This is a genomic window from Blastococcus sp. SYSU DS1024, assembly GCF_054050795.1.
Window position 1 is genome coordinate 1 of sequence record NZ_JBJHAA010000022.1, and the last position, 57,671, is coordinate 57,671.

47 protein-coding genes (1 of these 47 running past the window's edge) are annotated in these 57,671 nt (G+C 74.1%); 39 read left to right on the top strand and 8 right to left on the bottom strand.

What is annotated here, in order from left to right:
• Nucleotides 1-127 precede the first annotated feature (127 nt).
• Nucleotides 128-388, bottom strand: coding sequence for a BatC protein (locus ACI79S_RS17215; RefSeq protein WP_456594661.1), 261 nt, complete (start codon nucleotides 386-388; stop codon nucleotides 128-130).
• A gap of 349 nt (nucleotides 389-737) precedes the next feature.
• Here ACI79S_RS17215 and ACI79S_RS17220 point away from each other — a divergent pair, with 349 nt between their 5' ends.
• The 3 genes from ACI79S_RS17220 to ACI79S_RS17230 all read left to right on the top strand — a co-directional run bounded on the left by ACI79S_RS17220 (nucleotide 738) and on the right by ACI79S_RS17230 (nucleotide 3,178).
• The gene (locus ACI79S_RS17220) at nucleotides 738-1,295 is read left to right on the top strand and encodes a permease (protein WP_456594662.1); all 558 of its coding nucleotides are present in this window, start codon (nucleotides 738-740) and stop codon (nucleotides 1,293-1,295) included.
• A 98-nt stretch (nucleotides 1,296-1,393) separates the two neighbouring features.
• Nucleotides 1,394-2,614, top strand: coding sequence for a DNA polymerase IV (gene dinB, locus ACI79S_RS17225; RefSeq protein ID WP_456594663.1), 1,221 nt, complete (start codon nucleotides 1,394-1,396; stop codon nucleotides 2,612-2,614).
• 165 nt (nucleotides 2,615-2,779) lie between these two features.
• On the top strand, nucleotides 2,780-3,178 hold the full coding sequence (locus ACI79S_RS17230) for a DUF3040 domain-containing protein (protein ID WP_456594664.1): 399 nt from the start codon (nucleotides 2,780-2,782) through the stop codon (nucleotides 3,176-3,178).
• Here the strand turns inward: ACI79S_RS17230 and ACI79S_RS17235 are convergent.
• The 3 genes from ACI79S_RS17235 to ACI79S_RS17245 all read right to left on the bottom strand — a co-directional run bounded on the left by ACI79S_RS17235 (nucleotide 3,166) and on the right by ACI79S_RS17245 (nucleotide 7,831).
• The gene (locus ACI79S_RS17235) at nucleotides 3,166-5,502 is read right to left on the bottom strand and encodes a transglutaminase family protein (RefSeq protein ID WP_456594665.1); all 2,337 of its coding nucleotides are present in this window, start codon (nucleotides 5,500-5,502) and stop codon (nucleotides 3,166-3,168) included. The two genes, ACI79S_RS17230 and ACI79S_RS17235, sit on opposite strands and share 13 nt — an antisense overlap.
• Nucleotides 5,499-6,761: a DUF58 domain-containing protein gene (locus ACI79S_RS17240; RefSeq protein ID WP_456594666.1), complete on the bottom strand. Its 1,263-nt coding sequence runs from the start codon at nucleotides 6,759-6,761 to the stop codon at nucleotides 5,499-5,501. The genes ACI79S_RS17235 and ACI79S_RS17240 overlap by 4 nt, the downstream gene beginning before the upstream one ends.
• An 86-nt stretch (nucleotides 6,762-6,847) precedes the next feature.
• Complete coding sequence (locus ACI79S_RS17245; protein ID WP_456594667.1) at nucleotides 6,848-7,831, bottom strand: AAA family ATPase; 984 nt, start codon at nucleotides 7,829-7,831, stop codon at nucleotides 6,848-6,850.
• A 226-nt stretch (nucleotides 7,832-8,057) separates the two neighbouring features.
• On the opposite strand from ACI79S_RS17245, the gene mraZ reads away from it, so the two are divergent.
• The 18 genes from mraZ to wag31 all read left to right on the top strand — a co-directional run bounded on the left by mraZ (nucleotide 8,058) and on the right by wag31 (nucleotide 28,112).
• The gene (mraZ, locus tag ACI79S_RS17250) at nucleotides 8,058-8,492 is read left to right on the top strand and encodes a division/cell wall cluster transcriptional repressor MraZ (protein WP_456594668.1); all 435 of its coding nucleotides are present in this window, start codon (nucleotides 8,058-8,060) and stop codon (nucleotides 8,490-8,492) included.
• 491 nt (nucleotides 8,493-8,983) lie between these two features.
• Nucleotides 8,984-9,979, top strand: a complete 996-nt coding sequence (rsmH, locus tag ACI79S_RS17255) for a 16S rRNA (cytosine(1402)-N(4))-methyltransferase RsmH (RefSeq protein ID WP_456594669.1) — start codon at nucleotides 8,984-8,986, stop codon at nucleotides 9,977-9,979.
• The gene (locus ACI79S_RS17260) at nucleotides 9,976-10,590 is read left to right on the top strand and encodes a hypothetical protein (protein WP_456594670.1); all 615 of its coding nucleotides are present in this window, start codon (nucleotides 9,976-9,978) and stop codon (nucleotides 10,588-10,590) included. The genes rsmH and ACI79S_RS17260 overlap by 4 nt, the downstream gene beginning before the upstream one ends.
• A gap of 3 nt (nucleotides 10,591-10,593) precedes the next feature.
• The gene (locus ACI79S_RS17265; protein WP_456594671.1) at nucleotides 10,594-12,438 is read left to right on the top strand and encodes a peptidoglycan D,D-transpeptidase FtsI family protein; all 1,845 of its coding nucleotides are present in this window, start codon (nucleotides 10,594-10,596) and stop codon (nucleotides 12,436-12,438) included.
• A 104-nt stretch (nucleotides 12,439-12,542) separates the two neighbouring features.
• The gene (locus ACI79S_RS17270) at nucleotides 12,543-14,099 is read left to right on the top strand and encodes a UDP-N-acetylmuramoyl-L-alanyl-D-glutamate--2,6-diaminopimelate ligase (RefSeq protein ID WP_456594672.1); all 1,557 of its coding nucleotides are present in this window, start codon (nucleotides 12,543-12,545) and stop codon (nucleotides 14,097-14,099) included.
• Complete coding sequence (locus ACI79S_RS17275; protein WP_456594673.1) at nucleotides 14,096-15,487, top strand: UDP-N-acetylmuramoyl-tripeptide--D-alanyl-D-alanine ligase; 1,392 nt, start codon at nucleotides 14,096-14,098, stop codon at nucleotides 15,485-15,487. The genes ACI79S_RS17270 and ACI79S_RS17275 overlap by 4 nt, the downstream gene beginning before the upstream one ends.
• Nucleotides 15,484-16,563: a phospho-N-acetylmuramoyl-pentapeptide-transferase gene (mraY, locus tag ACI79S_RS17280; protein WP_456594674.1), complete on the top strand. Its 1,080-nt coding sequence runs from the start codon at nucleotides 15,484-15,486 to the stop codon at nucleotides 16,561-16,563. Before ACI79S_RS17275 ends, mraY begins: the two co-directional genes overlap by 4 nt.
• Nucleotides 16,560-18,005: a UDP-N-acetylmuramoyl-L-alanine--D-glutamate ligase gene (gene murD / locus ACI79S_RS17285; RefSeq protein WP_456594675.1), complete on the top strand. Its 1,446-nt coding sequence runs from the start codon at nucleotides 16,560-16,562 to the stop codon at nucleotides 18,003-18,005. Before mraY ends, murD begins: the two co-directional genes overlap by 4 nt.
• Nucleotides 18,002-19,501, top strand: coding sequence for a putative lipid II flippase FtsW (gene ftsW, locus ACI79S_RS17290; RefSeq protein ID WP_456594676.1), 1,500 nt, complete (start codon nucleotides 18,002-18,004; stop codon nucleotides 19,499-19,501). The genes murD and ftsW overlap by 4 nt, the downstream gene beginning before the upstream one ends.
• The gene (gene murG / locus ACI79S_RS17295; RefSeq protein WP_456594677.1) at nucleotides 19,498-20,595 is read left to right on the top strand and encodes an undecaprenyldiphospho-muramoylpentapeptide beta-N-acetylglucosaminyltransferase; all 1,098 of its coding nucleotides are present in this window, start codon (nucleotides 19,498-19,500) and stop codon (nucleotides 20,593-20,595) included. The genes ftsW and murG overlap by 4 nt, the downstream gene beginning before the upstream one ends.
• Entirely contained in the window at nucleotides 20,592-22,052 is a 1,461-nt protein-coding gene (gene murC, locus ACI79S_RS17300) for a UDP-N-acetylmuramate--L-alanine ligase (protein ID WP_456594678.1), read from the top strand. The genes murG and murC overlap by 4 nt, the downstream gene beginning before the upstream one ends.
• A 176-nt stretch (nucleotides 22,053-22,228) precedes the next feature.
• A complete protein-coding gene (locus ACI79S_RS17305) occupies nucleotides 22,229-22,879 on the top strand; it encodes a cell division protein FtsQ/DivIB (RefSeq protein ID WP_456594679.1) in 651 nt (216 codons plus the stop codon).
• Nucleotides 22,880-23,247: 368 nt separating this feature from the next.
• Nucleotides 23,248-24,561, top strand: coding sequence for a cell division protein FtsZ (gene ftsZ / locus ACI79S_RS17310; RefSeq protein ID WP_456594680.1), 1,314 nt, complete (start codon nucleotides 23,248-23,250; stop codon nucleotides 24,559-24,561).
• 53 nt (nucleotides 24,562-24,614) lie between these two features.
• Nucleotides 24,615-25,346: a peptidoglycan editing factor PgeF gene (gene pgeF, locus ACI79S_RS17315; protein ID WP_456594681.1), complete on the top strand. Its 732-nt coding sequence runs from the start codon at nucleotides 24,615-24,617 to the stop codon at nucleotides 25,344-25,346.
• Between the two features lie 45 nt (nucleotides 25,347-25,391).
• Nucleotides 25,392-26,192, top strand: coding sequence for a YggS family pyridoxal phosphate-dependent enzyme (locus tag ACI79S_RS17320; RefSeq protein ID WP_456594682.1), 801 nt, complete (start codon nucleotides 25,392-25,394; stop codon nucleotides 26,190-26,192).
• 25 nt (nucleotides 26,193-26,217) lie between these two features.
• Nucleotides 26,218-26,937, top strand: coding sequence for a cell division protein SepF (locus tag ACI79S_RS17325; protein WP_456594683.1), 720 nt, complete (start codon nucleotides 26,218-26,220; stop codon nucleotides 26,935-26,937).
• A gap of 51 nt (nucleotides 26,938-26,988) precedes the next feature.
• Nucleotides 26,989-27,276 carry a YggT family protein gene (locus tag ACI79S_RS17330; RefSeq protein WP_456589456.1) on the top strand — a complete coding sequence of 96 codons (288 nt, stop codon included), beginning with the start codon at nucleotides 26,989-26,991 and terminating at the stop codon, nucleotides 27,274-27,276.
• Between the two features lie 98 nt (nucleotides 27,277-27,374).
• Nucleotides 27,375-28,112, top strand: coding sequence for a DivIVA-like cell division protein Wag31 (gene wag31, locus ACI79S_RS17335; protein WP_456594684.1), 738 nt, complete (start codon nucleotides 27,375-27,377; stop codon nucleotides 28,110-28,112).
• A 99-nt stretch (nucleotides 28,113-28,211) separates the two neighbouring features.
• Here the strand turns inward: wag31 and ACI79S_RS17340 are convergent, their stop codons facing one another.
• From ACI79S_RS17340 to ACI79S_RS17350, 3 genes are all read right to left on the bottom strand, one after another.
• Nucleotides 28,212-29,135 (bottom strand): carbohydrate ABC transporter permease, encoded by a 924-nt coding sequence (locus ACI79S_RS17340; protein ID WP_456594685.1) that lies wholly within the window; start codon nucleotides 29,133-29,135, stop codon nucleotides 28,212-28,214.
• Entirely contained in the window at nucleotides 29,132-30,121 is a 990-nt protein-coding gene (locus tag ACI79S_RS17345) for a carbohydrate ABC transporter permease (RefSeq protein ID WP_456594686.1), read from the bottom strand. The genes ACI79S_RS17340 and ACI79S_RS17345 overlap by 4 nt, the downstream gene beginning before the upstream one ends.
• Before the next feature lie 122 nt (nucleotides 30,122-30,243).
• Entirely contained in the window at nucleotides 30,244-31,617 is a 1,374-nt protein-coding gene (locus ACI79S_RS17350) for an ABC transporter substrate-binding protein (RefSeq protein WP_456594687.1), read from the bottom strand.
• 343 nt (nucleotides 31,618-31,960) lie between these two features.
• Between ACI79S_RS17350 and ACI79S_RS17355 the strand changes: the two genes are divergently transcribed.
• Both ACI79S_RS17355 and ACI79S_RS17360 read left to right on the top strand, forming a co-directional pair.
• Nucleotides 31,961-33,070, top strand: a complete 1,110-nt coding sequence (locus tag ACI79S_RS17355; RefSeq protein WP_456594688.1) for an ABC transporter ATP-binding protein — start codon at nucleotides 31,961-31,963, stop codon at nucleotides 33,068-33,070.
• Nucleotides 33,071-33,117: 47 nt separating this feature from the next.
• Complete coding sequence (locus tag ACI79S_RS17360; protein ID WP_456594689.1) at nucleotides 33,118-33,777, top strand: hypothetical protein; 660 nt, start codon at nucleotides 33,118-33,120, stop codon at nucleotides 33,775-33,777.
• On the opposite strand, the gene ileS is transcribed toward ACI79S_RS17360, so the two are convergent.
• Nucleotides 33,774-36,932 (bottom strand): isoleucine--tRNA ligase, encoded by a 3,159-nt coding sequence (ileS, locus tag ACI79S_RS17365; RefSeq protein WP_456594690.1) that lies wholly within the window; start codon nucleotides 36,930-36,932, stop codon nucleotides 33,774-33,776. The two genes, ACI79S_RS17360 and ileS, sit on opposite strands and share 4 nt — an antisense overlap.
• A gap of 104 nt (nucleotides 36,933-37,036) precedes the next feature.
• Between ileS and ACI79S_RS17370 the strand changes: the two genes are divergently transcribed.
• The 16 genes from ACI79S_RS17370 to ACI79S_RS17445 all read left to right on the top strand — a co-directional run.
• On the top strand, nucleotides 37,037-38,548 hold the full coding sequence (locus ACI79S_RS17370; RefSeq protein WP_456594691.1) for a potassium/proton antiporter: 1,512 nt from the start codon (nucleotides 37,037-37,039) through the stop codon (nucleotides 38,546-38,548).
• Between the two features lie 113 nt (nucleotides 38,549-38,661).
• A complete protein-coding gene (locus ACI79S_RS17375) occupies nucleotides 38,662-39,891 on the top strand; it encodes a DUF4032 domain-containing protein (protein ID WP_456594692.1) in 1,230 nt (409 codons plus the stop codon).
• A gap of 154 nt (nucleotides 39,892-40,045) precedes the next feature.
• Nucleotides 40,046-41,353: an extracellular solute-binding protein gene (locus ACI79S_RS17380; RefSeq protein ID WP_456594693.1), complete on the top strand. Its 1,308-nt coding sequence runs from the start codon at nucleotides 40,046-40,048 to the stop codon at nucleotides 41,351-41,353.
• A complete protein-coding gene (locus ACI79S_RS17385) occupies nucleotides 41,350-42,309 on the top strand; it encodes a carbohydrate ABC transporter permease (RefSeq protein WP_456594694.1) in 960 nt (319 codons plus the stop codon). The genes ACI79S_RS17380 and ACI79S_RS17385 overlap by 4 nt, the downstream gene beginning before the upstream one ends.
• Before the next feature lie 2 nt (nucleotides 42,310-42,311).
• Nucleotides 42,312-43,145 (top strand): carbohydrate ABC transporter permease, encoded by an 834-nt coding sequence (locus ACI79S_RS17390; RefSeq protein WP_456594695.1) that lies wholly within the window; start codon nucleotides 42,312-42,314, stop codon nucleotides 43,143-43,145.
• 55 nt (nucleotides 43,146-43,200) lie between these two features.
• Nucleotides 43,201-44,508, top strand: a complete 1,308-nt coding sequence (locus ACI79S_RS17395) for an ABC transporter ATP-binding protein (RefSeq protein ID WP_456594696.1) — start codon at nucleotides 43,201-43,203, stop codon at nucleotides 44,506-44,508.
• A 137-nt stretch (nucleotides 44,509-44,645) separates the two neighbouring features.
• On the top strand, nucleotides 44,646-46,247 hold the full coding sequence (locus tag ACI79S_RS17400; protein WP_456594697.1) for a glycoside hydrolase family 13 protein: 1,602 nt from the start codon (nucleotides 44,646-44,648) through the stop codon (nucleotides 46,245-46,247).
• Nucleotides 46,248-46,298: 51 nt separating this feature from the next.
• Nucleotides 46,299-46,928: a signal peptidase II gene (lspA, locus tag ACI79S_RS17405; protein ID WP_456594698.1), complete on the top strand. Its 630-nt coding sequence runs from the start codon at nucleotides 46,299-46,301 to the stop codon at nucleotides 46,926-46,928.
• 46 nt (nucleotides 46,929-46,974) lie between these two features.
• On the top strand, nucleotides 46,975-47,913 hold the full coding sequence (locus tag ACI79S_RS17410; protein WP_456594699.1) for an RluA family pseudouridine synthase: 939 nt from the start codon (nucleotides 46,975-46,977) through the stop codon (nucleotides 47,911-47,913).
• 10 nt (nucleotides 47,914-47,923) lie between these two features.
• On the top strand, nucleotides 47,924-48,742 hold the full coding sequence (locus tag ACI79S_RS17415) for a CPBP family glutamic-type intramembrane protease (RefSeq protein WP_456594700.1): 819 nt from the start codon (nucleotides 47,924-47,926) through the stop codon (nucleotides 48,740-48,742).
• 35 nt (nucleotides 48,743-48,777) lie between these two features.
• Nucleotides 48,778-49,212: a GNAT family N-acetyltransferase gene (locus ACI79S_RS17420; protein WP_456594701.1), complete on the top strand. Its 435-nt coding sequence runs from the start codon at nucleotides 48,778-48,780 to the stop codon at nucleotides 49,210-49,212.
• A 207-nt stretch (nucleotides 49,213-49,419) separates the two neighbouring features.
• Nucleotides 49,420-52,980 (top strand): DNA polymerase III subunit alpha, encoded by a 3,561-nt coding sequence (gene dnaE, locus ACI79S_RS17425; protein ID WP_456594702.1) that lies wholly within the window; start codon nucleotides 49,420-49,422, stop codon nucleotides 52,978-52,980.
• A gap of 55 nt (nucleotides 52,981-53,035) precedes the next feature.
• Nucleotides 53,036-53,641: a hypothetical protein gene (locus tag ACI79S_RS17430; RefSeq protein ID WP_456594703.1), complete on the top strand. Its 606-nt coding sequence runs from the start codon at nucleotides 53,036-53,038 to the stop codon at nucleotides 53,639-53,641.
• 149 nt (nucleotides 53,642-53,790) lie between these two features.
• Nucleotides 53,791-55,257 carry a class I adenylate-forming enzyme family protein gene (locus ACI79S_RS17435; RefSeq protein WP_456594704.1) on the top strand — a complete coding sequence of 489 codons (1,467 nt, stop codon included), beginning with the start codon at nucleotides 53,791-53,793 and terminating at the stop codon, nucleotides 55,255-55,257.
• A gap of 94 nt (nucleotides 55,258-55,351) precedes the next feature.
• On the top strand, nucleotides 55,352-57,157 hold the full coding sequence (locus ACI79S_RS17440; protein ID WP_456594705.1) for a DUF3556 domain-containing protein: 1,806 nt from the start codon (nucleotides 55,352-55,354) through the stop codon (nucleotides 57,155-57,157).
• On the top strand, nucleotides 57,154-57,671 hold the beginning of the coding sequence (locus ACI79S_RS17445) for a phytoene desaturase family protein (RefSeq protein ID WP_456594706.1). It continues 898 nt past the right edge of the window; the window shows 518 of its 1,416 coding nt (coding positions 1-518); it begins with the start codon at nucleotides 57,154-57,156; its stop codon lies off the right edge, out of view. The genes ACI79S_RS17440 and ACI79S_RS17445 overlap by 4 nt, the downstream gene beginning before the upstream one ends.

The following is a 57,671-nucleotide window of genomic DNA, read 5'->3' on the forward strand; positions in this document are numbered from 1 at the left end:
CCCCCCCCCCCCCCCCCCCCCCCCCCCCCCCCCCCCCCCCCCCCCCCCCCCCCCCCCCCCCCCCCCCCCCCCCCCCCCCCCCCCCCCCCCCCCCCCCCCCCCCCCCCCCGCGGGGTCGGGTGCTCGTTCAGGCCGAACCGTCCGCGCCACCGTCGGCACCACCGTCGGCGCCGCCGTCCGCGCCGCCGTCAGCACCACCGTCCGCGCCGCCGTCAGCACCACCGTCGGCACCACCGTCGGCACCACCGTCGGCGCCACCGTCCGCGCCACCGTCGGCGCCGCTGTCGGCACCGCCGTCGGCGCCGCCGTCGTGGGTGCCCGGGGTGCCCGAGGCCCCGCCGTCGGCCGGGCCCTCCGTGCTGGTCATGTCGTCGTCGTCGAGCGCCATGGCATCTCCGTCCAGGTCGACCAGGGGCGGCCGGCCGGCCGTCCCTGCGTCGCTGCTTACCTCCCTCACCCGGGTCTGACACCTGCCGTCCGGCCAGCGGTTTCCGCTGTCCGGGGAGGGTCACGATCGCGTGACGGCTCGGCGGCCGGTGCAGTCATCTCCTTCCTGGCGGGCATCTCGTGTGGGTCCGCCCCTGAGGGGCACCTCTGAAGTGTCAGAGGCACGAGACGACGCACGACGAGGAGATGTCATGACAGAGAGTCGTACGCAGACGGGCGCGAGCGCCGACGTGACCCGGGAGACGCCGGGGGGCCGGCCGGGCTCGGCCCCTGACGAGGGAGCGACCCGCGTGGGTCTCCAGGACACGCACCACCAGACGCCCCCCACGCGCCGGGACCGCGTCCGCTGGGGCCCGGTCTGGGCCGGTCTGATCGTCGCGGTGCCCACCTTCCTGCTGCTGCAGCTGGCCACGCTTGCCCTGGGCTGGTGGGACATGGCGGGCGGTGACGGGAACAACGCCGACCTGATCAGCGGCATCAACGGGCTGCTCGCCCTCTTCCTCGGGGGGCTGACCGCGGGGGCGACCGCGCTGTGGCGCGGGCTCAGCGAGGGGCTGCTCCACGGCATCCTCGTGTGGGCGCTGACCGTGGTCACCATCGTGCTGCTGACGCTGTTCGGTGGCGGCGCCCTGCTCGGTTCCCTGGCCGGCGTGGTCACCGACGTCGCCGGTATCCAGCAGGCCAACCTGCCCGACATCCAGGCCGGCGAGGCCGCCGACACGGCGCGCTCGGCCGCCAGCTGGGCGGTCCTCGGGCTGGGCCTGTCGATCATCGCCTCCGCGCTCGGTGGGGTGATCGGCGCCAAGATGTGGCCGGGCAAGCAGGACACCGAGGTCGTCGCCCGCTGACCTCGGCACGCCGGGGCGAGCCGACCGGCCGCCCCGGCGGCTGACCGCTATCGTTCCCGTGGATCGAACACCTGTTCGATCCACGGGAACGTGCGGAGGTGGCGGTGACGGACGGCGTCGCGCGGGCGGACGGGTGCACCGTCCTGCACGTCGACATGGACGCCTTCTTCGCCAGCGTCGAGGTGCGCCGACGCCCGGAGCTGGCCGGCACACCGGTGATCGTCGGCGGGGCCGGGAACCGCGGCGTGGTCACCTCCGCCACCTACGAGGCCCGCAGGTACGGGGTGCACGCGGCCATGCCCACCGCCCGGGCGCTGCGGCTGTGCCCGACGGCGACGGTCCTGCCGGGGGACATGGCGCTCTACGCCGAGGTGTCCCGGGCGGTCATGGCGCTGTTCCGGTCGATCACCCCGCTGGTCGAGCCGCTGAGCCTGGACGAGGCGTTCCTGGACGTCTCCGGCGCCGGCCGGCGGCTGGGCGACGCCGCGGAGATCGGCGAGTACATCCGTGCCCGGGTCTTCGACGAGCAGGGCATCACCTGCTCGGTCGGGGTCGCCGGCACCAAGTTCGTGGCGAAGCTCGCCTCCACCCGGGCCAAGCCCGACGGGCTGCTCGTCGTCCGCCCCCCGGAGGTCATGGGCTTCCTGCACCCGCTGCCGGTGGGTGCGCTCTGGGGAGTGGGTCCGAAGACGGAGGAGACGCTCCTGCGGCTCGGGCTGCGGACCGTGGGCGACCTGGCCCACGTGCCGGCGAAGACCCTCCAGCGGGCGCTGGGTGCCGCCGCAGGCGCCCACCTGCACGAACTCGCGTGGGGGCGCGACCCCCGGCGGGTCGTCCCGGACGAGCCCGAGCGCTCCACCGGCGCGGAGGAGACCTTCGCCGCCGACGTCGACGACCCCCGGGTGGTCCACCGCGAGCTGTTGCGGCTGGCGGAGCGGACGGCCGGGCGGCTGCGCTCGACCGGCTGCCTGGCCCGCACGGTCAGCATCAAGGTCCGCTTCGCCGACTTCACCACGATCACCCGCAGCCGCACCCTCACCGCACCCACCGACGTGGGGCAGGAGCTCTACGACACGGCCCGCGCCCTCTACGACGCCCTGGGGCTGGACCGGACCCGCATCCGGCTGGTCGGCGTCCGGGCCGAACGGCTCGTCGAGGCGGGCTCCGCGCCCCGGCAGCTGGAGCTCGGCGCCCGCGAGCACGGCCGCCGGGAGGCGGAACTGGCCGCCGATCGCGCCGCCCGGCGGTTCGGGGCGGGGGCGGTCCGGCCGGCGACGCTGCTGGGCTCCTCGGGGACGGTCGGGCGGGCGGCTCGCTGACCAGGCCCGATGCGCCGGACGCTGCACCCGGAGGAGTGATCGGCCGACGCGTCCGGCGAGTCACCGTGGCCTCGCCTTTCGCCGCGTGCAATCGGCTCGTATCCTCGGAGATACCGTCGGCGGGAGCCTCCGACGGAACTGGCTCCGCCCATTTTGGAGGTCGACGTGCCGCTCTCCGAGCACGAGCAGCGTCTGCTGGAGCAGATCGAGCGCGCCCTCGTCGATGACGACCCGAAGTTCGCATCCTCGGTCCGCACCGGCGATCGCCGTCAGAAGGCCCGCCGCAAACTGCAACTCGGTGCCCTGCTGGTGCTGGTCGGCCTCGCCGTCCTGGTCGCCGGCGCGGTCGCCGAGTCCGTCCCGCTCGGCGTCCTGGGATTCCTGGTCGCCTTCGGCGGTGCCGGCCTCGGGGTGCTGCACTACCGAGGGGCCACCGGTGCGGTCGAGGCCCCCGGGCCCGCGGGTCCGCGCGGCTCCACGGCAGCCGGCCGCGGTGGCAAGCGCGGGCGGCAGCCGATGAAGAACCGCCTCGAGGAGCGCTTCCGCCGCCGCTACGACCAGTAGCCCTCGCGCACCGACCTCCCGGCCGCCGTCCGCCCTGGACGGCGGCCGGCGCCGTACCGGGCCCACTGGGCGACCCGCGCCCGGACCTCGGCCACGAGCGAGTGGGGCCACAGCAGCGCCCGCACCCGCACCGCTCGCGGTCGCGCCCCGAGCAGCCCCCGGCGGGCCGTCCGCAGCGCCGTCTGCAGCTCGGCGTCCGGTCGCGTGCTACCCGGCCGCCCGTAGCTGGCTGCCTCCTCGGCGCGGGCCAGCCGGCGCACGGCCGCCACCGACGACTCGACCGACGGTCCGCCGGGGCCCCGGGTCAGGGTGAGCGCGAGCGCATCGGCCACCCGGCGCGGGGTCCACGAGGGGTGCAGGTGCACGCCCAGGTCCGTGGCGGTGGCGCGCAGCTCCGCCCACGTCCCGTCCCCGGCCAGCCGGCGGCGACGCTGCAGGGCGCGCGCGCAGCCCGGGGCGGCCAGGACGACGACGCCGAGCGCCAGCGCGCCCGCACCGATCAGCAGCGGACCCCGGTCGGCCCCGGGCTGCGTCGGGGCGGCGACCTGGGGCGCCGCCTGCGGGAGCCGGTCCGTCCGGGGGGCCGCCGGCTGGGGGGCCACCGGCGGCGCGGGGACGGCGGGTGCGGCGTCGGCCCGCTCCTGCGTCGTGGTCCGCGGTGACCAGGGGAGCTCCACCTGCCGGTCGACGGCCAGCGGCGTGGGGTCGAAGGGCACCCACCCGCTCCCCTGGAAGTAGACCTCCACCCAGGCGTGGGCGTCGTCGCTGGTGATCAGCCGGGTGCCGTCGGGCCCGGCATCGCCGGGCGTGTACCCCAGCGCCACTCGCGCGGGCAGCCCCGCCTGGCGGACCAGCACGGCCATGGCGCCGGCGTACTGCTCGCAGTAGCCGCGCTTGAGCCGCAGGAAGTCCACCAGGTCGTCGCCGCTGGTGCCGGGGGCGGTGGAGAGGCTGTAGACGAACCCGTTGGACCGGTCGGTGAGGTACGCCTGGATGCGCAGCACCCGCTCGTACGGCGTCCCCGCGCCCTCGGTCAGCCCGGCGACCAGGTCGGTGATGGCCGGGTCCAGTTCGGGCAGCGTGCCGAAGCGCTGCTGCAGGGGGTCGTCCGGGGCGAGCGGGGCGGCGCGTGCGAGCAGCTCGTGGGACGGGCGCGGCTCGATCGCGGTCGCCCGGTAGGTCAGCCCGGCGCTGGTGATCCCGCGGCCGAACACCGTCCCGGTCGCGTCGTCGAAGCGCCACGCGTCGTCCTCGCCGTCCGTGCGGACCGAGAGGGGGGAGGTCGGGACGGGGAGGAACCGGTCGTCGTGGTCCAGCACCTGCACCTCGGCGACCACCTGCCGGGTCGGCTGGCGGGCCGGCGGCGGCGCGAGGAGATCGTCGTCGGCGACCGAGACCTCGCCGTCGAGGTTGCTCAGCGACCAGCCCTCCGCGGGGTCGTACTCGTCGAGCGCCACCGCGCGCAGGTAGCCGGGGTCCTCCACCGAGGTGTCCACACGCAGCAGCTCGATCGGCTCGGGCAGGGTCAGCTGCCCCCGCAGCTCCGCCGCCGGGTCCAGGGAGGTCCCCGTGGCCGACCCCGCCCCGCCGCCGAGCCCGGTGGCGAACGAGCCTTCGGGGAGGGTGGGCACCGTGGTGCCCAGGACGGCGCCCGCCGCCACCGCCACCGCGCCGATGCGCACGGCCGCGCCACCGCCGCTGGGCCCCTCCAGGGAGCGGCGCTGGTCGGCCCACAGGAGCACGGCGAAGCCGGCGGCCGGCCCGACCAGCGCCACCAGCCCGATGCCGCCGGTCACCGTCGCCACGGGCACGCACACCAGGGGGAGCAGCGCGGCCCCGGCCACCGCCGCCTGCCGGGCGGTGACCGCCAGCAGGTCCACCACGACGGCCACGAGCCCGACGAACAAGGTGGTGAGGGCGAGCAGCCCGGTCAGCGGGAGCGCGGGCGTGGCCTGCTCCCGGATCTCGGCCGCCCCCGCGCCGAAGACCTCGGCGAGCCGGGCCAGCGCGGCCGGCGTGGGCAGCACCCCGGCCGGTGCGGCATCCGGCACGAACACGGCCGTGAGCACGCAGGCGACGAGGACGAGCTGGCCGACCGGCACCACCACGGGGCCCAGCACCTCGACCGGCCGGGAGCCCGCGCGGTCGCCGGCGAACCGGGCGAGCGCCGCGCGCAGCGCCAGGCCGCCGGCCAGGACGGCGACGACGACGGTCACCACCGGCGGCACCCACGCCCGGCTGGTGAAGACGGGGGAGAGCGCCAGGGCGCCGAGCAGGGTCGCCGCCGCGGCGGCGACCGGGGTGCGGACGTCCGTGGCGGTCATGCCGGCGCCCCGACGGGCGTCCCCGTCAGCGCGGCCCACGCCGCGCCGACGTCCTGGCCGGCCGATGCGGTGGTCACCCGCCAGCCGGCCCCGGCGAGGGCGGCGACGGCCTGCTCGCGCTGGGTCGCGAGCGCGTCCAGCGCGGCATCGGTCGCGCTGCGCCGGCTGCGGCCCGGCTCACCCCACGTCGCCACGTCCAGCAGCACCGCGAGGCCGGGCACCGGTCCCTGGCGCAGGCGCACGAGCTCGGCCACGTCGTCGGGTCCGACCGCGCCCAGCAGGCAGATCAGCGGCCCGTCGCCGGCGGCGCGGCACGCGGCCGACGCGGCGTCGGACAGGTCGCTCACCCGGGAGACCCCGACGACGGCCAGCCGGTCCAGGAGCTCCTCGGCACCGAGCGCCGCGGCGCCGGGATCGGGCGCCAGCTCACCGGCGCTGGTCACCACCCGCAGCCGGGCGCCGCGCCGGGCCAGGGCGACCCCGATGCTGGCCGCCGCCTCGACCAGCCACTCCAGGCTGTCGGCGGGCGGCTGGTCGTCGCCCGGCGGCCCCGGCGCGCGCCGGGAGGCGTCCCACGCCGGAGCCAGCAGGTGCGCGCGGGCCCGGGTGTCCAGCAGCAGCGTCCCCTGGGCGCGCCACGGCTGCTCCTCGAGCCGCACCATGAGCTCGCCGGTGCGCGCGCTCGCCCGCCAGTGCACCTTGCGCAGGTCGTCACCGCGCCGGTACTCGCGGATGCTGACGTCGTCGTCGCCGTGGACGGCGAACGCGTGGTACGCGCCGTCGTCGCCACCCCGGCCTCCACCCGGCCCGCCGCGTCCCAGCGGGCGGACGCGGGGCACCACGACCAGGGGTGCGGTGTCGGAGCCGACGGCGGTGCGCTCCACCAGCCCGAACGGGTCGACGACCCGCAGCCGCAGCGGCCCCAGCTGGTAGCGGCCGCGGTGCCGGCCGGCCAGCCGGTACCGGACGGTGGTGCCCGCGCCCGGGGACAGGCCGGCCACCGTGAACCGGTGGGAGCGGCCCAGCGCCGTCGGCAGCTGCTCGGTCAGCAGCCAGAGGCCACCGCGCCGCGTGTCGGCGTTCTGCAGCTGCAGCTCGACCTCGGCCGGCGTGCCGCGCGGCACCCGCTGCGGGGTGACGGTGCGCCGGGTGGTGACCCGGAACCGTCCCCGCGCCACGCTGACGGCGGCGAGCAGCGGCAGGACCAGGACGAAGGCCGCCAGCTGGACCAGCGACCGCTCGCCGAGCACCACCCCCACCACCCCGAGGGTCAGGCCCCCGGCGAGGAGGCAGCGGCCTCGGGGCGTGAGGGACCCGAAGGCCTGGCCGGGGACGCCGCGCACGCTCAGCGCCCGCGGAAGACCGGCACGGCGGCCACCAGGGAGGCCACCACCTGCTCGGCGCTGCGCCGGCCGACCACGGCCTCGCCGCTGAGCAGGAGGCGGTGGGCCAGCACCGGCACGGCGAGGGCCTGGACGTCGTCGGGCAGGACGTGGTCGCGGCCGTCGAGGGCGGCGGATGCGCGGGCGGCCCGCAGGAGCTGCAGCCCGGCGCGCGGGGAGGCTCCCAGGCGCAGGTCGGGTGACCGGCGGGTGGCCTCGACCAGGGCGACGACGTACCGGCGGACGGCCTCGGCGACGTGCACGCGGCCCACGGCGGCGACCAGGGAGCGGACGAGGGCGGCGTCGGCCACCGGGCGCAGGGCGGTCAGCGGGTCGGCGGTGGAGCGGTCGTCGAGCATGGCCAGCTCGGCGGCCGGGTCGGGGTAGCCCATGGACACGCGGGCGGTGAACCGGTCGCGCTGGGCCTCGGGGAGGGGGTACGTGCCCTCCATCTCCAGCGGGTTCTGCGTGGCCATGACCAGGAACGGGCGGGCGAGCTCGTAGCTCACGCCGTCGACGGTGACCTGCCGCTCCTCCATGCACTCCAGCAGCGCCGACTGGGTCTTGGGCGAGGCGCGGTTGATCTCGTCGGCGACGACCAGGTTGGCGAAGATCGCCCCCGGCTTGAACTCGAACGCCCGGGTCTCCTGGTCGTAGACCGCCACCCCCGTCACGTCGCTCGGCAGCAGGTCGGGCGTGAACTGGATGCGCCGGACGCTGGCGTCGACGGCGCCGGCCAGCGCCTTGGCCAGCGTGGTCTTGCCGACCCCGGGCACGTCCTCGATCAGCAGGTGGCCCTCGGCCAGCAGCACGACCAGTGCCAGCCGGACGACGCCCTCCTTGCCCTGGACGACGCGGCTGACCGCGGCCGCGATGCGTGCGCCCTCCGCGGCGACGTCGACCGACGCGTCGGCCGTCCCGTCGGCGGACCGTGTCGCCTCCGTCACCGCTCCACCGTACGTGCGTGGTCGACCCCCCGTCCCGGGCGTGGATCCCGGTGTTCCGCGACGCCCGTCGCGGGGGTGTTCCGCGAGGTGGGGGCGGTGGGTCACGACACGGCCTCAGGTGGTGTCCAGTGGGGGCCAGTGGGTTACTGTGTCGCCTGGTGGGGAGGCAGGGGCCCGCACGGGGAAGCTGCAGAGCCATGGGAGGACCGATGCAGGGGGTGATCCGGTGTTCGTCGGCAGCTACCAGTTGCGCCTCGACGAGAAGGGCCGGCTCGCCCTCCCCGTCCGCTTCCGCGACCAGGTGGCCGACGGCATGGTGATCAAGAAGGGCCAGGAGCGCTGCATCTACGGGCTGACGATGGCCCGGGTCGCCGAGCAGAGCGCCGCGATGGCCGCCATGGCACCCTCCGACACCGCCGCGGCGCGCATGCGCGCCCGCATGAGCTTCGGCTCGATGGTGGAGCTGGAGCCGGACAAGACCGGCCGCATCACCATCCCCGCGAGCCTGCGCGAGTACGCCCACCTGGACCGCGACGTCGTCGTCGTCGGCGTGGACACGCGCTTCGAGATCTGGGACTCCGCGACCTGGGACGCCTACGTGGCCGAGCAGGAGGCCTCCTTCGCCGACATGGAGAGCGAGGGGATGCCGACGCTGTCGTGATCCCGGGAACGCCCCACCCGCTCCCACCGGCCTCCGCGCCGCACCCCGAACGAGCCGCCTTCCCCGCGGCTCGACCGGGCCGGGCCCCAGCCGCCTTCCCCGCGGCTCGGTCCCACGACGGAGGACCGCACGGATCAGCGGTGGGGGCCCTCGCCGGCAGGGGGTGACCCGTCCGGCCCCGCGGAACCCCACCTGACGCTCTTCCCCGACGCCAGGCGGGCCCGCGGGGCCGGACACCCCCACGGATCCGGTCTCCCGCCGCCCCACTGCGCTCCACCGGCCCCACTGCGCTCCACCGGCCCCACTGCGCTCCACCGGCCCCACTGCGCTCCACCGGCCCCACTGCGCTCCACCGGCCCCACCGCGCCCCACCCACCTCCTGCTCCCCACCCGCCCGATCCCGCACGACCCCGCCTCCGCGTCCCCCTGCGGCCGCGCCCGGCGCGGCACCATCGCGGGACCCGCCAGGACCAGTCGAGAGGCAGCAGACGATGAACAGCACCGGACCCGCCGCGGCCCCCGGGCCCGCGCGGCCTCCGGTGCACGTGCCGGTGCTGCTGGACCGGGTCCTCGAGCTCCTCGGCCCGGCGTGCGCCACCGACGGCGCCGTGATGGTCGACGCGACGCTGGGTCTGGCCGGCCACACCCTCGCGATGCTCGAGGCGCACCCCGGGCTGCGGGTCGTCGGGCTGGACCGCGACCCGGACGCCCGCGCCGAGGCCACCCGCCGGATCGAGGCCGCCGGTCACACCGGGCGCGTGACGGTCGTGCCCGCCGTCTTCGACGAGCTCCCCGAGGTGCTCGACCGGCTCGGCATCGACGAGGTCCAGGGCGTCCTCTTCGACCTCGGGGTCTCCTCCCTCCAGCTGGACCGCCCCGACCGTGGGTTCAGCTACTCCACCGACGCCCCGCTCGACATGCGCATGGACCCGGGCGCGCCCCGGACGGCCGCCGACGTCGTGAACACCTACCCGCCGAAGGACCTCGCGCGCGTGCTGCGGGTCTACGGCGAGGAGCGGTTCGCCTCGCGGATCGCGGCCGCCATCGACCGCGAGCGGGCCCGCGAGCCGTTCACGGGCACCGCCCGGCTGGCCGAGCTCGTCCGCGACTCCATCCCCGCGGCCACCCGGCGGACCGGTGGCCACCCCGCGAAGCGGACCTTCCAGGCGCTGCGCATCGAGGTCAACGACGAGCTCGGGGCCCTGGAGCGTGCCCTCCCCGCCGCGATCGACGCCCTCGCCGTGGGCGGTCGCGTCGCCGTCATCACCTTCCACTCCTTGGAGGACCGGATCGTGAAGCAGACCTTGGCCGCGGGAGCCGCGGACCGCACCCCGCCGGAGCTCCCGGTGCCGCTCCCGGAGCACGGGCCGGTGCTGCGCCTGCTCACCCGCGGTGGCGAGGCCCCCGGGCCGGAGGAGACCGCCGTGAACTCCCGGGCGGCGTCGGCCCGGGTGCGGGCGGCCGAGCGCATCCGGCGGGCGGCATGACCCGCGCCGCGGTCGTGCGCACGCCCCTCCCGCGTGCCACGGCTCCCCGCACCACCCACGCCCGCACCGCTCCCTCCCGGGCCACCGGGCCGGCTCCGCGCACCTCGCCGTCCGGCGCGCGCGGCACCGGTCGCGCCACGCCCCGCCCGGAGCTGCGGCTCGTGCCCACCGGGGCCGCCGCCCGGCCGCGCCGGAGGGTCCGGAGCGCCGCGCGCTCCCGCACGGCGCCGTTCGTCCTCCTGGTCGTCGCGCTGCTCGGGCTCACCACGCTCGGGCTGCTGGTGCTCAACACCGCCATCGCGGTGGACAGCCTGAAGGCGACCCAGATGCGCGGCGAGAACGCCGCGCGTGCCCAGGAGGTGCAGCGGCTGGAGCAGCTCGTGGTGGCCGGCAACACCCCCGCGGACGTCGCACGGGCCGCGGCGGCCGCAGATCTGGTCCCCGCCGGCGTCGCCGGCTACCTGGTGCTCGGCCCCGACGGGACCACCACGCTGCGCGGCACGCCCGAGCCGGCGCCGCAGCCCGAGCCCGCACCCGAGCCCGAGCCCGCACCCGCCCCCGCACCCGAGCCCGCGCCGGAGGCCGCGCCCGCCCCGCCGGGCGGGAACTGACCCGTGCCGAGCAGTGTCCGCGGGCCCGGCGCCCGCCCGCCCCGCCCCTCCTCGGCCGGCCGGGGGGAGACCGGGCCGTTCGTCCCCCGGCGTGTCCCCGGCACCCGGCGCAGCGGGGCCGGGCTGTCGGTCGAGCAGCGCGGCCGCCGCAACCGGTGGGGGCTGGCCGTCCTGGTCACCCTCCTCGTCATCGTCGTCGGACGGCTGGTGGTGCTCCAGGGCATCGACGGCGGCGCCTACGCCAGCGCGGCGGAGCAGGACCGGCTGCGCACCATCCCGCTGGCGGCGATCCGCGGGCAGATCCTCGACCGGGACGGCGACCCGCTGGCCTACACCGTCGACGCCTCGAAGGTGGTGGCGGACCCGACCGTGGTCCGGGACCCGGCGCGCACCGCGCTCGCCCTCACCACGCTGCTCGACGTCCCGGTGCCCGAGCTCACCGAGAAGCTCTCCGACGACAGCCGCTACGTGGTCCTGGCCACCCAGATCGCCCCGGAGACGGCCGACGCGGTCGAGGAGCTGGAGCTCGCCGGGGTCTACCTCCGGGACGACCCGGTGCGGCTCTACCCGTCCGGAGCGGTGGGCGGCCAGGTCGTCGGCTTCGTCGGGCGCGAGGGCGCCGGGCTGGCCGGCATCGAGCAGGTCTTCGAGGACCAGCTCTCCGGCTCGCCGGGCCAGCGGACCGTCGAGGTCGGCAGCGGCGGTCACCCGATCCCCTCGGGCATCGACGAGGTCACCGAGGCCGTCGACGGCCGGGACGTCACCCTCACCCTCGACCAGGACCTGCAGTTCCTGACCGAGGAACGGCTGGGGGAGGCCTGCGCCGACGGCGCCACCACCCGTGCCTCGGCGGTCGTCCTGGAGGTGGCGACCGGACGCGTCGCCGCCATGGGCTCCTGCCCCGGGTACGACCCGGGCAGCTACTCCACGACCGACCCCGACCTGCTGGGCAACCCCGTCGTGTCCGACGTCTTCGAGCCCGGCTCGATCATGAAGGCGGTGACGCTCGCGGCCGCCGTCGAGGAGGGGCACGCGACGCCGGACCGGGTGCTGACGGTCGACGGCCACATCCAGGCCGGCGATCGCGTGGTCACCGACGCGCACGACCACGAACCGGTCGACTGGACCGTCACCGGCATCCTGGCCAAGTCCAGCAACGTGGGCACGATCATGCTGGCCCGCGAGGTGGGTGACGAGAAGCTCGAGGAGTACCTGCGGGCGTTCGGTGTCGGCGAGAAGTCCGGCATCGAGCTGCCCGGCGAGAGCCGCGGCATCCTCCAGGACTCGGCCGAGTGGAGCGAGGTGCGTGCCGCCAACGTGGCGATCGGCCAGGGCGTCTCGGTGACCACGCTGCAGATGGCCTCGATCTACCAGGCGATCGCCAACGGCGGTGTGCGGGTGGAGCCGCGGATCGTGTCGTCGGTGACCGGCGCCGACGGTCGCCCCGCGTCGCCCGAGGAGCCGGCCCGGACGCGCGTCGTGAGCGAGTCCACCGCCGAGCAGATGGCCTACATGCTCGAGGCCGTCGTCGGCAAGGGCGGCACCGCGCCGCTGGCCCAGGTCGAGGGCTTCCGGGTGGCCGGCAAGACCGGCACCGCGCAGCGCGCCAACCCCGAGTGCAACTGCTACGCCGGGGGCGGCTACGTGACCACGTTCGTCGGGTTCGCCCCGGCGGACGACCCGCAGTACGTCGTCGCGGTGGACCTGGAGCGACCCACCAGCTCGGCCGAGGGCGGCCAGGTGGCCGCGCCCGTGTTCGCCGACATCATGCGGGCCGCGCTCATGGCCGACGGCGTCGTGCCGTCGGGCACCGCGCGCCCCGAGTTCACGCTGACCGGCGCGCCCTGACCCCGTCGCCCCCACCCGCGGCCGGGTCCGTCCGGCGGCGGCGCGGAGGCCGGTGCCGCGCACGTCCGCTGGTCGAGCGGATCCCGCCGGTAGATTGGAGTCCCGTGACCCCGACCGACCCCGGGACGGCCCCCCGGCCGACGGGGACCCGCCCGCTGCCCCTCGCCCGGCTGGCCGACCTCATCGGCGCACCCGAGGGCTCCGCCGCCGACGTCGCCGTCTCCGGGCTCACGCTGGCTTCCGGCGAGGTGTGCCCCGGCTTCCTCTACGCCGCCCTCCCCGGCGCCCGCACGCACGGCGTGCGCTACGCGGCCGACGCCGCCGCCCGCGGTGCCGTGGCGCTGCTCACGGACCCGGCCGGCCGGGCCGACGCGCTGGCGACCGGGCTCCCGGTGTGCGTCGTCGACGACCCGCGGCAGGTGCTCGGGGCCGTCGCCGACCGCATCTACGGGGAGCCCAGCCGCCGGCTCACCGTCCTGGGGATCACCGGCACCAACGGCAAGACGACGACGAGCTACCTGGTCGAGGCCGGGCTGGCCGCCGCCGGGCGGGCCACCGGCCTGATCGGCACGGTCCAGACCCGGACCCGCTCCGCGGACGGCGCCGTCAGCGCCCTGCCGAGCGTCCGCACGACCCCCGAGGCGCCCGCCCTCCACGCGCTGCTGGCGGGCATGGCCGACGCCGGGGTGTCCGCCGTCGTCATGGAGGTCTCCAGCCACGCGCTGGTCCAGGGCCGGGTGGGCGGTGTGCGGTTCGCCGCGGCCGGGTTCACCAACCTGGGCCGGGACCACCTGGACTTCCACCGCGACATGGAGGACTACTTCCAGGCCAAGGCGCTGCTCTTCGACGGCCGCGCCGCCGTGGAGGTCGTCGACGTCGACGACGCCTACGGCCGCCGGCTGGCGGCCCGGGCCGATCGCCCGCGCCCGGTCACCGTCGCCGGCAGCGAGGGCGCGGTGGCCGACTGGACCGCCTCGGACGTGGCGACGGCGCCCGGGGGCGGCTCGACCTTCACGCTGCACGGGCCCGGCGGGCGGAGCTGGCCGGCGCGGCTGCGGCTGCCCGGGCGGTTCAACGTGGCGAACGCGGTCCTGGCGGTGGCCCTGCTGGACGGCATCGGCGTCGCCGTCGAGGACGCGCTCACCGGGCTCGCCGGAACCGTCGTCCCGGGGCGCATGGAGCCGGTCGAGGCCGGCCAGCCCTTCGTCGCCGTCGTCGACTACGCGCACACCCCCGACGCCGTGCGGACCGCGCTGGCGGCCCTGCGGGGCGCCACCCCCGGGCGGCTGATCACCGTGCTGGGGTGCGGTGGTGACCGCGACCCGGGCAAGCGCCCGGAGATGGGCCGGGTGGCGGCCGAGGGCAGCGACGTGCTGGTGGTCACCGACGACAACCCGCGGTCGGAGGACCCGGCCGGCATCCGCGCCGCGATGCTCGCCGGGGCCCGGGAGGTGCCGGCCGGCCGTCGTGCGGAGGTGCTCGAGGTCGGGGACCGCCGCGCCGCCCTGGCGACGGCGGTGCGGCTGGCGGAGCCCGGCGACACGCTGCTGGTCGCCGGCAAGGGGCACGAGACGGGCCAGGAGGTGGCCGGCACGGTGCACCCGTTCGACGACCGCACGCAGCTGCGCGAGGTGCTCGCCGCCTCCGGGACGCCGGCATGATCCGCCTGTCGCTGGCCGAGGTGGCGGAGCTGACCGGCGGCCGGCTGCCGGTCCCGTCCGACGGCGCGGTCACCGGGAAGGTCACCCTGGACTCGCGCGCGGTCGCTCCCGGCGACCTCTTCGTCGCCGTGGTGGGGGAGCGGGTCGACGGTCACGACTTCCTGGGGGCGGCGGCGGCCGCCGGTGCGGTCGCCGCGCTCGCCACCCGGCCGGATCCGGCCCTCCCGTGCGTCGTCGTCGACGACCCGGTCGACGCGCTCGGCCGGCTGGCCGCCGGCGTCCACACGCGGCTGACCGCCGCGGGCGTGCGCACGCTGGCCATCACCGGCTCGTCGGGCAAGACCTCCACCAAGGACCTCCTCGGCCAGGTCCTCGCCTCGGCCGGCCCCACGGTGAGCCCGCCGGGCTCCTACAACAACGACATCGGCCTGCCGCTGACCGTGCTCTCCGCCGACGTCGCGACCCGCTTCCTCGTGCTCGAGATGGGGGCACGCGGGCCGGGGCACATCGCCCGCCTGTGCCGGGTGGCCCGGCCCGAGGTCGGCGTCGTCCTCAACGTGGGCTCCGCCCACCTGGGTGAGTTCGGCAGCCCCGACGGCATCGCGCAGGCCAAGGGGGAGCTCGTGGAGGCGCTGCCCCCGGAGGGGACCGCCGTCCTCAGCGCCGACGATGCGCGGGTTCTCGGCATGGCCCGCCGCACCCGCGCCCAGGTGCTGACCACGGGCCGCGCCGCGCAGGCCGCGGTCCGGGCCGTCGACGTCGGGCTGGACGAGAGCGCCCGCGCCCGCTTCACGCTGGTCGCGGGGGGCGAGCGCCACCCGGTGGCGCTGCGGGTGGTCGGCGAGCACCAGGTCGCCAACGCGCTCTCGGCGGCGGGCGCCGCGCTGGCGGTGGGCCTGGCCCCGGCCGCCGTCGCGGCGGCGCTCTCGACCGCGGAGAGCCGCAGCCGGTGGCGCATGGAGGTCGACCGGCGGGCCGACGGCGTCACCGTCGTCAACGACGCCTACAACGCCAACCCCGAGTCGATGCGCGCGGCGCTGGCGGCGCTGGCCGGGCTGCCGGGGGAGCGGCGCATCGCCGTCCTCGGGGGCATGGCCGAGCTGGGGCCGGACGCCGCCGCCGAGCACGAGCGGCTGGGCCGCGACGCGGCCGCTGCCGGGGTCGACCTGGTCGTCGCCGTCGGCGCCGATGCGGTAGGCATAGCGGAGGGCGCGGTCGCCGCAGGGCGGCGCGCAGAGGAGGAGTCGGTGCACGTGCCGGACCGGGGCGCTGCCCTCGCGTGGCTGACGGAGGTGCTGCGCCCGGGGGACGTCGTCCTCGTGAAGGCCAGCCGCTCCTACGGCCTGGAGCTGCTCGCGGCCGACCTGCTGGGCGGTGCCGCGCAGTGAGGAGCGTCCTCATCGCGGCGGCCGTCGGCCTGATCGTCTCGATCCTGCTGACGCCGCTGGCCATCCGGGCCTTCCGGCGGCAGGGCCTGGGCCAGGAGATCCGCGACGACGGCCCCGAGAGCCACCTGTCGAAGAAGGGCACGCCCACGATGGGCGGCACCGTCATCGTGGGTGCCACCGTGGTCGGCTACCTCGCCGCCCACCTGGTGTTCGTCGGCGAGTCCGGCTGGGGCTTCAGCGCCACCGGCCTGCTGCTGCTGTTCCTCATGGTCGGCATGGGCACCGTCGGCTTCCTCGACGACTACCTGAAGATCCGCCACCGGCGCAGCCTGGGGCTGAACAAGACGGCGAAGCTGGTCGGCCAGCTGGTCGTCGGCGTCACCTTCGCGGTGCTGGCGATCAACTTCCCGAACGGGAACGACGTCACGCCGGCGTCGACCGTCGTCTCCTACGTCCGCGACATCGCGCCGCTGGCCCTCGGGCCGATCGCGTTCGTCATCCTGGCCTACCTGTTCATCGCCGGGTTCTCCAACGCGGTCAACCTCACCGACGGCCTGGACGGGCTGGCCGCCGGCGCCTCGGCGATGGTGCTGGCCTCCTACATCGTCATCTCGTTCTGGCAGTTCACCCACGACTGCGCGAACGAGCTGATCGAGGGCTGCTACACCGTCCGCGACCCGCTCGACGTCACCCTCGTCGCCGCGGCGGGCATGGGCGCGTGCCTGGGCTTCCTGTGGTGGAACACCAGCCCGGCGCGCATCTTCATGGGCGACACCGGCTCCCTCGCCCTCGGTGGGCTCCTCTCGGGCCTGGCGATCGTCACCCGCACCGAGCTGCTGCTCGTCGTCCTCGGCGGTCTGTTCGTCGCGGTGACGCTGTCGGTGATCATCCAGGTGGCCTTCTTCCGGGCCACCCGGCGGCGGGTCTTCCGCATGGCGCCGCTGCACCACCACTTCGAGCTCGCCGGCTGGACCGAGAACACCGTGATCGTGCGGTTCTGGCTGGTCACCGGCATGGCGGTCGCGTTCGGTCTCGGGCTCTTCTACGCCGACTGGCTGAACTTCGTGGGCCTGTGAGCGGACAGCCCTCCTCCGTGGTCGCCGGCCGCACCGTCCTCGTCGCCGGGCTGGGCGTCTCGGGCGCCGCTGCCGCTCGGGTGCTGCTGCGCTGCGGCGCCCGGGTCCTGCTCACCGACGCCGTCCGGCCGGACGTGGTCGACGAGCTGACCGGCGCGGGCGCGGAGTGGCTCGGCGCCACCGAGGTTCTGCCCGAGGGCGCCGACCTCGTCGTCACCTCCCCGGGCTGGCGGCCCGACGCCCCGCTGCTGGTCGACGCCGCGGCTCGCGGTGTCGAGGTGATCGGCGAGCCCGAGCTGGCCTGGCGGCTGCGCATCGCCGGCCCCGACGGGGAGCCGGCGCCGTGGCTCGCCGTCACGGGCACCAACGGCAAGACGACGACGGTCACGATGCTGGAGGCGATCCTCACCGCCGCGGGCCACCGCGCGGTGGCGGCCGGCAACGTCGGCCGCCCCCTGGTCGAGGTGGTCACCGCGCGGGACGACGACGGCGCCCCCGCCTACGACGTGATCGCGGTGGAGCTCTCCAGCTTCCAGCTGCACTGGTCGTCCTCGCTCGCCCCGGCCGCCGCGGCCGTGCTCAACGTCGCGGACGACCACACCGACTGGCACGGCTCCTTCCCCGCGTACCGCGACGCGAAGGCCCGCATCCTCGAGCGCGCCCCGGTCGCCGTCGCCGACGCGGGCAACGAGGTGGCCGCCGCCCTCGTGGCCGCCCATCCCCGCCCGGTCACCGTGACCCTGGGCGAGCCGGCGCCGGGCCAGCTCGGCGTGCGCGCCGGCGCGCTGGTCGACCGGGCGTTCGCCGGCGGCGCGGCGGGGGAGCACCTGCTGGCGCGGGAGGACCTGCAGGTCCCCGGGCCGCACAACACGGTCAACGCCCTGGCCGCCGCGGCGCTGGCGCGGGCGATCGGGGTGCCGGCCGAGGCGATCGCCCGGGGGCTCGCCCGCTTCACCGGTGGCGCGCACCGCAACGTGCTGGTCGCCACGGTCGACGGCGTCGACTACGTCGACGACAGCAAGGCGACCAACCCGCACGCCGCCGGAGCGTCGCTGGCGGCCTACCCCCGGGTGGTCTGGCTCGCCGGTGGCCTGCTCAAGGGCGCCGACGTCGACCCGCTCGTCGCGGCGGTCGCGCCCCGGCTCGCGGGAGTGGTCCTGCTGGGCCGCGACCGCGCGCGGGTGGCCGCCTCGCTGGCGCGACACGCCCCGTCGGTCCCCGTCGTGGAGGTCCCGAGCGGCGACGATGACGGGATGGGTGGGACGAGTGTGACGGCCGAGGCGACGATGGCCCGCGTCGTCGCCGCCGCCCGCGAGCTGGCGCAGCCGGGGGACACCGTGCTGCTGGCCCCGGCCGCCGCCTCCATGGACGTCTTCCGGGACTACGGCCACCGCGGGCGCGCGTTCGCCGACGCGGTGCGCGGCCTGGCGGCAGGGCGATGACGACGACCGAACGCCCGGTGCGGACCCCCCGCCCGGCGCGCGGTCGCGTCCGGGCCTCGGCCCCCCGCACCCCGCCGCGCCGCTGGACCGGCCCCGCGTGGCTCGACGGTCCGCTGACCAGCTGCCACCTCGTGCTGGGCGCCGCCGGTCTCCTCCTGCTCATCGGCCTGGTCATGGTCTTCTCCGCCTCGGCCATCGAGGCGGCGCTGGCGGACGAGCCGGCGTGGGCGCCCGGCGTCAAGCAGCTGGTGCTGGCGTGCATCGGCCTGGGCGCGATGGTGGTCGCGATGCGGCTGCCCGTCGGCCTGGTGCGCCGTTGGTCGCCCATCGCGCTGCTGGTGGTGGTCGCGCTGCTGCTCCTGGTGCTGGTGCCCGGTATCGGCCTGGAGCGCAACGGGGCACGGCAGTGGATCCCGCTGGGGATCACCGACTTCCAGCCGTCGGAGCTGGGCAAGCTGGTGTTCGCGCTCTGGGGCTCGCACGTCATCGCGCTGCGCGAGCGGTACCTGACGACGACGTCGCTGCTCGTGCCGGTGCTCCCGGTGTTCGCCGTGCTGTCCCTGCTGCTCATCGCCGAGCCCGACTTCGGCGGGGTGGTGAGCCTCGGCCTGGTCCTCGTCGGCCTCCTCTGGGCCGGTGGGATGCCGATGCGCTGGTTCGCCGCCCTCGCCGGCGTCGCGGTCGTGGCGATCGTGGGCATGGTCTGGGCGGCCCCGTACCGCATGGCACGCATCACCGCGTTCCTCGACCCGTTCGCCGACCCTGACCACACCGGCTTCCAGGCGATCCGCGGGATGTACGCGCTGGCGACCGGCGGGCTGTGGGGAGTCGGTCTGGGCAACAGCGCGATGAAGTGGAACATCCTCCCGGAGGCCGAGTCCGACTACATCTTCGCGATCATCGGCGAGGAGCTGGGCTTCCTCGGGTGCCTGGTGGTCGTGACGCTCTACGGGGTCCTGGCCTACGCCGGTTTCCGCATCGCCCGGCGCTCGGCCGACCGGTTCGTCCAGCTGGCCTGCGTCGCGATCACCGTGTGGCTCATCGGGCAGGCGACCATGAACATGGGGTACGTGGTCGGACTCCTGCCGGTGACCGGGGTGACGCTCCCGCTGATCTCGGCGGGCGGCACCTCGCTGATCCTGACCCTCTTCATCGTCGGCCTGCTCGCCCGGTTCGCCCGGTCCGAGCCGGCCGCCATCGAGGCCCTGCGGACCGCCGAGCGCGGCCGCCTGGCCCGGCTGCTCGCGCCCGCCCCGACCGTGGCCGTGGACCAGGTGCGCCCGCGGCGCTCCCCCGGGGGTGGCGTTCCCGAGCGGCCGGTGGTGGGCGGCGCCCGCACGCTCCTGCACGCGCGCGGGGCAGGGCCCCGGCGGTGGCCGGCGCCGGCGCCGGCGCAGGCGCCGACCGGCCGCGGTGCGGCGGGGCGCCCGCGTGCCGCAGCCTCCCGGCAGCGCCCGGTCGCCCCGCGCGGCGGCCGCCCCGGGAGCGACCGATGACCGCGGTCCGGTCGGTCGTCCTCGCGGGGGGTGGCACCGGCGGTCACATCGAGCCGATGCTCGCCCTCGCCGATGCGCTGCGTCGGCGGGACGGCGGCCTGCGCCTCACCTGCCTGGGCACGGCGCGCGGGATGGAGACCCGGCTGGTGCCCGCCCGCGGCTACGACCTGCGCCTCATCCCGCCCGTGCCGCTGCCGCGCAAGCCCACGCCCGACCTGCTGCGCGTGCCGGGCCGGGTGGTCCGGTCGGTGTCGCAGACCCGTGTGCTGCTCGACGAACTCGCCGCCGACGTGGTGGTGGGCTTCGGCGGCTACGTGGCCCTCCCGGCCTACCTGGCCGCCCGCCGGGGGAAGGTGCCGGTCGTGGTGCACGAGCAGAACGCCCTGCCGGGGCTGGCCAACCGCATCGGGGCCCGCACCGCCGCCCGCGTGGCGGTCACCGTGCCCGGCACGCCGCTGCACCGGGGGGAGCACGTCGGCATGCCCCTGCGCCGGGCCATCTCCTCGCTCGACCGGGCCGCCCGGCGGGCGGAGGCGCGGGCGGAGTTCGGGCTGGACCCCGACCGGTCGACCCTGCTGGTGTTCGGCGGTTCGCAGGGCGCCGCGTCGCTCAACCGCGCCGCCGTCGCCGCGGCCGACGCGCTGACCGGGGCGGGGGTGCAGGTGCTGCACGCCCGCGGGCCCAAGAACACCGACGTGACCGTCCCCGCCCGCGCGGCGGGGCAGGCGCCGTACGTCGTCGTCGACTACCTGGAGCGGATGGACCTCGCGTACGCCGCCGCCGACCTGGCGCTGTGCCGCTCCGGTGCGGTCACCGTGGCAGAGCTCTCCGCCGTCGGGCTGCCCGCGGCGTTCGTCCCGCTGCCCATCGGCAACGGCGAGCAGCGGCGCAACGCACTGCCGGTGATCGAGGCCGGCGGCGGACTCCTGGTGGAGGACGCCGACCTCGACCCCGGGTGGATCGCCGGCACCCTGCTGCCGCTGCTCACCGACCCGACCGCCCTGGCCGGGCTGGCCCGGCACGCCGCCGCGGCCGGCGTGCCCGACGCCGACGAGCGACTGGCCGACATCGTCTGCGAGGTGGCGAGCGCATGACTGCCCACTCCGTCGCGGCCTGGACCGGCCCGGTCCCGTCCCTGCCCGAGCTGGGGGCCGTGCACTTCATCGGGATCGGGGGGGCCGGCATGAGCGGCATCGCCCGGATCCTGCTCGCCCGCGGGGTCCCGGTCTCCGGCTCCGACCGCCGGGACAGCCCCACCCTGCTCGCGCTGCGTGCCCTGGGCGCGCGGGTGGAGCTGGGGCACGACGGCGCGCACGTCGGCGACGCCGACACCGTCGTCGTCTCCACGGCGATCCGGGCGGACAACCCCGAGCTCGCCGCCGCCCGGGAGCGGGGCCTGCGCGTCCTGCCCCGAGCGGTCGCCCTGGCTGCGGTGATGGCCGGGCGGCGCAGCGTCGCCGTCGCCGGCACGCACGGGAAGACCTCGACCACCTCGATGCTCACCGTCGCCGTCCAGGCCTGCGGGGTCGACGCCTCCTTCGCGATCGGCGGCAACCTCAACGAGTCGGGCAGCAACGCGCACGCGGGGGAGGGCGACGTCTTCGTCGCCGAGGCCGACGAGAGCGACCGGTCGTTCCTCCTCCTGTCGCCCTTCGCCGCGATCGTCACCAACGTCGAGGCCGACCACCTGGACAACTACGGCGACCTGGCCGCGGTGGAGACCGCCTTCGACCAGTTCCTGCACACCGTCGACCCCGGCGGCTTCGTGGTGCTCTGCGCCGACGACCCGGGCGCTGCCCGGTTGCGGTCGGTGCCCGCCCCGGCGCGGGTGCGCACCTACGGCACGGCCGAGGACGCCGACCTGCGGCTGGTCGACCTGGCGGTCGGCCGCGAGCACACGACCTACACGGCGTTCGTGGACGGCACCGAGCTCGGCCGGGTGCAGATCGGGGTGCCCGGCGAGCACATGGCGCGCAACAGCGCGGCGGCGCTGCTCGCCGGCCTGGAGCTGGGGCTGCCGGCGAAGGGCCTGATCGAGGGGCTGGGCCGGTTCGGCGGCGTGCACCGCAGGTTCGAGCTGAAGGGGACCGCCGGGGGCGTGCGGGTCTACGACGACTACGCCCACCACCCGACCGAGGTCGCGGCGCAGCTGCGCGCCGCCCGGGCGGTGGCGGGGGAGGGGCGGCTGGTGGTGGCCTTCCAGCCGCACCTCTACAGCCGGACCCAGGAGTTCGCCGAGGGCTTCGGCGCGGCGCTGGGCCTCGCCGACGAGGTCGTGGTCATGGACGTCTACGGCGCCCGGGAGGACCCGGTGCCGGGAGTGACCGGGGCGATGGTGGCCGACGCGGTGCCGCTGCCCGCCGAGCAGGTGCACTTCGAACCGTCCTGGTCGGCCGCCGGGCCGGCGCTGGCGGCCCGGGCCCGTCCCGGGGACCTGGTCATGACGATGGGCGCGGGGGACGTGTCCATGGTGGGGCCCGAGGTGCTCGACGCGTTGCGCGCCGCGGAGGGGCCGGCCGGGGAGGGCGACGCGGCGGACACCGGACGGTGAACCGCACCGGCAGCACCACCCGTGACCGGACGCGGCGCAGCCGCGGCGGAGCCGAACGCCGGCCCTCCGACCGCCGGCCGACCGAGCGCCGCGGCGCCCGGGTCTCCCCGCTGCCCGACCGCCGACCGTCGCGGCGGAGCACCCGCCGTCGGCGGTCCCTGCAAGTCGCGGCGGCGGTGACGGTCGTGGCCGGGCTCTGCTGGCTGCTGTGGCTGGGCCCGGTGCTGGCGGTCCGCGCGGTGCAGGTGGACGGGACGGCGACGCTGTCGGCCGACCGGGTGCGAGAGGTGGCGCGGGTGCCCGAGGGCGTCCCGCTGCTGCGGGTCGACCTGGGCGCCGTGGAGGACCGCGTGTCCCGGTTGCCGCAGGTCCGCGACGTCCAGGCGGCGCGCGGGTGGCCCGACCGGATCGTCGTCACCGTGGCCGAGCGGGTGCCGGTGGCCGTCGTCGGCCCGCCCGGCCGGCGGTCGCTGGTCGACGCGGACGGGATCCTGTTCGACAGCCTCACCGGCGCCGCGCCCCGCGGGGTGGTGCCGCTGGTCGTGACCGACCCGGGGCCGGACGACCCCGCGACCCGGGCCGGGCTGGCCGCGATCGGCGCGCTGCCCGGCCGGCTGCGCGAGGACGTCGTCGAGGTCGCCGCCCCGGACGCGGAGTCGATCACCCTCGCGCTGACCGACGGCACGGTGGTGGTCTGGGGCGGAGCCGAGGAGCCGGCCACCAAGGGCGAGGTGCTCGTCGCGCTGCTGGACCGGATCGCCGCCGGGGAGCTCCAGCCGGCCGAGCTGGTCGACGTCAGCGCACCGGACGCCGTCGTCCTGCGCTGACCACAGCGGGCGCCGGTGGCGGACCGTCGTCGGGCGGCTGCGCAGCGGCTCGGCGGAGCCGGGACGACGACACGCCGGTCGGCGCGACACGCCCGACACGCGCTCCGGCCCCGGATCTTTCTGCTCACGCGGCGCGGCCGTCCCTGCATCACGGGATGAGACATTTCCAGGGCGAGCCGTCACGGTCAGTGGTACAGATGTGACGGTTGGGTCCTCGGAGCCTGGTGCGATCCGGGCCCACCGACACGCCGACCCGATGAGGGTGCTTGTAGCGCCGTTCGGCACCCACCTAACTTCATCCCCGTCGACCGAGTTGACATAACTGTAAGGCTGAACTTGAGGATGAGGGTCCAGTTGGGGAGCGCCGCATGACACCTCCGCACAACTATCTAGCGGTCATCAAGGTCGTCGGCATCGGCGGCGGCGGGGTGAACGCGGTCAATCGCATGATCGAAGTCGGCCTCAAGGGGGTCGAGTTCATCGCGATCAACACCGATGCGCAGGCGCTGCTGATGAGCGACGCCGACGTCAAGCTCGACGTCGGCCGCGAGCTCACCCGCGGGCTGGGCGCGGGCGCGCAGCCCGATGTCGGCCGGCAGGCCGCCGAGGACCACCGCGAGGAGATCGAGGAGGTGCTCAAGGGCGCCGACATGGTCTTCGTGACGGCGGGCGAGGGTGGTGGCACCGGCACCGGTGGCGCCCCCGTCGTGGCCTCCATCGCGCGCAAGCTCGGCGCGCTGACCATCGGCGTGGTCACCCGCCCGTTCGCCTTCGAGGGCAAGCGGCGCGCCGTGCAGGCCGAGTCGGGCATCGAGGAGCTGCGCAACGAGTGCGACACGCTCATCGTCATCCCGAACGACCGGCTGCTGCAGCTGGGTGACCGGAACGTCAGCGTCATGGACGCGTTCCGGACCGCCGACCAGGTGCTGCTCTCCGGTGTCCAGGGCATCACCGACCTGATCACCACGCCCGGCCTGATCAACCTGGACTTCGCCGACGTCAAGTCGGTCATGTCCGGCGCGGGCTCGGCGCTGATGGGCATCGGCAGCGCGCGCGGCGACAACCGCGCCCTGCTGGCCGCCGAGCAGGCGATCGCCTCACCCCTGCTGGAGGCCTCGATGGAGGGCGCGCACGGCGTCCTGCTGTCGATCTCCGGCGGGTCGGACCTCGGCCTCTTCGAGATCAACGAGGCGGCGTCGCTGGTCAGTGACGCCGCGCACCCGGACGCCAACATCATCTTCGGGGCGGTCATCGACGACGCGCTCGGGGACGAGGTGCGCGTGACCGTGATCGCCGCGGGCTTCGACGGCGGCCGGCCCAACACGCGCAAGGACGGGGCCGCGACGACCGGTGCGGTCCAGGCGCCTCCGGTGTCCACCGGCGGCGCCTCGCCGTTCTCGGCGCCCCGCCGGCCGGTGGCCGCCCCGCCGGTCGCCACCGCCCCGCCGCCCGCCGCGGCGCCGGCGACCGGTTCGGCGCCCGCCCCGGCCGCCCCGCCGGCCACCGGTGAGCGGCTCGCCCCGCAGGCGCCGTCGGCCTCCGCCGGCCGGCCGGCTGCGGGAGGCGGGCTGACCGTCCCGCCGCTGCCGCCCATGCCCGGGCCGGCCGCGAACGGCCGCCGTCCGCTGTCGAACGAGGACTTCGAGGAGGAGCTGGACATCCCGGAGTTCCTCAAGGGCTAGGGGCCCGGCAGGGGGCGGTTCCACCGGCCCGCCACGCCGTAAGGTCTGACCCGATGAGCAACAACCCGGCCGCTCCGTCGGCGGTGCGACCCCGCAGGGTCGTCACCGACCGGCGGGGCGGCCGCTCCGGTTCTCCGTACGACTCCTTCAACCTGGGGTCACACGTCGGTGACGACCCGGGGGACGTCGCGGCCAACCGGGCCCGCGTGGCCCGGGAGCTCGGCGTGCCGCAGGACCACCTGGTCTGGATGGACCAGGTCCACGGAACCGGCGTGGCCGTCGTCGACGGGCCGCAGGACCGACCGGTCGCCGCCACCGACGCCCTCGTCACCGCCACTCCAGGGCTGGTGCTCGCCGTGCTGGTCGCCGACTGCGTGCCGGTGCTGCTGGCCGACCACGAGACCGGCGTCGTCGCGGCCGTCCACGCCGGCCGCGAGGGGGTCCGGCAGGGCGTGCTGCCCGCGGCGCTGTCGGCCATGGCGAGCCTGGGCGCCCGCGCCCGGCACGTGACCGCGCTGCTCGGCCCCGCGGTCTGCGGCGCGTGCTACGAGGTGCCCGAGGCGATGCAGGCCGACGTCGCGCGGGTCGCGCCGGCCGCCGCGGTGCGCACCCGCTCGGGCACTCCCGGACTCGATCTCCGGGCCGGGGTGGAGGAGGTCCTCCGCCGCGCCGGCATCCCGGAGGTGGTGCAGGATCCGCGCTGCACCGTCGAGGACCCCACCCTCTTCTCCTACCGGCGCGACGGCGTCACCGGCCGCCAGGCCGGTCTGGTCTGGCTGGACTGACGGCCGGCCCCTCCTCGGGGGCCGGCGTCGGGGAGGATCGGCATCGTGGCCACGCTCGAGGAGAACCTGCGCGCGGTACGCGCCCGCATCGACCGGGCCGCCCGGGCCGCCGGGCGCGACCCCGCGACCGTCTCCCTCCTCGCGGTGAGCAAGACCTGGCCCGCGGACGACGTGCGCGCGCTCGCCGCGCTCGGCCAGCGGGACTTCGGCGAGAACCGCGTGCAGGAGCTGCTGGGGAAGGCCGGGGCGCTCGCCGACGTGGAGCTGCGGTGGCACGTCGTCGGCCAGCTGCAGCGCAACAAGGCGGCCGCGGTGGCCCGGACCGGGGCGGTCGTCCACTCGCTGGACCGCGCCGCCCTGGCCGCGACGCTGGACCGCGCCGGCCAGGAGATCGGTCGGCCGGTGGACGTGCTCGTCCAGGTGGACCTCGGCGGGCCCGAGGGGCAGACCGCCGCGCGTGGCGGGGCGCGCCCGGAGGAGGTGCCCGCGCTCGCCGACCTCGCCGCGTCGTCGCCCGGGCTGCGGCTGCGCGGGCTCATGGCCGTGGCTCCTCGGGGCGAACGACCGGCGCCCGCGTTCGCCCGGCTGGCGGCCCTGGCCGACCGCCTGCGCGCCGACCACCCGCAGGCGGTGGAGGTCTCCGCGGGGATGAGCGCCGACCTGGAGGACGCGGTCGCGGCCGGCGCGACGATCGTGCGTGTCGGAACCGCCTTGTTCGGTGCCCGCCCCCTACCCTGCGGTGAGTTCGAGGAACACCAGCCACGCGAGTCACAGCAGTCACACGAGCCGCTCGAGCACCGGGCGGACGGGGACGATGTGACGACGACCGTGCAGACGCGACGCTGAGGACACCAGCAGAGGGGGAGGTCCGATGGCCGGAACCATGCGGAGGATGGGGATCTACCTGGGGCTCGTCGAGGACGACGACCCCCGCGGCTACGGCCGGTACGACGCCCGCCCGTCGGACGAGCTCGACCGCGACCGTCGCTACGGCCGGTACGACGAGGACCGCTACGGCGAGGGCTACGCCGATCGCGGGTACGCCGATGACGACGACTACGCCGACGGGTACGCCGACGACGAGCCCGCTCCCGCCGAGGTGCCGGCGGCCCGCGACCCCGAGCCGCTCTCGGTGCGCCGCATCCAGGCCCGTCCGCTCGGCCTCGCGCCGGCCGGCGCCGGGTCCGGGCCGGGCGGCGCCCGCGCGCTGAGCACCACCAGCGGCCCCGTCGCCGCGGCCGCCCTGGCCGCCCGCGAGCCGGCGGTGGCCCCCGAGCCCGAGCCCGAGGCGGCACCCGCACCCGTGGCCAAGAGCTATCGGATCACCACGCTGCACCCGCGCACCTACAACGAGGCGCGCACCATCGGGGAGCGCTTCCGCGACGGCATGCCGGTCATCATGAACCTGACCGAGATGGACGACGCCGACGCCAAGCGGCTCGTCGACTTCGCTGCGGGCCTGAGCTTCGGACTGCGCGGTAGTATCGAGCGCGTCACGGCGAAGGTCTTCCTGCTCAGTCCGCAGGACGTCGCCGTCACCGCTGAGGACAAGGCGAAGATCCGCGAGGGCGGGTTCTCCGACAAGTCCTGAGCGGCGTGGAGTGGAGTCGGCACCCGGGGGTGCCCTGATCGAGCGGGGCCCGTGTCTCTTTTCTGGCAGATCGTCTCGTCGGTGCTGCTCGTCTTCCTCATCCTGCTCTTCGCACGATTCGTCGTCGACTGGGTGATGGTGCTGGCGCGCAGCTGGCGGCCCTCGGGCGCGGTCGCGGCCGGTCTCGAGATCGTCTACTCCACCACCGACCCGCCGTTGCGGGCGGTGCGGAAGGTGATCCCGCCACTGAACCTGGGGTCCATCCGACTGGACCTCGGGTTTATGGTGCTGCTGATCGCGGTGGTGGTCCTCCGGAACGTCACGCTCGCACTCGCATGACCGCTGGAATCCCCCGGGTCATTGCCGTCGGACGGTGGCGCTCCGCCGCCGGTCCCACCACGTATCTGTTCCCGCCGTCCGACCTGAGGTGACCTGCGATGCCACTCACGCCTGCCGACGTGCACAACGTCGTCTTCAAGAAGCCGCCCATCGGCAAGCGGGGCTACGACGAGGACGAGGTCGACGCCTTCCTCGACGTCGTGGAGGCCGAGCTGGCCCGCCTGATCGAGGAGAACAACGAGCTGCGCGCCAGCGTGGGCCGTGCCGGCGCCCGCGCCGAGGAGCGGCCCGAGCCGCCGGCTCCCGCGCCCGCGCCGCCGGCCGCCCCGACGCCGCCGCCGCCGGTCCAGCAGCCCCGCGAGGACGACAGCGCCCGGGCCTCCCGCATGCTCGCGCTGGCCACCGAGACCGCTGACCGCTACGTCAACGAGGCGAAGACCCAGGCCGAGCAGATGCTCAGCGGGGCCAAGACCAACAGCGAGCGGCTCATGAGCGACGCGCGCGCCAAGAGCGAGCAGATGGTCGCCGAGGCCAAGCACCGGGCCGACTCCATGATCGGCGACGCGCGGACCCGCGCCGAGACGGTGGAGCGGGAGGCCCGCGCCAAGGCCGCCGCGCTCGACCAGGACGCCGAGCGCCGGCACATCGAGGTCATGGGCAGCCTCGAGGAGAAGCGCAGCAGCCTGGAGCGCAAGATCGAGGAGCTGCGCACGTTCGAGCGCGAGTACCGCACCCGGCTGCGGTCCTACCTCGAGTCGCACCTGCGCGACCTCGACAGCCGCGGCTCCGCCGAGCCCGCCAGCGCCGGCCGGCAGAACCAGCACGCCAGCGCCTGATCCGCTCCGACGACGGGCCCCGGACCTCGGTCCGGGGCCCGTCGTCGTGCGTGCGGCCGGTTGCGGCCGGTCCGGGCGCGCGCAGCGGGGGAGAGGGGCTCAGCCCTTGACGCTGCCGGCCAGCAGGCCGCGGACGAAGTAGCGCTGCAGGGCGAGGAACACGATGAGCGGGACGATCATCGAGACGAACGCGCCCGCGGCGAGCAGGAACCAGTCCGAGCCGCGGGAGCCCGCCAGCTCCGCCACCCGCACCGTCAGCGGCGCCACGTCGGAGCTGCCGCCGGCGAAGGTGAGGCCGACCAGCAGGTCGTTCCACACCCACAGGAACTGGAAGACGCCGAAGGCCGCGATCGCGGGGGTGAGCAGTGGCAGCAGCACCTGGAAGAAGATCTTCACGTGGCCGGCGCCGTCCATCCGGGCCGCCTCCACGAGCGAGGCGGGGATCTCCTTCATGAAGTTGTGCAGCAGGAAGATCGCCAGGGGGAGCGCGAAGATCGAGTGGGCGAGCCACACGGTCCAGAACGACCCGGCGATGTCCGCGTCGACGAAGAGCCGCAGCAGCGGGATGAGGGTCACCTGCAGCGGCACCACCTGGAGGGCGAACACCGCGACGAAGAGCATGTTGCTGCCGCGGAACGGGATCCACGCGAAGGCGTAGGACGCCAGCAGCGCCAGGCTGATCGGGATCACCACGGCCGGCAGCGTGATGACCACGGAGTTGACGAACAGCTGCGCGAAGTTGGTGCTGCCGCCGTAGAGCACCTCGTTGTAGTTGTCGAGGGTGAACTCGGGGTTGGTGAACGCCGTCCACCAGCCGGAGCGGCGGATGTCGATCTCCGGGCGGAAGGAGGTGATCAGCAGCCCGAGCGTCGGCACCGTCCAGAGCACCGCGATCACGATCGCGATGATCGAGGCCGCCGGGGAGCTCAGCTTCTTCTTCGCGGCGGCCGAGCGCCGTCCCGGCCGGCCGAGCTTGCGGTCCTCGGGCGGAGCCGGCGCCATCACCGGCACGGTCGTGGTCATCGGATCTCCTCGGCCAGCCGCAGCTGGCGGACGTTGTAGGCGATGATCGGGACGACGAGGAGGAACAGCAGAACGGCCAGCGCGGCCCCGAGGCCGAAGTTGAACTGGCGGAAGGACTGCGTGTAGAACTCGTTGGCCACGACGCTGGTGCCGAAGTTGCCCCCGGTCATCGTGCGCACCACGTCGAAGACCTTGAGCGAGACGATCGCGACGGTGGTCAGCACGACCACGAGCGCCGGCCGGATGCTCGGCACGGTGATGTGGCGGAACATCTGCAGCCCGCCCACCCCGTCCAGCCGGGCGGCCTCGACCACGTCGTCGGGGATCGCCTTGATCGCCGCCGACAGCACCGTCATCGCGAAGCCGGCCTGGATCCAGACCATGACCGCGATCAGGTAGAAGGTGTTGGAGGGCTGGTTGAGCAGGAACTGCTGCGGTTCGATGCCCACCAGGGCCAGCAGCTGGTTGAGCAGGCCGATCTGGTTCACCCCCGGCTGGTCGGGGCGGAACTCGTACATGAACTTCCAGATCACGCCGGCGCCGACCATGGAGATCGCCATGGGCAGGAAGACCAGCGCCTTGGCCAGCGACTCGAACCGGGTGCGGTCGACCAGGTAGGCGTAGACCAGCCCGAGCCCGGTGGTGAGCAGCGGTACCAGGACCACCCACAGGACGGTGTTGCGCAGGACCGTCTGGAAGTTGTCCTCGGTGAAGACGGTGGCGTAGTTGTCCCAGCCGACGAACTGCGAGGTGTCCCGGTTGTAGAACGAGGCGCGCACCGTCTCCACGGCCGGGTACACCAGCCCGATCAGGAGCAGGATCAGCGTCGGGCCGAGGAAACCGGTCACGACGACCCAGGTGGGCACCCGCTTCGGCCGGTCGACGGCGAAGAGGATGCCGCCCATCACGAGCACGAACAGGACGATGGCGACCGCCATCAGGGCGAACTTGTGCCCCGTGGTGGTGGCGTCGAGGAACCACTGCACTGCGCGCGACCTCTCCCGCGACGGCGGATGCCGGGGGACCGCAGGGTGCTGCGATCCCCCGGCGTCCGAGGTGGTGAGGGCCGGTCAGCCGGGCGGCCGACCGGCCCTCGGGGTGTCGGACGTCAGGACGCCGGCCAGGCGTTCTCGACGTCGGTGAGCACGGCCTCGGTGGGCTTGTCGTTGGCGAACCAGTTGGTCAGCTCCGTCCAGAGCCGGCCGGCACCGATCTCGCCGGGCATGAGGTCCGAACCGTCGAACCGGAACACCGACTCGGGGTCCTGGAACAGCTCGGCGGAGAGCTGGTCGATCGGCGACTCGAGGTTGTCGATCTCCAGGCCGGTGTTGGCGCTGACCCAGCCCGGGCCGGAGACCTGGGCCTTCACGTTGGCCCAGTCCGCCGTCGACAGGTAGGTCTGCAGCGCCTGGGTGGCCGGGCGGTCGTTGAAGGCCGCGACGAACTCGCCGCCACCCAGGACCGGGGCCGCGCCGCCGTCGATGGGCGGGAGCGGGAAGGCGAAGACGTCGCCGTCCTCACCGACCTCGGTGCCCTCGGGCCAGTTCGCCTGGTAGAAGGAGGCCATCCGGTGCATCCAGCAGGTGCCCTCGAGGATCGGGTTGCCCGCGTCGGTCCACTCGGTGGAGGCGATGGACTGCACGCCGCCGAAGCCGCCGTTGACGAAGTCCTCGTTCTTCAGGATGTCGCCGACGGTGTTCAGCGCCTCGACGACGGCCGGGTCGTTGAACGGGATCTCGTGGTTGACCCACTGGTCGTAGACCTCGGGACCGGCCGTGCGGAGGAGGACGTCCTCCAGCCAGTCGGTGGCCGGCCAGCCGGTGGCCTCGCCGGAGCCGATGCCCGCGCACCACGGCTTCGCGCCGGTGGCGGCGATCTCCTCCGAGAGCGCGATCATCTCGTCCCACGTCTCGGGGATCTCGTACCCGGCCTCCTCGAACATCGAGGGGGAGTACCAGACGAAGGACTTCGCGTTGGCGCCGAGCGGGGCGGCGTAGAAGGTGCCGTCGACGGTGCCGTACTGCTTCCAGCCCTCGTCCCAGTACTCGTCGACGTTCTGCTCCACCTGGGCGGGCGGCGCGACGACGTCGCCGGAGTCGACCAGGTTCGCCAGCAGGCCCGGCTGCGGGATGAACGCCAGGTCGGGGGCGTTGCCGCTCTGGGTGCGGACGACGAGCTGGGCCTCGAACTCCCGCGAGCCCTCGTACTCCACGTCGATGCCCGTGCACTCCTCGAAGGGCACGTAGGAGTCGATGTGCGGCTGGTCCTCGGGATCGACGATGGAGCTGTAGACGCTGACCGTCTCGCCCTCCAGGTCGCCGAACTCCTCGTAGGGCGCGCAGTCGATCTCCGCGTCGGCCGCGGCCTGGCTGCCGCCGCCGCCGCCCGACGTCTCGTCGGCGCCGCACCCGGTGAGCAGGAGCGTCAGCCCCAGCCCGCCGGCCAGGGCTGCTGCGCCACGGCCTCTCGCACGCTTGGTCATGTGGTCCCTCCAGACTCCTGCGGCTGCGTCGCCGCATCGTGTGACTCCGTGCCCGGCACCCGGTTCCAGGTGCGGCCGCCACATCCGTCCGGCGACCCTAGCCGCGCGGGAGCACCCCGGCGGCAACGTTGCCGTAACGGTTGCGCAGCCTCCGAGCGGTGCCTGCCCGTTCGGCGGCGGCTGCGTCGGGCAGCATATGGGAGCGCTCCCACAGTGTCCTGTCGTCGCTGCACGATCGGGGGAGGAAACCGTGACCCGGACGGGGACGCCGGCGCACTCCTGGTGGTCGCACCCGCCCCCGGCGTGCCAGAGTGACGGCACCGCTCGGCGCAGGAAGGGACCCATGGCCGCCATCACGTACGACCACGCCACGCTCGTCTACCCCGGGGCGGACCGCCCGTCGGTCGATGCGCTGGACCTCCAGATCGCCGACGGCGAGTTCCTGGTCCTGGTCGGCCCGTCGGGGTGCGGCAAGTCGACGTCGCTGCGGATGCTGGCCGGCCTGGAGGAGGTCACCGACGGCAGCATCCGGGTCGGCGACCGCGACGTCACGCACCTGCCGCCCAAGGACCGGGACATCGCGATGGTGTTCCAGAACTACGCGCTGTACCCGCACATGACGGTCGCCGAGAACATGGGCTTCGCCCTGAAGATCGCCGGCGTCCCCAAGGAGGAGCGGCAGACCCGGGTCCAGGAGGCCGCGCGCATCCTCGACCTCGAGCCCTACCTCGACCGGAAGCCCAAGGCGCTGTCGGGCGGCCAGCGGCAGCGGGTCGCGATGGGGCGGGCCATCGTGCGCCAGCCGCAGGTGTTCCTCATGGACGAGCCGCTGTCCAACCTCGACGCCAAGCTGCGCGTGCAGACCCGCACCGAGATCGCCGCGCTCCAGCGCCGGCTCGGGGTCACCACCGTCTACGTCACGCACGACCAGGTCGAGGCCATGACGATGGGCGACCGGGTCGCGGTGCTCAACGAGGGCGTCCTGCAGCAGGTCGACACCCCCCGCAACCTGTACGACCGCCCGGCCAACGTGTTCGTCGCGGGCTTCATCGGCTCACCGGCCATGAACCTCGTCCCCGTGACGCTGACCGAGGGTGGCGCCCGGGTCGGCGAGCACCCGGTGCAGCTGCCCCGGGAGGCGCTGTCGGAGCTCGCCCGCGAGGGCGGCACCACCGCCACCCTGGGCTTCCGGCCGGAGTCGGTCGAGTTCGTGGGCGCCGGGGAGGGCATCCCCGTCGAGGTCCTGATCGTGGAGGAGCTCGGCTCCGACGCCTTCGCCTACGGCCGGCTGGCCACGGGGGAGGGCGGCGGCGACGACCAGCAGGTGGTGCTCCGGGCCGACCCCCGCCGCCCGCCGCAGAAGGGCGAGGTCGTGCACGTGGCGATCCGCCCGGGGGAGGCGCACCTCTTCTCCGCGCAGACCGGGCTGCGGGTCACCCAGGCCCCCGGCTGACCCGCGCCGCAGGGCGCCCGTCGGACGGCGCGACCTACAGTCCAGCTGTGATCGCGATCGCCGCAGTGCTCGTGCTGCTGGGCCTCGGGCTCTTCATCGGCGGGCTGCTCACCGGCATCACCGCCCTGTACTGGGGGTGCGTCGCCGCCTGCGTCGTGGCCGCGGGCGTCCTGGCCGTGGCCCGGCGGCGGATCGCGGCACGCACGGAGGCGCCGGGCGCCCCGTCGTCCGGTGCGGCGACCGCGTCGACCACCGGGCCTCCGGCCCCCGCGGCTCCCACGACGACGGCCGAGGTGGCCCCGGCGGCGACCGGGCCCGATCTCGCGACCGGCGCCACCGCCGTCCCGCCCGCGGCGCCACCGGCCGTCGCCGAGCCGGTGTCGCGGGAGGAGCGGCCGGCCGGGGGACGCGAGCGGCCCCCGGCGGGTGCCGGCCGCGCCCGGGATGCCGCACCGGAGACGGGGGAGCCGCCGGTCGAGGAGGTCGAGGTCACCGATCTGCTGATCATCGTCGACCTCACCGACGAGGTCCTGGTGGTCGACGAGCACCCGCGCTACCACGTGGCCGGTTGCGTCCACCTCCAGGGCCACGAGCGCATCCCGCTGCCGTTGGACGAGGCGCGCGCCGACGGGTTCACCCCGTGCGGGGTGTGCCGCCCGGACCGCACGCTCGCCGACCGGGCCCGCGCCCGCAGGGGCGGCGGCTAGGAACCGGCCCTGGCCACCCAGAAGCGCGAGCCCTCCGGACCCTCGACGCCCTCGCCCGCCCCGGCGGTGCCGGCGTGCACGGCGACGGCCAGCACCTCGCCGGCCAGCTGCTCCTCGTGCTCGGTCAGCGCCTGCGCCATGGCGCCGTCGGCGGTCCAGAACAGCTCGATCCGGTCGCTGACCTCCAGCCCGCCGGCCTTGCGCGTCTCCTGCACCAGCCGGACCGCCTCACGGAACAGCCCGGCCCGCTCCAGCTCCGGGGTGAGCGTGAGGTCCAGCGCGACCGTCAGGCCTCCGGCGCTGGCCACGGTCCAGCCCTCGCGCGGGGTCTCGGTGACCACCAGGTCGCCGTCCTCGAGCGGCACGGGGGCGCCGTCGACCTCCACGCTGGCGGTGCCGGCCCGGTAGGCCGCCACCAGGGTGGGGGCGTCGGCCGCGGCGACGGCCTTTGCCACCGCCTGCACCTGCTTGCCCAGCCGGCGGCCCACGGCGCGGAAGTCGATCTTGACGCTGACGTCGACCAGGTCGCCGCCGACCGCGGCGAGCTCGAGCACCTCGGCGACGTTGAGCTCGTCGGCCACCTCGGCGACCAGGTCGCGGGGGAGCGCACTCCACCCCGGCGCGGCCACGACCGCGCGGGCCAGCGGCTGCCGGGTGCGGACCTTGGCGGAGGTCCGGGCCGAGCGCCCCTGCTCCACGAGCCGGCGCACCAGCGCCATCTGCTCGACCAACCGGTCGTCGAGCGCGGCGTCGTCCACCTGGGGCCAGGACGCCAGGTGGACCGAGTCGACCGCCTCGGCGCCGGCCAGGCCGGGCACGACCGCGCGCGCCCACACCTCGTCGGTGACGAACGGCGTGAAGGGGGCCATGAGGCGGGTCAGGCCGTCGAGCACCTCGTGCAGCGTGCCCAGGGCGGCGGCGTCGCCGTCCCAGAAGCGTCGCCGGGAACGCCGCACGTACCAGTTGGAGAGGTCGTCGACGAACTGGGCGAGGAGCCGGCCGGCGCCCTGGGTGTCGAAGTCCTCCAGGGCCGCCGTCACGTCGCGGGTGACCGCGGCCAGCTCGGCGAGGGCCCACCGGTCCAGCAGCGGCCGCTCCTCGCGCGCCGGGGCAGGGGACGACGCCGGGTCCCAGCCGTTGGTCTCGGCGTAGAGGGTGAAGAAGCTCGCGGTGTTCCAGTAGGTGAGCAGCACCTTGCGGACCACCTCGGACAGCGTCTCGTGGCCGACCCGGCGGGCGGACCACGGCGAGCCGCCGGCCAGCATGAACCAGCGGACGGCGTCGGCGCCGTGCCGGTCCATCAGCGGGATCGGCTCGAGGATGTTGCCCAGGTGCTTGCTCATCTTGCGGCCGTCCTCGGCCAGGATGTGGCCGAGGCACAGCACGTTCTCGTACGAGCTCTGCTCGAACACCAGCGTGCCGACGGCCATGAGCGAGTAGAACCAGCCGCGGGTCTGGTCGATCGCCTCGGCGATGAACTGCGCCGGGTAGGCGGCCTCGAAGCGCTCCTGGTTGCGGTGCGGCGCCCCCCACTGGGCGAAGGGCATGGAGCCGGAGTCGTACCAGGCGTCGATGACCTGCGGCACCCGCCGGTAGGTGCCCGCCTCGCCCTGCCGCGTGAAGGTGATCTCGTCGATGAAGGGCCGGTGCGGGTCGAGGTCGGCGAGGTCCCGGCCGGTCAGCTCCGACAGCTCGGCCAGGGACTCGACGACGACGAGGCGCGACGGGTCCTCGTCGTTGCGCCAGACCGGCAGCGGGGTGCCCCAGTACCGATCGCGCGACAGCGCCCAGTCGACGTTGTTGTTCAGCCAGTCGCCGTAGCGGCCGGTCTTGATGCTCTCGGGGTGCCAGGAGGTCTTCTCGTTCTCGGCGAGCAGCTGGTCCTTGATCGCGCTGGTGCGGATGTACCAGGACGGCTGCGCGTAATACATCAGCGGCGTGTGGCAGCGCCAGCAGTGCGGATAGCTGTGCTCGTACCGGATCTCGCGGAACAGCACGCCGCGGGCCTGCAGCTCCTCGACGAGGGCGGGGTCGGCCGCCTTGAAGAAGTGCCCGCCGACCAGCGGGATCTCGGCCAGGAAGTGGCCGGTCGAGTCGATCGGGTTGACCACCGGCAGCCCGTAGCGGCGGCAGACGGCGAGGTCGTCGGCGCCGAAGGCGGGGGACTGGTGCACCAGGCCGGTGCCGTCGTCGGTGGTGACGTAGTCGGCGAGCACGACGTAGTGGGCGTCCTCGCCGGCCGGGAAGTCGACCAGCTCGAACGGCCGCCGGTAGTGCGTGCGCTCCCAGTCGCGGCCGGGGGCACGGCCGAGCACCTCGGCGTCCTCACCGAGGACGGCGGCCAGCAGCGGCTCGGCCACGACGACCGGGGTGTCGTCGGGACGGGCGCGCGCGACGACGTAGGTGACGTCGGGGTGCACGGCGACGGCGGTGTTGCTGGGCAACGTCCACGGCGTCGTCGTCCAGATCAGCAGGTCGGCCCGGCCGGCCCACTCACCGTCGAGGACCGGCAGCCGCACGTACACCGACGGGTCGGTGATGCTCTCGTACCCCTGGGCGACCTCGTGGTCGGAGAGGCCGGTACCGCAGCGCGGGCAGTACGGGGCCACCCGGTGGTCCTCGACCAGCAGGCCCTTCTCGAACACCTGCTTGAGCGACCACCAGACGCTCTCGATGTAGGCCGGGTCCATCGTCCAGTAGGCGGTGGACATGTCGACCCAGTAGCCCATGCGCTGCGTCAGCTCGGTGAACGCGTCGACGTGCCGCTCCACCGAGGCCCGGCAGCGGGCGTTGAACTCGGCGATGCCGAAACGCTCGATGTCGGGCTTGCCGGCGAAGCCCAGCTCCTGCTCGACGGCGATCTCGACCGGCAGGCCGTGGCAGTCCCACCCGGCCCGGCGGGGCACGTGCCAGCCCTGCATCGTCTTGAAGCGCGGGAAGACGTCCTTGAACGCGCGCGCCTCGATGTGGTGCGTGCCGGGCCGGCCGTTCGCGGTGGGCGGCCCCTCGTAGAAGTTCCACTGCGGGCGGCCGTGCGAGGCCTCCAGCGACCGGTCGAAGACCTTCTCGCTCTCCCAGCGCTCCAGGATGCGGCGCTCCAGGGCGGGGAGGTCGACCTGCGGGGGCAGCGCGGCGAAGGGACCGGGTGAGCTCACGGGCCCATCATCCCCGACCAGGGCGGCGCACCGGTGGGCCGGGCCACCACCGAGGGCGACCCGCCCGCCGTACGGGAGACTGACCGCATGCGGAGCGGCCGAGGGTGAACGCGACCGTCACCGTCGCGCTGGCCGTCGGGGCGCTCGTCGTCCTGGTCGCCGCGGTCGCGCTCCGGCTGGCCGACCGCGTGGGCCTGCCGAGCCTGCTGCTGTACCTGGCCCTCGGCCTCGCGATCGGTGAGGGCGGGCTGGGCGTGCGCTTCGACGACGCCGAGCTGACCCAGACGCTCGGCGTGGCCGCACTGGTCGTGATCCTCGCCGAGGGTGGGCTGACCACCCGCTGGGCCGACGTGCGGCGGGCGGTCGGGCCGGGGCTGACCCTCGCCACCGTCGGGGTGGCGGTGAGCGTCGGCATCACCGCGGCCTTCGCCGTCTGGCTGCTCGACGCCTCGTGGGGCTTCGCCCTGCTGCTGGCGGCGGTGGTCGGGTCCACCGACGCGGCGGCGGTCTTCGCGGCCCTGCGGCGGCTGCCCCTGCCCCGTCGGCTGGCGGCCTCCATCGAGGCGGAGAGCGGGCTCAACGACGCCCCGGCGATCCTCCTGGTCACGACCCTCGCCGCCTACCTCACCGGCTCCGGCCCGGGGGCCTGGTGGCTCATCGTGCTGCAGGTCGTCGGCCAGCTGGTCGGCGGCGCCCTGATCGGTGTGGCGCTCGGGGTCGGCGGGGCGGCGCTGCTGCGCCGGGTCGCCCTCCCGCTGGCCGGCTTCTACCCGCTGGCGATGCTGGCGCTGTGCGTGCTCGCCTTCGCGACGGCCACGCTCGCGGCCACCTCGGGCATCGTGGCGGTGTACCTGTGCGGGCTGGTCCTGGGCAACGCGGCCCTCCCGCACCGCGCGGCGAGCATCGGCTTCGCCGAGGGCATGGCCACCCTCGCCCAGATCGGGCTGTTCGTCCTGCTCGGTCTGCTCGCCTCGCCGTCGCGGCTGGCCGACGCCCTGCTCCCCGCGCTGGTGGTGGGCGGGGCGCTGCTGCTGGTCGCCCGGCCGGTGTCCGTCCTGCTGAGCCTCGTGTGGTTCCGGATGCCGTGGAGGCAGCAGGCCTTCGTCTCGTGGGCGGGCCTGCGCGGGGCCGTCCCCATTGTGCTCGCCACCTTCCCCGTGACCGCCGGGGTCACCGGTGCGGCCGGCATCTTCGACACCGTCTTCGTGCTGGTCGTCGTCTTCACCGTCGTGCAGGGCTGGTCCCTGCCCTGGGTGGCGCGGCGGCTGCGGATCGCCGCCCCCGTCACGCCGCGCGACGTGGAGGTGGAGGCCGCCCCGCTGGAGACGCTGGACGCCGACCTGGTGCAGCTGACCGTGCCGGACGGGTCGCGTCTGCACGGCGTGTACCTGCCGGAGCTGCGGCTGCCCGAGGACGCCGCCGTGGTGCTCATCGTGCGCGACGGGCGGGCGTTCGTGCCCGACCGGAACACGCGGCTGATGCGCGGCGACCAGGCGCTGCTGGTGTCGGCGCGAGGGTCCCGCGCGGAGGCCGAGCGGCGGCTGCGTGCGGTCAGCCGCGCCGGCCGGCTGGCGATGTGGCGCGGCGAGACCGGCCGCGCCGGCGACGCCGACTGAGGGGTGGAGCACCCCTCCCCGCACGCTCTGCTGCGGACGTCGGCGTTCCGTGCCATCGTGATCACACCGGCACCGGGCGGCGGTCGCCGTGCCGGGACCCCACGGAGCACCTGATGCGGTACCTCTTCCGGCCACCGGCCACCGACGCGACCGGGCTGCTGTCGCTGCCGTGGCACCAGCCGCTGGAGGAGTGGGACGACGCCCTGCTGCTCGACGTCCCCTCGCGCGGCATCTCGCGGCACGTGGTGCGCTTCGTCGCGCTCGAGGGCCGGGTCTACGCGCTGAAGGAGATCGACGAGCGGCTGGCCCGGCACGAGTACGCGCTGCTGGCGCAGTTCGAGGGCGAGGGCCTGCCGGCGGTCTCGGTGCTCGGCATCTGCGTCGACCGGCCCGACGAGCAGCCGGCGGTGCTGGTCACCCGCTACCTCGAGTACTCGATGTCCTACCGCTGGCTGTTCTCCCGGCCGCGCGGCGCCCAGTCGGCCGAGCAGCTGCTCGACACGATGGTCGTGCTGCTGGTGCGGCTGCACCTGGCCGGCGTCTTCTGGGGCGACTGCTCGCTGTCCAACACGCTGTTCCGCCTGGACGCCGGCACGTTCGCCGCCTACCTGGTCGACGCCGAGACCGTCGAGCGCCACCCGCGCCTGTCGCCCGGCCAGCGCCGCTACGACGTCGACCTGGCCCGCGAGCGGGTCGGGGCCGAGCTGCTGGACCTGCGGTACGGCGGGCTGCTGCCCGAGGGCATCGACCCGATCGAGGTGGCCGACAGCCTGCCGCGGCGCTACGAGTCGCTGTGGGACGAGGTCACCCGCGAGGAGGTGTTCCGCACCGACGAGCAGCGCTACCGCGTGGCCGAGCGGCTGCAGCGGCTCAACGAGCTCGGCTTCGACGTCGGCGAGGTGGAGCTCCTCACCACCGACGAGGGCACCCGGCTGCGCGTCGAGACCCGGGTCGCCGAGCCCGGGCACAACCGCCGCGAGCTGTTCCGGCTCACCGGCCTGGAGGTGCGGGAGCGCCAGGCGCAGCGGCTGCTCAACGACGTCCGCGCCTTCCGCGCCTACCTGGAGCAGAAGTCCGGTCACCCGGTGCCCGAGACGATCGCCGGCCACCGGTGGCTGGGCGAGGTGTACCAGCCCGTCGTCGACGCCATCCCCGAGGACCTGCGCGGCCGGCTGGAGCCGGCCGAGGTCTTCCACGAGGTGCTCGAGCACCGGTGGTTCCTGTCGGAGAAGGCCGGCCGCGACGTCGGTACGACGAAGGCCGCGCGCTCCTACTTCGACACCGTGCTGCCCCGCACCCCTCAGGAGCTGACCACGCCGTCGGCCATCGCCGGGCGGAAGTAACCGCACGCAGGGAGGCTCGGCGGAGCGTCGGTCTCGGCCCGGTCGCGGATCGCCGCCAGGGGACCAGTTCGAATTGACACCCCATGTGAGCTGTATCACGCTCCGATAGCCGTCGTGATCACCGTCGGGGGAACGCCAACGGAGGCGAGGACTGATGCCGAACGCTCCTGGTCGGAAGCGCCAGAAGAAGCGGGCAGCGGGTGCCGCGGCCTCGCTCGTCGCGGTCGCCGCGCTGTCGGCCTGCGGAGGTGACTCGGGCGACGACTCGACGCTCACCTGGTACACCAACCCCGACTCGGGTGGGCAGGCGGAGATCGCCGCGCGCTGCACGGAGGAGGCGAACGGCGCGTACACCATCGAGACGGCGCAGCTGCCGCGCGAATCCTCGCAGCAGCGGGAGCAACTGATCCGGCGGCTGGCGGCGGAGGACGACTCGATCGACCTCATGAGCCTGGACCCGCCGTACATCCCCGAGTTCGCCCAGGCCGGCTTCCTGGCCCCGGTGCCCGGGGACGTCGCCGACCGGGTCACCGAGGGGGTGGTGCAGAGCGCCATCGAGGGATCGACCTGGGACGACGAACTGGTCGCCGTACCGTTCTGGGCCAACACGCAGCTGCTCTGGTACAAGCAGTCGGCTGCCGAGGCCGCCGGGCTGGACATGGACGAGCCGGTCACCTGGGAGCAGCTCGTCGCCGCGGCCCAGGAGCAGGACACCCAGATCGCCGCGCAGGGCATCCGCGCGGAGGCGCTCACGGTCTGGATCAACGCGCTGATCGAAGGCGCGGGCGGCTCGATCATCGAGGAGACCGCCGAGAACCCGGAGGACATCGTGCTCGGCCTCGAGTCCGAGGCCGCGGTGGAGGCGGCCGAGGCGATGCGGTCGGTGGCGACCGTCGGCGGCCCGGCCTTCTCCACCGCCGGGGAGGACGCCAACGTGACGGACTTCGAAGAGGGCGACGCGGCGTTCATGGTCAACTGGCCGTTCGTCTGGCCGCGGGCCCTGGCCGCCGTCGAGGCGGGCACGCTCGACCCGTCCGTCCCCGAGGACTACGGCTGGGCGCGCTACCCGCGGACCGTCGAGGACGAGGAGAGCAGGCCCCCCTACGGCGGCATCAACATCGGCGTCGGCGCCTTCAGCCGGAACACGGACCTGGCCTACGAGGCCGCCGAGTGCATCGTCTCCGAGGAGAACCAGACCTACTACTTCCTCACCAACGGGAACCCGGCGGCCCTGGCGTCGGTCTACGACGACCCCGAGGTGCTCGAGGAGTTCCCGCAGGCCCCGCTCATCCGGGAGTCGCTGGAGGCGGCCGCGCCCCGGCCGCAGACGGTCTACTACAGCGAGGTCTCCGGGGCGCTGCAGCGCGTCTACCACCCGGCGATCTCGGTCGACCCGGGCACCACCGGCGAGGAAGCCGCTGAACTCATCAACGCAGTCCTGGCAGGGGAGGAACTGCTGTGACCCAGACCACGCTCCCGCCGGTCAAGAAGACCGAACCGGTCTCGGCGCCCAAACGGGGGCTGAGCGACCGGTCGCGCAGCGAGCGGAAGCTCGGCTGGCTGCTGGCCGGCCCGGCGTTCGTGGTGATGCTGGCGGTCACCGCCTATCCGATCCTGCAGGCCGTCTACGAGTCGCTGTTCTCCTACCGGCTCACCGACCCGGCCAACCGGGAGTTCACCGGGCTGACCAACTACTGGGTGATCCTCACCGACCCCATCTGGTGGCAGGCCATCTGGGTCACCGTCTTCATCACGGTGGTCACCGTCGCGGTGGAGCTGGTGCTCGGCTTCGGACTCGCCATGGTGATGGCCAAGGCACTCAGCTCCATCCGGCCGGTGGTGCGCGCGGCGATCCTCATCCCGTACGCGGTGATCACCGTGGTCTCCGCATTCGCCTGGCAGTTCGCCTTCGACATCAACACCGGGTTCGTGAACTCCTGGTTCGCCTGGATCCCCGGGGTGACCGAGAACACGGACTGGTTCGGCGACCGGTGGCAGTCCCTGCTGGTCATCTGCCTGGCGGAGATCTGGAAGACCACCCCGTTCATCTCGCTCCTGCTGCTGGCGGGTCTCGCGCAGGTGCCCGAGGTGCTGCAGGAGGCGGCGAAGGTCGACGGCGCCACGTGGTGGCAGCGGCTGTGGCGGGTGACGATCCCGAACATGAAGGCGGCGATCATGGTCGCCCTGCTGTTCCGCAGCCTGGACGCGTTCCGGGTCTTCGACAGCATCTTCATCATGACCGGCGGCGCCAACGGCACCGAATCGGTGTCGTTCCTCGCCTACCGGCAGACGATCGCCCGATTGGAGATCGGGCTGGGTTCGGCGGTGTCGGTGCTGCTCTTCCTCGTGGTGGTGCTGATCGCCTTCACCTTCATCAAGGCATTCAAGGTCGATCTGGCCTCGACGCGGGGGGAGTGACGATGTCCACTCGGAAGAAGGTCATGTGGTGGATCGGTGGCGCGATCATCGTCGTCTACGCGCTGTTCCCGATCGCCTGGATCATCTCCATCTCGCTGAAGGCCCCGTCGGACATCGCCAACGGTCAGTTCCTGCCGACCAGCGTCTCCTGGGGCAACTACGAGACGGTCCTGACCGGAGATGCGAGCGAACTGTTCCTGCCCGCGCTGCGCAATTCGTTCGGCATCTGCCTGATCGCCACGGCCATCTCCTGCCTGCTGGCGATGTTCGCCGCCTACGCCATCGCGCGGTTGGACTTCCCGGGCAAGAAGGTGATCCTCTCCACGGCGCTGGCGGTGGCGATCTTCCCGGTCATCTCGATCGTGACGCCGCTGTTCAACGTGTGGCGGCAGATCGGTCTCTACGACACCTGGCCCGGGCTGATCCTCCCGTACCTGTCGCTGACACTGCCCATCTCGATCTGGACGATGTCGGCCTTCTTCCGGGAGATCCCGTGGGAGATGGAGCAGGCCGCGCAGGTCGACGGCGCCACGACGTGGCAGGCGTTCCGCAGGGTGATCGTGCCGTTGGCCGCTCCCGGCGTGTTCACCACGGCGATCATCGCGTTCTTCATCGCCTGGAACGACTTCGTCTACGGCATCGTCCTGACCTCCACCGAGGCGGCCCGGCCCGTTCCCGCCGCGCTCGGCCTGTTCAGCGGCGCCTCCCAGTTCGAGGACCCGACGGGCGCGATCGCGGCGGCCGCCCTGATCGTGACGATCCCGGTCGTCGTCCTCGTGCTCCTCTTCCAGCGGCGCATCGTCGCCGGCCTCACCAACGGCGCGGTCAAGGGCTGACCGCCATGGCTCCGACCTGCCTCACCTCATCGACCCACCGAGGGGACGAACACTGATGGCCTCCATCGAGATGAAGAACATCGTCAAGAAGTACGGCGACGGGTTCCCGGCGGTCAACGACGTCAGCCTGGACATCGCCGACGGGGAGTTCATGATCCTGGTCGGCCCCTCCGGCTGCGGGAAGTCGACCCTGCTGCGGATGATCGTCGGCCTCGAGGACATCACCAGTGGAGACATGATCATCGGCGGCAAGCGGGTCAACGACCTGGCGCCCCGCGACCGGAACCTCTCCATGGTCTTCCAGAACTACGCCCTGTACCCGCACATGACGGTGTTCGAGAACATCGCCTTCCCGCTGCGGCTGGCCAAGACCCCCGACGACGAGGTCCGCCGGAAGGTGACCGAGGCCTCCGACGTCCTCGAGCTCGAGGAGCACCTCGACCGCAAGCCGGCCAACCTCTCCGGTGGTCAGCGCCAGCGCGTCGCCATGGGGCGGGCCATCGTCCGTGACGCCGAGGCGTTCCTCTTCGACGAGCCGCTGTCCAACCTCGACGCCAAGCTGCGCGGGCAGATGCGCACCGAGATCTCCCGGCTGCAGCGCCGGCTCGGCATCACCACCGTCTACGTCACCCACGACCAGACCGAGGCGATGACCCTCGGCGACCGGGTCTGCGTCCTGCGCAAGGGCGAGATCCAGCAGGTCGCCTCACCGCGGGAGCTGTACGAGCAGCCGGTCAACCTCTTCGTCGCCGGCTTCATCGGCTCGCCCCCGATGAACTTCCTGCCGGCGACGCCCGAGGGCAACACGCTGAAGACGCCGTTCGGGACGATCGAGCTGGACGCCGGCCGCGCCGCCAAGGTGGCCGGCCGCGAGCTGCTGCTGGTCGGTATCCGGCCGGAGTACTTCGAGGACGCATCACTGGTCGACGAGGCCAAGCGCCCGCTCGGCTCGACGTTCCGGGCGCGGGTCGACGTCACCGAGTGGCTGGGGGACTCGCAGTACGCCTACATCCCGTACGAGGCGCCTGAGTCGATCCAGGCGCAGCTGCGTGACCTGTCCAAGGAGCTGGACTCCGAGGAGCTGCGCACCCAGGCGATCGTGTCGATCGACGCGACCAGCCGCATCCGCGAGGGCCGGGAAGCGGAGTTCTGGCTCGACAGTCGCAAGGTGCACGTGTTCGACCCGGAGACCGGGGACAACCTCACCCGCGACGCCGAGGCCGGCGCCGAGCTCACCCGGATGGCGGCCCAGGACCGGGTCGAGCAGCTCGAGGACTCGCAGGCGCAGGCGGGCCGTGCGTCCGGGGACGGTGCACCCGTGCGCGGGGCGCAGGTGGGCGGGGCCACGGCGGCCTCGGCCTGAGGAAGGACCACCCTTCACCCCACGCCTCGCAGGCTCGGCGCGGGACCCTGGAGGGCGGCCGTTCCAGCACCTCACCAGGCTCGGAGTCGGCAACGACGGGGTGGGACACGTGGTGGCGGGACGCCGTCGTCTACGAGGTGTACCTGCGGAGCTTCGCCGATTCCGATGGGGACGGGATCGGCGATCTCGGTGGTCTGCGCCGTCGGTTGCCCTACCTCGCCGAACTCGGCGTCGACGCGCTGTGGATCACCCCCTGGTACCCCTCGCCGATGGCCGACGGCGGGTACGACGTCGCCGACTACTGCGACATCGACCCCCGGTTCGGCACCCTCGCGGACGCCGACGCGCTGCTTGCCGAGGCCCACGCGCTCGGGCTCCGCGTCATCACCGACCTGGTCGCCAACCACACCTCCGACCGGCACCCGTGGTTCCGGGCGGCCCTGGCGGCCGGGCCGGGGTCACCCGAGCGGAGCCGGTACTTCTTCCGCGACGGCCGGGCGGGCGGCGCGGCGCCGCCCAACGACTGGATCAGCGCCTTCGGTGGCCCGGCCTGGACGCGGGTGCGCGAGCCCGACGGCTCGCCGGGGCAGTGGTACCTGCACCTCTTCGCCCCGGAGCAGCCCGATCTCGACTGGGACCACCCGGGCGTCCGCGACGACTTCGACGCGATCCTGCGCTTCTGGTTCGACCGGGGGATCGACGGGATCCGGGTCGACGCCGCCCCCGCGATGGCCAAGGTCACGGGCCTGCCCGATGCAGGCCACGGACCGGGGGCCCTGTTCGAGTCCCGCACCTGGGTGGGCAATCCGCACTGGGACGTCGACGGCGTTCATGACATCCTCCGGCGCTGGCGGCGGATCGGGGACAGCTACGAGGGCGGCCGGCTGTTCGTCACCGAGGCGGTGGTGAACGGTCCCGAGCGGCTCAGCCGCTACGTCCGGCCGGACGAGATGCACACCAGCTTCAACTTCGACTACCTGGCCTCGCCCTGGGACGCCGGCCACCTCCGCGCCGTGATCGACGCCAGCCTGGCCGCCCTCGAACCGGTCGGGGCGCCGGCCACCTGGGTGCTGTCCAGCCACGACGAGACCCGGCACGTGACCCGGTTCGGGCGCGCCCGGAGCGCGGCCGCCACGATGGGCTTCGACACCGGCGCGTCGGCCGCCGACCTGGAGCTCGGGCTCCGCCGGGCCCGGGCCGCCGCTCTGCTCACCCTCGCCCTGCCCGGCTCGGCCTACGTCTACCAGGGCGAGGAGCTGGGCCTGCCCGAGGTGGAGGACCTGCCGGAGGAGGTGCTGCAGGACCCGACGTGGGAACGGTCGGGCCACACCGCCCGGGGCCGTGACGGGTGCCGGGTGCCCCTCCCGTGGTCGGGCGACCGCCCGCCGTTCGGGTTCACCGAGGACGGCGTCGAGCCCTGGCTGCCGCAGCCCGCGGACTGGGCGGGCGCCACCGTCGCCGCACAGCTGGCGGACCCGACGTCGACCCTGTCCCTGTACCGCACGGCCCTCCACCTCCGCCGGCGCATCCCGGCCATGCGCAGCGGCGACTTCTCCTGGTGGCGGACCGCCGACGACGTCCTCGCGTTCGATCGCGGACCGGCGTTCCGGTGCGTGGTGAACCTGTCGGACGAGCCGCTGGACCTGCGCGGTGCGGGCCGCCGTCTCCTGTCCAGCGAACCCTGCGCAGACCTGCTGCCCCCGGACACCGCGGTCTGGCTGGCGCCCGGCGCCTCGTAGCGGCCGTCTCCTGCGACCGGGGACCGACCCTCGCGGCTATCGTCGACGGAGATGGCCGCGCGGCCACCGCGATCCCGCCGAGCCGAGGAGCCCCCGCTGTCCGAGCACGTCGAGCCGGCCGACCACGCGTCCGCGGGCTCCTCCGCCGTCGCGCCGCCCGGCCGGCCGCGCACCCGGCTGCTGCTGAGCCTGGCCGCCGTCGTCCTCCTGGCCGACCTCGTGACCAAGCTCGTCGTCGTGGCGACGATCGAGCCGGGTGAGGACATCCGGCTGCTCGGCGGCGCGCTGTACCTGACCAACCTGCGCAACACCGGCGCCGCCTTCTCCTTCGCGGAGGGGGCCACGGTGCTGTTCAGCCTCATCGCGATCGTCGTGGCCGTCGTCATCGTCCGCACCGCCCGCCGGCTGCGCTCGACCGGCTGGGCGGTCGCGCTGGGTCTGGTGCTGGGCGGCGCGGTGGGCAACCTGATCGACCGCGTCTTCCGCGACCCCGGCTTCCTGCGCGGAGGCGTCGTCGACTTCCTCTCGGTGTTCGGCCCCGACGGCAGCGTGTGGCCGGTGTTCAACGTGGCCGACTCGGCGATCGTCTGCGGCGGCATCCTGGGTGCGGTGCTGGCGCTGCGGGGCATCGAGTTCGACGGCAGCCGCAGCGGTGCGGAGGAGCGGCCCCGCGCCGTCTGAGGTCCGGCTCCGCCGTCCCCTCCGCCCCGACCCGCACAATGGTCACGTGACCAGCACTCCCGGCCTGCACCGGGCCCTACCGGTGCCCGACGGGCTGGAGGGGCAGCGGGTGGACCAGGCCCTGTCCCGGCTCTTCGGCCTGTCCCGCACGACGGCGGCCGAGCTCGCCGACGCCGGCCACGTCGTCGTGGACGGCCGGGTGCGCGGCAAGGGCGACCGGCTCGCCGGGGGCAGCTGGCTGGAGGTCGAGCTGCCGCCCCCGCCCGGCGAGCCCCCGCCGCCCAGACCGGTCGAGGGGATGACGATCCTGTTCGACGACGACGACCTGGTGGTCGTCGACAAGCCGGTGGGCGTCGCCGCGCACCCCAGCCCCGGCTGGGACGGGCCCACCGTCATCGGCGGCCTGGCCGCCGCGGGGTACCGCATCTCCACCTCGGGTGCCGCCGAGCGGCAGGGTGTGGTGCACCGGCTCGACGCCGCCACCACCGGCGTGATGGTGGTCGCCAAGAGCGAGCGCGCCTACACCGCGCTCAAGGCCGCGTTCAAGGAACGGACGGTCGAGAAGGGCTACCACGCGCTCGTCCAGGGCCACCCCGACCCGTCGCGCGGCACCATCGACGCGCCGATCGACCGGCACCCGCGGCACGACTGGAAGTTCGCCGTCGTCAGCGGGGGGCGACCGTCGGTCACCCACTACGAGGTGACGGAGGCGTTCGCCGCCGCCAGCCTCGTGGACATCCGGCTCGAGACCGGGCGCACGCACCAGATCCGGGTGCACTTCTCCGCGCTGCGCCACCCCTGCGTCGGGGACACCACCTACGGCGCCGACCCGACCCTCGCCGCGCGGCTGGGGGTCTCCCGCCAGTGGCTGCACGCGGTGCGGCTGGGCTTCCCGCACCCGGCCGACGGGCAGTGGGTCGAGGTCACCAGCGAGTACCCGCCCGACCTCGCCGGCGCGCTGGCCCTGCTGCGCGCCGAGGCCTGAACCCGCGGCGGTGACGGGTCTGCCGGTCGCGCTCGGCGACTTCGGCCCGGCGGCGTTCGCCGCGGTCGTGGTCGCCGTCTACCTGGTGGTGGGGGAGCCCGTCGTCGGGCACGTGCTGCACCGCCGGTTCGAAGGGCGGCTGCGCACCGACGCGGGTGCCCGCCGCTCATTCTACCGGCGGCTGCTCGTGCTCGAGTGGGGCCTGGCCGTGGTCGCCCTCGTCGTCTGGCTCGCGGCTCCGGGGGTGGACGCCGCGGCCGTGGGGCTGGTCTGGCCGCGGGAGTGGCCCGGGCCGGTCACCACGGCGGTCGTCGTGCTGGTGCTGCTGCTCGTCGTCGCCTCCACCCGCCAGCTGCGCGCCGGCGCGCTGCTGGAGGCGGCCCGGCCGGCGCGGCGCGCGGGTCATTCCCCGCCCGCCCACGGCCGGCACGCCGAGCCGCCCGGGCAGTCCACCCTCGCGCTGCTGCCCCGCACCGGGAGCGAGCGGCGGCTGTTCACCCTGGTCGGCGTCACCGCGGGGGTGTGCGAGGAGTGGCTGTACCGGGGGTTCTTCCTCGCCGTCGTCGCCGCCATGACCGGAGACCTGCCCACCTGGGTGCTCGTGGTCGTCGCCGCGGCGGCGTTCGGCCTGGCGCACGCCTACCAGGGCCGGCCGGGCATCGTCCTGACCGGTGTGCTGGGCGGGGTGATGGCCGCGCTCTACCTGGACACCGGGTCGTTGCTGCTGCCGGTGCTGCTGCACGCGCTGATCGACCTGCGCTTCCTGCTCGTGCCGGCCAGCGCCCTGCCGGCGTCGGTGCACGAACGGCCCGAGGCCCCCGGCCGCTGACCGGCCCGGTCGCCCGGAGCGCCAGAATGGTCGTCGTGCCCAGCCCCACCGCCCAGGTCGCCACCACCGCCGACTGGCCGGAGGTGGCGGCGCTGCGGACCCGGGTGTTCGTCGAGGAGCAGGGCGTCGCGCCCGAGATCGAGCAGGACGACGCCGACGCGGTCGCCGTGCACGTGCTCAGCCGCGACGTCTCCGGCCGCGTGGTCGCGACCGGGCGGCTGCTCCTGGACGGCGCCACGGCGCGCATCGGCCGGATGGCCGCCGCTGCCGAGGTCAGGGGGAGGGGGCACGGGGCCGCGGTCCTCGCCGAGCTGCACCGGGAGGCCGTCGTGCGCGGGGCCCGGGAGGTCGAGCTGCACGCCCAGCTGCCGGCCCGCCGCTTCTACGAGCGAGAGGGGTACACGGCCGTCGGCGAGGTCTACGAGGAGGCGGGCATCCCGCACGTCACCATGCGGCGCGCGCTGCCCTGAGCCGTGCCGGGGCCGCTGTGACGGATCGGTCCACTGTGAGCAGACACGTCGTGTCAGACCCTCGGCGTAGAACCGAACCAGTGCGAGGATCGACCCACCGGCCCGCCGGTGCGCGCCACCTCGCACGCACTGCCGGTCTTCCCCGCCGGTCGCCCGCCGCGTGACGCCGGCCGGGCACGCACGACCCGTGAGGAGCGCAGACCCGCTGTGAGCAGCCCGTCCGATTCGTTCGTGCACCTGCACGTGCACACCGAGTACTCGATGCTCGACGGCGCGGCGAAGCTGCCGGAGGTCACCAAGGCCGCGGCGGAGCAGGGCATGCCGGCGCTGGCCATGACCGACCACGGCAACGTGTTCGGCGCCTACGACTTCTACAAGCAGGCGGGCGCCGCCGGGGTCAAGCCGATCATCGGCATGGAGGGGTACTACACCCCGGGCTCTCGGTTCGACCGGGCGCCGTTCGACTTCGGCGACAACCTGATCGACGAGGAGGGTGACGGCGGCTCCAACCGGGGGAAGGCCGCGTACACCCACATGACGCTGCTGGCCCGCACCACGGAGGGGATGCACAACCTCTTCCGCATCTCCTCGCTGGCCAGTCTCGAGGGGCAGTACCGCAAGCCCCGGTTCGACCGGGACCTGCTGGAGCGCTACGGCAAGGGCCTGATCGCCACGACCGGCTGCCCGTCGGGCGAGGTGAACATGTGGCTGCGCGCCGGCAAGGAGGACAAGGCGCGCCAGGCGGCCGCGGACTTCCAGGACATCTTCGGGCGGGAGAACTTCTACGCCGAGCTGATGGACCACGGCCTGTCCATCGAGAAGAAGACCCGCCCCGCCCTGCTGGCGATCGCCAAGGACCTCGGCATCCCGCTGCTGGCCACCAACGACCTGCACTACACGCACAAGGAGGACGCCGAGGCCCACGACGCCCTGCTGTGCATCCAGACCGGCTCGCGGCTCAACGAGCCCAACCGCTTCAAGTTCAACGGTGACGGCTACTACCTGAAGTCCGCCGCCGAGATGCGGGCGCTGTTCACCGGTGACCTGCGGGAGGCGTGCGACAACACCCTCCTGGTCGCCGAGCAGTGCGAGATCACGTTCACCGAGGGCGCCGACCTCATGCCCCGCTTCCCCCTGCCGCCGGGGGAGGACGAGACCTCCTGGTTCGTGAAGGAGGTCGAGCGGGGCCTGCACAAGCGCTACCCGAACGGCATCCCCGACCACGTGCGCAAGCAGGCCGACTACGAGGTCGGGATCATCTGCCAGATGGGCTTCCCGGGGTACTTCCTCGTGGTCGCCGACTTCATCAACTGGGCCAAGGACAACGGCATCCGGGTGGGCCCGGGCCGTGGCTCGGCCGCGGGCTCGCTGGCGGCGTACGCCATGGGCATCACCGACCTCGACCCGCTCCAGCACGGGCTGATCTTCGAGCGGTTCCTGAACCCCGAGCGCGTCTCCATGCCCGACGTCGACATCGACTTCGACGACCGCCGCCGGGGCGAGGTCATCCAGTACGTCTCGAAGAAGTACGGCGAGGAGCGGGTCAGCCAGATCGTCACCTACGGGACGATCAAGGCGAAGGCCGCGATCAAGGACGCCGCCCGGGTGCTCGACCGGCCCTACTCGGTGGGCGATGAGCTGACCAAGCTCATGCCCCCGGACGTGATGGGCAAGGGCATCCCGCTGTCGGGGGTCTTCGACCCGGCCCACCCGCGCTACAAGGAGGCCGCGGAGTTCCGCGCCCGCTACGAGTCCGACCCCGGGGCGGCCGAGGTCGTCGACCAGGCCCGCAAGCTCGAGGGGCTGAAGCGGCAGTGGGGCGTGCACGCCGCCGGTGTCATCATCGGCCGCTACCCGCTGATCGACAGCATTCCGATCATGCGGCGCGAGGCCGACGGCGCCATCATCACGCAGTTCGACTACCCGACCTGCGAGACGCTCGGCCTGCTGAAGATGGACTTCCTGGGGCTGCGCAACCTCACGGTCATCGACGACGCGCTGCGCAACATCGTGATCAACGGCAAGGAGCCGGTCGACCTCGACGAGATCAGCAAGGACCTCACCGACCCGAACACCTACGCGCTCCTCTCCCGCGGTGACACCCTCGGGGTCTTCCAGTTCGACGGCGGGCCGATGCGCTCGCTGCTGCGCCTCATGCGGCCGGACAACTTCGAGGACATCTCCGCCGTCGGCGCGCTCTACCGGCCGGGGCCGATGGGCGCGAACTCGCACACCAACTACGCGCTGCGCAAGAACGGCCAGCAGGAGATCACGCCGATCCACCCGGAGCTCGCCGAGCCGCTGGAGGAGATCCTCGGCCAGACCTACGGCCTGATCGTCTACCAGGAGCAGGTCATGGCGATCGCGCAGAAGGTCGCCGGGTACTCCCTCGGCAAGGCCGATCTGCTGCGTCGCGCGATGGGCAAGAAGAAGAAGTCGGTCCTGGACGCCGAGTTCGTCGGCTTCGAGGCGGGGATGAAGGCCAACGGCTTCTCCAGCGCCGCCATCAAGACGCTGTGGGACATCCTCGTCCCGTTCGCCGACTACGCGTTCAACAAGGCGCACTCGGCCGCCTACGGCCTGGTCTCGTACTGGACCGCCTACCTCAAGGCGAACTACCCGGCCGAGTACATGGCCGGGCTGCTCACCAGCGTCCAGGACGACAAGGACCGCCGGCCGATCTACCTGGCCGAGTGCCGCCGGATGGGCATCAAGGTGCTCCCGCCGGACGTCAACGAGTCCTCCTGGGACTTCACCGCCGTCGGCACCGACATCCGGTTCGGCCTGGCCTCGGTGCGCAACGTCGGCACCAACGTCGTCGAGTCGATCGTCCGGGCCCGTGAGGAGAAGGGCGCGTTCAAGGACTTCGCCGACTTCATGCGCAAGATCGACACGGTGGCCTGCAACAAGAAGGTCATCGAATCCCTGGCCAAGGCCGGCGCGTTCGACTCCCTCGGCCACTCGCGCCAGGGCATCGTCGCGATCCACGCCCAGGCGGTCGACTCCGCGATGGGGCTCAAGCGCAAGGAGGCCGAGGGCCAGTTCGACCTGTTCGGCAGCTTCGGCGCCGACGCCGCGGCGGACGACCCGTTCGCCGGCGCCCTCGACATCACCATCCCCACCGCCGACTGGTCCAAGAGCGAGCGGCTGATGTTCGAGCGCGACATGCTCGGCCTCTACGTCTCCGACCACCCGCTGCACGGGGTCGAGCACGTGCTGGCGGCCAACGCCGACACCCCCATCGCCGAGATCAACGCCGGCGGGGTCGAGGACGGCGCCAACGTCACCATCGCCGGCATCCTCACCTCGGTCTCCCCGCGGACCAACAAGCAGGGCGCGCCGTGGGCGATCGCCACGCTGGAGGACCTCGAGTCCGGCATCGAGGTGCTGTTCTTCCCGAAGACGTGGGCCGAGGTCTCGGAGAAGGTGGTCCGCGACCAGATCATCGTGGTCAAGGGCCGGATCAGCCGGCGGGACGACCAGCCCTCGCTGTTCGGCTCGGAGGTCATCGTCCCCGAGCTCACCGAGGGCGCGCGCGGTCCCGTGCTGGTCTCGATGGCCGCCGCCCGGTGCACCCCACCGGTGGTGGAGCGGTTGAGGGAGGTGCTGGGCAGCCACCCGGGCACCACGGAGGTGCGGCTCAAACTGGTCAACGGCAGCCGGGAGACGGTGCTGCGGCTCGACCAGGGGCTGCGGGTCCAGCCCAGCACCGCCCTGATGGGCGATATCAAGGCACTCCTCGGACCGACGAGCGTGGCGCTGCTCTGAGCCGGTGGCCGGGGGTGCGGGTGATCGGTGCCCGCCGCCGTTGTTCACTGGGACGGTGAGCACCCCACCGCTGCCCCTCCAGCCCGTGCCGGGGGTGCCCGCGCACGCCTACTGGCGGGGCTGGCCGGAGGTCCGGGAGGACCTGCGCGCCGGCCGGACGCTCCTGGTGGGGCTCGTCCTCGCCGGCCTGCCCGCGGGTGCGCTCTGGTGGCTGCTGGCCCCCCGGGCCGAGTTCCAGGTGACCGAGACCGGCCCGGTCGCCGTCGGCCCGCCGGCGGCGGAGGTGCGGATCGCCGACGACACCGTGCTCGTGCTCGTGCTGCTCGGGGTAGGGCTGCTGGCCGGCGCCGCGGCGTGGCAGGTTCGCCGCGGCCGGGGGGTGGGCATGCTGGTCGTCCTCGTGGCCGGTACGTCGGCCGCGGCCGTCCTCGCCTGGCAGGTCGGAGAGCTGCTCGGGCCCTCACCCACCGAGGCCCAGCTCTCCCAGGTCGGCGCCCAGGTCACCACGGGGCTGGTGCTGAGTTCCCCGCCCGGTCTGGCCGCCGCGCCGTTCGCCGCGCTGCTGGTGTACCTGGGCTGCGCGCTGCTGGCCGCCGACGACGCCCTCGGCCGACCGGCGGGTGGCACCGCCGGGGCCGGTGCGCTCCGCCCCGTGCGCTGAGCCGACGCACCGTGCACGGTGCACAAACGCCGGAGCCAAGTTGGTGCGCTGGGGACGTGGGCAGGTCCACGCTTCGTTCCTAGTGTCGTCGGTCACAGGGCCTGCGTGGTGCGGGTCACACGGCGCGACCACCGAGGAGACGGCGACGGATGAGCTTCGGTTACCTGCCCTGGGAGCGACGGGAGACCTCCGGTGACGCGCCGTGCGTGCGGGACGAAGCGGTCGAACTGACCTACGCGGAACTCGACGCCCGGATCACCGCCTTCGCCGGGCAGCTCACCGAGCACGGGTTCGGTCGCGGCCACGTCCTCGCCGTCATGCTGCCCAACCGGGTCGAGCTCCTCGTGGCGCTCTTCGCTGCGTGGCGGCTCGGCGGAGCCGTGACCCCGGTGAACCCCGTCTTCACGGCGAGTGAGGCCGAGCACCAGATCGCCGACTCGGGCGCCACGCTGGTGGTGAACCTCGGGCCGGGCGCGCCCGCCGCCGGTCGGCCGGCGATATCCGTCGACGACATGCGGGTGGCCGGCTCCGGCGCGCAGCTCCCGCCGGTCCCCCTGGCGGGGCACGACCTGGCCTTGCTCATCTACACCAGTGGATCGACCGGCCGGCCGAAGGGCGTCATGCTCGACCACGCCAACGTCGAGGCGATGACGAGCACCATGGCCGGCCACTTCTCCCTGACCGAGCGGGACCACTGCCTGCTGGTGCTCCCGCTCTTCCACGCCAACGCGCTCATGGTGAGCGCGCTCGCGACCTTCCGGGCCGGCGGGCAGCTGAGCATCGTGGGCAGCTTCTCGGCGAGTCGCTTCTTCGACCAGGTGGAGCGGCTGCGGCCGACGTACTTCTCCGCCGTCCCGACCATCTACGCCCTGCTGGCCTCCCTCCCCGACGACGTCCGCCCCGACACCTCGTCGCTGCGCTTCGTCGTCTGCGGCGCCGCTCCGGTCCCGGCGGAGCTCCTCGACCGCTGCGAGGAGCGTTTCGGCTTCCGGATGGTCGAGGGCTACGGGCTCACCGAGGGCACCTGCGCGTCGGCGTGCAACCCGGTCGACGGGGTGCGCAAGCTCGGGAGCGTCGGCCCCGCCCTGCCCGGTCAGCGCATCGAGATCCGTGGTGAGGACGGTGCCCCCGTGCCCACCGGTGCGATCGGCGAGGTGGTGATCGCCGGCCCCACCGTCATGCGCGGGTACCTCGGCAGGCCCGAGGCGACGGCGGAGACGCTGGTCGACGGGTGGCTGCGTACCGGCGACGTGGGCCGCCTGGACGACGACGGCTACCTCACCGTCGTCGACCGTGTGAAGGACATGATCATCCGCGGAGGGGAGAACATCTACCCCAAGGAGATCGAGGCGGTCCTCACCACCGTGCCCGGCGTCCTCGAGGCAGCGGTCGTGGGCCGGCCCGACGCCGTCCTCGGGGAGTCGCCCGTGGCCTACGTGAGCCTCTACCCGGACGCCCGGGTCACCGAGGAGCACCTGCTCGAGCACTGCCGTCGCCACCTCACCCGGGTGAAGGTCCCGGAGCGGATCGAGATCGTCGACGGCCTGCCCAAGAACCCGGTGGGCAAGACCGACAAGCCCGCCATCCGCCGGTCGCTGCAGCCGCAACCGGTCTGACCGACAGCTTCCCCCGCACCCCACTGCACGGCGCCCACCAGCAGCGAGAGCACCCCTCTCGCTGATCACCCCTGCCCGTACGAAGGAGCAACCCATGGGCTTCAAGACCGCAGACATGCCGCCGGTGGACCCGGCGCACTTCGAAGCGATGCCCTTCATGGACCGCATGCGGATGCTCGCCACCCACTGGTGCGAGTACGGCTTCGGCGGCCCGAAGACCAACCACATGCTCTACGTCTACAAGCTCGCCTTCTACGTGGTCGGCGGGTTCGCGGTCGTCGGGCTGACGACGCCGGGACTGGGCTTCGGCGACCTCGGGGCGTGGTGGGGCGAGCCGATCGTCTACCAGAAGTTGATCATCTGGACGATCCTGTTCGAGATCACCGGCTGGGCGTCGTCCTCCGGTCCGCTGGCGTTCAAGTTCAAGCCGTTCATCGGCGGCTTCCTCTACTGGTCGAAGCGGGGCACGCTCCGGCTGCCCCCGTGGCCGGGCAAGGTCCCCTTCACCGCGGGTGACCACCGCACCGCTTTCGATGTGGGCCTGTACTTCTGCATCCTGGCCACGCTGGTGTTCCTGCTTGTCGGCCCGGGCGTGCGCACCGACGCCCTGCCCGGCAGCGAGGCCGGCCTGCTGCCGCAGTGGGGCCTGCTGACCTTCGTGGCGCTGATCGTCGTCATGGGGCTGCGCGACCGCGTCGTCTTCCTGGCGGCCCGGTCCGAGCAGTACGTCGCGGTGCTGTTCTTCTTCGGCGTCCTGAGCAACCACGTCGACATGATCATCGCGGCCAAGATCGCCATGGTCACCATCTGGATGGGCGCCGGTGTCTCGAAGTTCGGCCACCACTTCACCAACGTCGTCCCGCCGATGATGAGCAACACCCCGTGGCTGACGTCGCTGCGTTTCAAGCGGGCGCTGTACCGCGACTACCCGAACGACCTGCGGCCGTCCAAGGTCGCCTGGGCGTTCGCGCACATCGGCGGCACGGTCGTCGAGCTGGTGCTCCCGCTGGTGCTGCTCTTCTCGACGAACGCCACGATCACCTGGCTGGCGATCGTCGGCATGATCGTCTTCCACATCTTCATCACGTCGACGTTCCCGCTGGCCGTCCCCCTGGAGTGGAACGTCTTCTTCATGTTCGCCACGGCATGGCTGTTCGGCGGATTCCCGGCCGGTGAGGGCTACGGCATCGGCGACATCAGCTCGCCGTGGCTGCTGCTGCCCATCGTGGCCGTGTTCGTGGCCTTCCCGATCCTGGGCAACCTGCGGCCGGACCTGGTCTCCTTCCTCCCGTCGATGCGGCAGTACGCCGGCAACTGGGCTTCGGCGACGTGGGCCTTCCGCGGCGACGAGGCGGAGGACAAGCTGAACAAGCACCTGGTCAAGTTCAACCCCAACCAGATCGACCAGCTCTCCGGCGCGTTCGGCAAGGAGGTCGCCGAGATCTTCATGCAGAAGGCGGTGGCCTGGCGGACCATGCACAGCCAGGGCCGCGGCCTGATGTCGCTGATGATGCGGCATCTCGACCGGATGGAGAACTACCGCATCCGCGAGGGCGAGTTCGTCTGCACCACGCTGGTGGGCTGGCAGTTCGGTGACGCCCACCTGCACAACGAGCAGACCATCCGCGCCGTCCAGCAGCGCTGCGCCTTCGAGCCCGGCGAGTGCGTCGTCGTGTGGGTCGAGTCCCAGCCGATCCACCGCTCCACCCAGCAGTACAAGGTGATCGACGCGGCGCTGGGCGTGGTGGAGCGGGGCTACTGGGAGGTGAGCGATGCGGTCGCCGAGCAGCCGTGGCTGCCCAACGGCCCCATCCCGCACACGGTCACGTGGCGGAGCCCGGGATACGCACCCGCCGGCGAGCACCCGCACCCCGTCGTCCGTGCCAGTGTGAGTGCATGACCGACGCCGTCGTGGTCGGCAGCGGGCCCAACGGGCTCGCTGCCGCCCTCACCCTCGCCGCCGCCGGCGTGCACGTCACGGTCCTGGAGGCCGCGGACACCATCGGGGGAGGGACCCGCAGCAGTGCCCTCACGCTGCCGGGTCTGCTCCACGACGAGTGCGCCGGCTTCCACCCGCTCGCCGTGGACACCCCGTTCTCCCGCGCGTTCGACCTCGGCGCGCACGGGCTGACGTGGCGGTGGGCGGACATCGAGTACTCCCACCCGCTGGACGGCGGCCGCGGTGCCGCCGTCCAGCGGTCGGTGGAGGCGACCGCCGACCACCTGGGGGCCGACGCCGATCGGTACCGCAGCCTGTTCGGCCCGCTGGCGGAGCGCTTCGGCGACATCTCCGAGGACTTCCTGCAGCCTCTGCTGCACGTCCCGGCGCACCCCGTGAAGCTCGCCCGGTTCGGCGTCTACTCGCTGCTCCCGGCGGCGGTCCTCGCGCGGCGGTGGTCCACGGAGGAGGCGCG

Coding starts and splice junctions, on each gene's coding strand:
- ACI79S_RS17215 (WP_456594661.1), bottom strand. CDS start 388: ATGGCGCTCGACGACGACGACATGACCAGCACGGAGGGCCCGGCCGAC.
- ACI79S_RS17235 (WP_456594665.1), bottom strand. CDS start 5,502: ATGACCGCCACGGACGTCCGCACCCCGGTCGCCGCCGCGGCGGCGACC.
- rsmH (WP_456594669.1), top strand. CDS start 8,984: ATGAACAGCACCGGACCCGCCGCGGCCCCCGGGCCCGCGCGGCCTCCG.
- ACI79S_RS17260 (WP_456594670.1), top strand. CDS start 9,976: ATGACCCGCGCCGCGGTCGTGCGCACGCCCCTCCCGCGTGCCACGGCT.
- ACI79S_RS17275 (WP_456594673.1), top strand. CDS start 14,096: ATGATCCGCCTGTCGCTGGCCGAGGTGGCGGAGCTGACCGGCGGCCGG.
- ftsW (WP_456594676.1), top strand. CDS start 18,002: ATGACGACGACCGAACGCCCGGTGCGGACCCCCCGCCCGGCGCGCGGT.
- murG (WP_456594677.1), top strand. CDS start 19,498: ATGACCGCGGTCCGGTCGGTCGTCCTCGCGGGGGGTGGCACCGGCGGT.
- murC (WP_456594678.1), top strand. CDS start 20,592: ATGACTGCCCACTCCGTCGCGGCCTGGACCGGCCCGGTCCCGTCCCTG.
- ftsZ (WP_456594680.1), top strand. CDS start 23,248: ATGACACCTCCGCACAACTATCTAGCGGTCATCAAGGTCGTCGGCATC.
- pgeF (WP_456594681.1), top strand. CDS start 24,615: ATGAGCAACAACCCGGCCGCTCCGTCGGCGGTGCGACCCCGCAGGGTC.
- ACI79S_RS17325 (WP_456594683.1), top strand. CDS start 26,218: ATGGCCGGAACCATGCGGAGGATGGGGATCTACCTGGGGCTCGTCGAG.
- wag31 (WP_456594684.1), top strand. CDS start 27,375: ATGCCACTCACGCCTGCCGACGTGCACAACGTCGTCTTCAAGAAGCCG.
- ACI79S_RS17340 (WP_456594685.1), bottom strand. CDS start 29,135: ATGACCACGACCGTGCCGGTGATGGCGCCGGCTCCGCCCGAGGACCGC.
- ACI79S_RS17350 (WP_456594687.1), bottom strand. CDS start 31,617: ATGACCAAGCGTGCGAGAGGCCGTGGCGCAGCAGCCCTGGCCGGCGGG.
- ACI79S_RS17355 (WP_456594688.1), top strand. CDS start 31,961: ATGGCCGCCATCACGTACGACCACGCCACGCTCGTCTACCCCGGGGCG.
- ACI79S_RS17375 (WP_456594692.1), top strand. CDS start 38,662: ATGCGGTACCTCTTCCGGCCACCGGCCACCGACGCGACCGGGCTGCTG.
- ACI79S_RS17380 (WP_456594693.1), top strand. CDS start 40,046: ATGCCGAACGCTCCTGGTCGGAAGCGCCAGAAGAAGCGGGCAGCGGGT.
- ACI79S_RS17390 (WP_456594695.1), top strand. CDS start 42,312: ATGTCCACTCGGAAGAAGGTCATGTGGTGGATCGGTGGCGCGATCATC.
- ACI79S_RS17395 (WP_456594696.1), top strand. CDS start 43,201: ATGGCCTCCATCGAGATGAAGAACATCGTCAAGAAGTACGGCGACGGG.
- lspA (WP_456594698.1), top strand. CDS start 46,299: ATGGCCGCGCGGCCACCGCGATCCCGCCGAGCCGAGGAGCCCCCGCTG.
- ACI79S_RS17435 (WP_456594704.1), top strand. CDS start 53,791: ATGAGCTTCGGTTACCTGCCCTGGGAGCGACGGGAGACCTCCGGTGAC.
- ACI79S_RS17440 (WP_456594705.1), top strand. CDS start 55,352: ATGGGCTTCAAGACCGCAGACATGCCGCCGGTGGACCCGGCGCACTTC.